The 57504-nt window shown below is 43.7% G+C and carries 56 protein-coding genes and 1 pseudogene (1 of these 57 running past the window's edge); 14 read left to right on the forward strand and 43 right to left on the reverse strand.

Annotated features, from left to right (window positions below; all coding sequences use genetic code 11):
- The 7 genes and pseudogenes from HMPREF9389_RS08970 to hisS all read right to left on the reverse strand — a co-directional run.
- A pseudogene (locus HMPREF9389_RS08970) lies at positions 1 to 1566 on the reverse strand (type VII secretion protein EssC); the annotation flags it as partial.
- A gap of 2 nt (positions 1567 to 1568) precedes the next feature.
- Positions 1569 to 2828: a type VII secretion protein EssB gene (gene essB, locus HMPREF9389_RS08965; RefSeq protein WP_080560738.1), complete on the reverse strand. Its 1260-nt coding sequence runs from the start codon at positions 2826 to 2828 to the stop codon at positions 1569 to 1571.
- 1 nt (position 2829) lies between these two features.
- On the reverse strand, positions 2830 to 3069 hold the full coding sequence (locus HMPREF9389_RS08960) for an EsaB/YukD family protein (protein ID WP_002894139.1): 240 nt from the start codon (positions 3067 to 3069) through the stop codon (positions 2830 to 2832).
- Position 3070: 1 nt separating this feature from the next.
- Positions 3071 to 3529 carry a type VII secretion protein EssA gene (essA, locus tag HMPREF9389_RS08955; RefSeq protein WP_002928401.1) on the reverse strand — a complete coding sequence of 153 codons (459 nt, stop codon included), beginning with the start codon at positions 3527 to 3529 and terminating at the stop codon, positions 3071 to 3073.
- 6 nt (positions 3530 to 3535) lie between these two features.
- Complete coding sequence (esaA, locus tag HMPREF9389_RS08950; RefSeq protein ID WP_032906235.1) at positions 3536 to 6472, reverse strand: type VII secretion protein EsaA; 2937 nt, start codon at positions 6470 to 6472, stop codon at positions 3536 to 3538.
- A gap of 222 nt (positions 6473 to 6694) precedes the next feature.
- A complete protein-coding gene (locus HMPREF9389_RS08945) occupies positions 6695 to 6982 on the reverse strand; it encodes a WXG100 family type VII secretion target (RefSeq protein WP_032906237.1) in 288 nt (95 codons plus the stop codon).
- A gap of 166 nt (positions 6983 to 7148) precedes the next feature.
- Positions 7149 to 8429 carry a histidine--tRNA ligase gene (hisS, locus tag HMPREF9389_RS08940; protein WP_002928407.1) on the reverse strand — a complete coding sequence of 427 codons (1281 nt, stop codon included), beginning with the start codon at positions 8427 to 8429 and terminating at the stop codon, positions 7149 to 7151.
- Between the two features lie 181 nt (positions 8430 to 8610).
- Between hisS and HMPREF9389_RS08935 the strand changes: the two genes are divergently transcribed.
- Positions 8611 to 8952, forward strand: a complete 342-nt coding sequence (locus HMPREF9389_RS08935; RefSeq protein ID WP_002899327.1) for a metal-sulfur cluster assembly factor — start codon at positions 8611 to 8613, stop codon at positions 8950 to 8952.
- A 76-nt stretch (positions 8953 to 9028) separates the two neighbouring features.
- On the opposite strand, the gene ilvD is transcribed toward HMPREF9389_RS08935, so the two are convergent.
- Entirely contained in the window at positions 9029 to 10732 is a 1704-nt protein-coding gene (gene ilvD, locus HMPREF9389_RS08930) for a dihydroxy-acid dehydratase (RefSeq protein ID WP_032906238.1), read from the reverse strand.
- A gap of 288 nt (positions 10733 to 11020) precedes the next feature.
- On the opposite strand from ilvD, the gene rpmF reads away from it, so the two are divergent.
- Both rpmF and rpmG read left to right on the forward strand, forming a co-directional pair.
- Positions 11021 to 11203: a 50S ribosomal protein L32 gene (rpmF, locus tag HMPREF9389_RS08925; protein WP_002894148.1), complete on the forward strand. Its 183-nt coding sequence runs from the start codon at positions 11021 to 11023 to the stop codon at positions 11201 to 11203.
- Positions 11204 to 11218: 15 nt separating this feature from the next.
- Entirely contained in the window at positions 11219 to 11368 is a 150-nt protein-coding gene (gene rpmG, locus HMPREF9389_RS11570) for a 50S ribosomal protein L33 (protein ID WP_001265622.1), read from the forward strand.
- A 103-nt stretch (positions 11369 to 11471) separates the two neighbouring features.
- Here the strand turns inward: rpmG and HMPREF9389_RS08920 are convergent, their stop codons facing one another.
- From HMPREF9389_RS08920 to HMPREF9389_RS08815, 22 genes are all read right to left on the reverse strand, one after another.
- A complete protein-coding gene (locus tag HMPREF9389_RS08920) occupies positions 11472 to 11696 on the reverse strand; it encodes a helix-turn-helix transcriptional regulator (RefSeq protein WP_002928410.1) in 225 nt (74 codons plus the stop codon).
- A 2-nt stretch (positions 11697 to 11698) separates the two neighbouring features.
- Positions 11699 to 12295, reverse strand: coding sequence for a hypothetical protein (locus tag HMPREF9389_RS08915; protein WP_002928412.1), 597 nt, complete (start codon positions 12293 to 12295; stop codon positions 11699 to 11701).
- 196 nt (positions 12296 to 12491) lie between these two features.
- Complete coding sequence (locus HMPREF9389_RS08910; RefSeq protein WP_002928415.1) at positions 12492 to 13526, reverse strand: SepM family pheromone-processing serine protease; 1035 nt, start codon at positions 13524 to 13526, stop codon at positions 12492 to 12494.
- Positions 13527 to 13577: 51 nt separating this feature from the next.
- A complete protein-coding gene (locus HMPREF9389_RS08905) occupies positions 13578 to 14468 on the reverse strand; it encodes a hypothetical protein (RefSeq protein WP_002928417.1) in 891 nt (296 codons plus the stop codon).
- Between the two features lie 48 nt (positions 14469 to 14516).
- The gene (locus HMPREF9389_RS08900; RefSeq protein WP_002928420.1) at positions 14517 to 15431 is read right to left on the reverse strand and encodes a hypothetical protein; all 915 of its coding nucleotides are present in this window, start codon (positions 15429 to 15431) and stop codon (positions 14517 to 14519) included.
- A gap of 167 nt (positions 15432 to 15598) precedes the next feature.
- Positions 15599 to 16198 (reverse strand): glucosaminidase domain-containing protein, encoded by a 600-nt coding sequence (locus HMPREF9389_RS08895; protein ID WP_002894168.1) that lies wholly within the window; start codon positions 16196 to 16198, stop codon positions 15599 to 15601.
- 35 nt (positions 16199 to 16233) lie between these two features.
- A complete protein-coding gene (locus tag HMPREF9389_RS08890) occupies positions 16234 to 17046 on the reverse strand; it encodes a prepilin peptidase (protein ID WP_002928423.1) in 813 nt (270 codons plus the stop codon).
- Positions 17043 to 18107, reverse strand: coding sequence for a VanW family protein (locus HMPREF9389_RS08885; RefSeq protein ID WP_002928428.1), 1065 nt, complete (start codon positions 18105 to 18107; stop codon positions 17043 to 17045). Before HMPREF9389_RS08885 ends, HMPREF9389_RS08890 begins: the two co-directional genes overlap by 4 nt.
- A 7-nt stretch (positions 18108 to 18114) precedes the next feature.
- The gene (locus tag HMPREF9389_RS08880; RefSeq protein WP_002928435.1) at positions 18115 to 19203 is read right to left on the reverse strand and encodes a hypothetical protein; all 1089 of its coding nucleotides are present in this window, start codon (positions 19201 to 19203) and stop codon (positions 18115 to 18117) included.
- Positions 19204 to 19258: 55 nt separating this feature from the next.
- The gene (locus tag HMPREF9389_RS08875) at positions 19259 to 20974 is read right to left on the reverse strand and encodes an SSA_2305 family type IV pilus system protein (protein WP_419177174.1); all 1716 of its coding nucleotides are present in this window, start codon (positions 20972 to 20974) and stop codon (positions 19259 to 19261) included.
- 288 nt (positions 20975 to 21262) lie between these two features.
- Positions 21263 to 22849 carry a hypothetical protein gene (locus HMPREF9389_RS08870; protein WP_002928441.1) on the reverse strand — a complete coding sequence of 529 codons (1587 nt, stop codon included), beginning with the start codon at positions 22847 to 22849 and terminating at the stop codon, positions 21263 to 21265.
- The gene (locus HMPREF9389_RS08865; RefSeq protein WP_002922896.1) at positions 22833 to 23414 is read right to left on the reverse strand and encodes a PilN domain-containing protein; all 582 of its coding nucleotides are present in this window, start codon (positions 23412 to 23414) and stop codon (positions 22833 to 22835) included. Before HMPREF9389_RS08865 ends, HMPREF9389_RS08870 begins: the two co-directional genes overlap by 17 nt.
- A complete protein-coding gene (gene pilM / locus HMPREF9389_RS08860; RefSeq protein ID WP_002928443.1) occupies positions 23414 to 24826 on the reverse strand; it encodes a pilus assembly protein PilM in 1413 nt (470 codons plus the stop codon). The genes HMPREF9389_RS08865 and pilM overlap by 1 nt, the downstream gene beginning before the upstream one ends.
- A gap of 43 nt (positions 24827 to 24869) precedes the next feature.
- On the reverse strand, positions 24870 to 26330 hold the full coding sequence (locus tag HMPREF9389_RS08855) for a type II secretion system protein (RefSeq protein ID WP_002927332.1): 1461 nt from the start codon (positions 26328 to 26330) through the stop codon (positions 24870 to 24872).
- A gap of 12 nt (positions 26331 to 26342) precedes the next feature.
- A complete protein-coding gene (locus HMPREF9389_RS08850; protein ID WP_002928451.1) occupies positions 26343 to 27731 on the reverse strand; it encodes a prepilin-type N-terminal cleavage/methylation domain-containing protein in 1389 nt (462 codons plus the stop codon).
- A gap of 17 nt (positions 27732 to 27748) precedes the next feature.
- A complete protein-coding gene (locus HMPREF9389_RS08845; RefSeq protein ID WP_002928455.1) occupies positions 27749 to 28207 on the reverse strand; it encodes a hypothetical protein in 459 nt (152 codons plus the stop codon).
- A 175-nt stretch (positions 28208 to 28382) separates the two neighbouring features.
- On the reverse strand, positions 28383 to 28835 hold the full coding sequence (locus tag HMPREF9389_RS08840; protein ID WP_002928456.1) for a prepilin-type N-terminal cleavage/methylation domain-containing protein: 453 nt from the start codon (positions 28833 to 28835) through the stop codon (positions 28383 to 28385).
- Positions 28836 to 28951: 116 nt separating this feature from the next.
- Positions 28952 to 29425, reverse strand: coding sequence for a prepilin-type N-terminal cleavage/methylation domain-containing protein (locus HMPREF9389_RS08835; RefSeq protein WP_050540625.1), 474 nt, complete (start codon positions 29423 to 29425; stop codon positions 28952 to 28954).
- Positions 29426 to 29592: 167 nt separating this feature from the next.
- Positions 29593 to 30819, reverse strand: a complete 1227-nt coding sequence (locus HMPREF9389_RS08830) for a type II secretion system F family protein (RefSeq protein ID WP_002928466.1) — start codon at positions 30817 to 30819, stop codon at positions 29593 to 29595.
- A 3-nt stretch (positions 30820 to 30822) separates the two neighbouring features.
- Entirely contained in the window at positions 30823 to 31887 is a 1065-nt protein-coding gene (locus HMPREF9389_RS08825; RefSeq protein WP_002894192.1) for a type IV pilus twitching motility protein PilT, read from the reverse strand.
- A 1-nt stretch (position 31888) separates the two neighbouring features.
- The gene (locus HMPREF9389_RS08820) at positions 31889 to 33571 is read right to left on the reverse strand and encodes a GspE/PulE family protein (protein WP_002928468.1); all 1683 of its coding nucleotides are present in this window, start codon (positions 33569 to 33571) and stop codon (positions 31889 to 31891) included.
- 1120 nt (positions 33572 to 34691) lie between these two features.
- On the reverse strand, positions 34692 to 35579 hold the full coding sequence (locus HMPREF9389_RS08815) for a cation diffusion facilitator family transporter (protein WP_002928473.1): 888 nt from the start codon (positions 35577 to 35579) through the stop codon (positions 34692 to 34694).
- 166 nt (positions 35580 to 35745) lie between these two features.
- Here HMPREF9389_RS08815 and HMPREF9389_RS08810 point away from each other — a divergent pair, with 166 nt between their 5' ends.
- A complete protein-coding gene (locus HMPREF9389_RS08810; protein ID WP_032906686.1) occupies positions 35746 to 36267 on the forward strand; it encodes a TetR/AcrR family transcriptional regulator in 522 nt (173 codons plus the stop codon).
- Positions 36268 to 36305: 38 nt separating this feature from the next.
- Positions 36306 to 37472, forward strand: coding sequence for a CynX/NimT family MFS transporter (locus HMPREF9389_RS08805; RefSeq protein WP_002928477.1), 1167 nt, complete (start codon positions 36306 to 36308; stop codon positions 37470 to 37472).
- 26 nt (positions 37473 to 37498) lie between these two features.
- On the opposite strand, the gene HMPREF9389_RS08800 is transcribed toward HMPREF9389_RS08805, so the two are convergent.
- Both HMPREF9389_RS08800 and HMPREF9389_RS08795 read right to left on the reverse strand, forming a co-directional pair.
- The gene (locus HMPREF9389_RS08800; RefSeq protein ID WP_002928479.1) at positions 37499 to 38761 is read right to left on the reverse strand and encodes a S41 family peptidase; all 1263 of its coding nucleotides are present in this window, start codon (positions 38759 to 38761) and stop codon (positions 37499 to 37501) included.
- Between the two features lie 3 nt (positions 38762 to 38764).
- Complete coding sequence (locus HMPREF9389_RS08795) at positions 38765 to 39346, reverse strand: DNA-3-methyladenine glycosylase (protein ID WP_032906246.1); 582 nt, start codon at positions 39344 to 39346, stop codon at positions 38765 to 38767.
- Between the two features lie 280 nt (positions 39347 to 39626).
- Here HMPREF9389_RS08795 and HMPREF9389_RS08790 point away from each other — a divergent pair, with 280 nt between their 5' ends.
- The 3 genes from HMPREF9389_RS08790 to HMPREF9389_RS08780 all read left to right on the forward strand — a co-directional run bounded on the left by HMPREF9389_RS08790 (position 39627) and on the right by HMPREF9389_RS08780 (position 41793).
- Entirely contained in the window at positions 39627 to 40022 is a 396-nt protein-coding gene (locus HMPREF9389_RS08790; protein WP_002917987.1) for a hypothetical protein, read from the forward strand.
- Between the two features lie 164 nt (positions 40023 to 40186).
- Complete coding sequence (locus HMPREF9389_RS08785) at positions 40187 to 40933, forward strand: DeoR/GlpR family DNA-binding transcription regulator (protein WP_002928485.1); 747 nt, start codon at positions 40187 to 40189, stop codon at positions 40931 to 40933.
- A gap of 32 nt (positions 40934 to 40965) precedes the next feature.
- Positions 40966 to 41793 (forward strand): Cof-type HAD-IIB family hydrolase, encoded by an 828-nt coding sequence (locus HMPREF9389_RS08780; protein ID WP_032906249.1) that lies wholly within the window; start codon positions 40966 to 40968, stop codon positions 41791 to 41793.
- A 30-nt stretch (positions 41794 to 41823) separates the two neighbouring features.
- Here HMPREF9389_RS08780 and HMPREF9389_RS08775 read toward each other — a convergent pair whose 3' ends face one another.
- The 6 genes from HMPREF9389_RS08775 to HMPREF9389_RS08750 are packed head-to-tail and all read right to left on the reverse strand — an operon-like array spanning position 41824 to position 46812.
- A complete protein-coding gene (locus HMPREF9389_RS08775) occupies positions 41824 to 42309 on the reverse strand; it encodes a hypothetical protein (protein ID WP_002928494.1) in 486 nt (161 codons plus the stop codon).
- A 40-nt stretch (positions 42310 to 42349) separates the two neighbouring features.
- Positions 42350 to 43618, reverse strand: a complete 1269-nt coding sequence (gene dltD / locus HMPREF9389_RS08770) for a D-alanyl-lipoteichoic acid biosynthesis protein DltD (RefSeq protein WP_002928495.1) — start codon at positions 43616 to 43618, stop codon at positions 42350 to 42352.
- Entirely contained in the window at positions 43611 to 43850 is a 240-nt protein-coding gene (dltC, locus tag HMPREF9389_RS08765) for a D-alanine--poly(phosphoribitol) ligase subunit DltC (protein WP_002894204.1), read from the reverse strand. Before dltC ends, dltD begins: the two co-directional genes overlap by 8 nt.
- A gap of 19 nt (positions 43851 to 43869) precedes the next feature.
- Positions 43870 to 45114, reverse strand: a complete 1245-nt coding sequence (gene dltB / locus HMPREF9389_RS08760; RefSeq protein ID WP_002899375.1) for a D-alanyl-lipoteichoic acid biosynthesis protein DltB — start codon at positions 45112 to 45114, stop codon at positions 43870 to 43872.
- Positions 45111 to 46661 carry a D-alanine--poly(phosphoribitol) ligase subunit DltA gene (gene dltA / locus HMPREF9389_RS08755; protein ID WP_002928496.1) on the reverse strand — a complete coding sequence of 517 codons (1551 nt, stop codon included), beginning with the start codon at positions 46659 to 46661 and terminating at the stop codon, positions 45111 to 45113. Before dltA ends, dltB begins: the two co-directional genes overlap by 4 nt.
- Before the next feature lie 19 nt (positions 46662 to 46680).
- The gene (locus tag HMPREF9389_RS08750) at positions 46681 to 46812 is read right to left on the reverse strand and encodes a teichoic acid D-Ala incorporation-associated protein DltX (protein WP_002928498.1); all 132 of its coding nucleotides are present in this window, start codon (positions 46810 to 46812) and stop codon (positions 46681 to 46683) included.
- Between the two features lie 258 nt (positions 46813 to 47070).
- Here HMPREF9389_RS08750 and HMPREF9389_RS08745 point away from each other — a divergent pair, with 258 nt between their 5' ends.
- From HMPREF9389_RS08745 to HMPREF9389_RS08730, 4 genes are all read left to right on the forward strand, one after another.
- Positions 47071 to 47409, forward strand: a complete 339-nt coding sequence (locus HMPREF9389_RS08745; RefSeq protein WP_002899377.1) for a PadR family transcriptional regulator — start codon at positions 47071 to 47073, stop codon at positions 47407 to 47409.
- A complete protein-coding gene (locus tag HMPREF9389_RS08740) occupies positions 47384 to 47983 on the forward strand; it encodes a DUF1700 domain-containing protein (RefSeq protein ID WP_002928503.1) in 600 nt (199 codons plus the stop codon). Before HMPREF9389_RS08745 ends, HMPREF9389_RS08740 begins: the two co-directional genes overlap by 26 nt.
- A complete protein-coding gene (locus tag HMPREF9389_RS08735) occupies positions 47976 to 49016 on the forward strand; it encodes a DUF4097 family beta strand repeat-containing protein (protein WP_002928505.1) in 1041 nt (346 codons plus the stop codon). Before HMPREF9389_RS08740 ends, HMPREF9389_RS08735 begins: the two co-directional genes overlap by 8 nt.
- 143 nt (positions 49017 to 49159) lie before the next feature.
- Positions 49160 to 50113 (forward strand): S66 family peptidase, encoded by a 954-nt coding sequence (locus HMPREF9389_RS08730; RefSeq protein WP_002928507.1) that lies wholly within the window; start codon positions 49160 to 49162, stop codon positions 50111 to 50113.
- 78 nt (positions 50114 to 50191) lie between these two features.
- On the opposite strand, the gene HMPREF9389_RS08725 is transcribed toward HMPREF9389_RS08730, so the two are convergent.
- From HMPREF9389_RS08725 to HMPREF9389_RS12220, 4 genes are all read right to left on the reverse strand, one after another.
- Complete coding sequence (locus HMPREF9389_RS08725) at positions 50192 to 51451, reverse strand: carbohydrate-binding domain-containing protein (RefSeq protein ID WP_032906253.1); 1260 nt, start codon at positions 51449 to 51451, stop codon at positions 50192 to 50194.
- 19 nt (positions 51452 to 51470) lie between these two features.
- Positions 51471 to 52184 (reverse strand): polyphosphate polymerase domain-containing protein, encoded by a 714-nt coding sequence (locus tag HMPREF9389_RS08720; RefSeq protein ID WP_002928511.1) that lies wholly within the window; start codon positions 52182 to 52184, stop codon positions 51471 to 51473.
- A gap of 189 nt (positions 52185 to 52373) precedes the next feature.
- Positions 52374 to 54797, reverse strand: coding sequence for a YhgE/Pip domain-containing protein (locus HMPREF9389_RS08715; RefSeq protein WP_002928512.1), 2424 nt, complete (start codon positions 54795 to 54797; stop codon positions 52374 to 52376).
- A gap of 159 nt (positions 54798 to 54956) precedes the next feature.
- Positions 54957 to 55418, reverse strand: coding sequence for a hypothetical protein (locus HMPREF9389_RS12220; protein ID WP_002928514.1), 462 nt, complete (start codon positions 55416 to 55418; stop codon positions 54957 to 54959).
- Between HMPREF9389_RS12220 and HMPREF9389_RS11585 the strand changes: the two genes are divergently transcribed.
- Both HMPREF9389_RS11585 and HMPREF9389_RS08695 read left to right on the forward strand, forming a co-directional pair.
- Positions 55405 to 55854, forward strand: coding sequence for a DUF4947 domain-containing protein (locus HMPREF9389_RS11585; protein WP_235787861.1), 450 nt, complete (start codon positions 55405 to 55407; stop codon positions 55852 to 55854). The two genes, HMPREF9389_RS12220 and HMPREF9389_RS11585, sit on opposite strands and share 14 nt — an antisense overlap.
- A gap of 244 nt (positions 55855 to 56098) precedes the next feature.
- On the forward strand, positions 56099 to 56629 hold the full coding sequence (locus HMPREF9389_RS08695) for a TetR/AcrR family transcriptional regulator (RefSeq protein ID WP_002928524.1): 531 nt from the start codon (positions 56099 to 56101) through the stop codon (positions 56627 to 56629).
- Between the two features lie 103 nt (positions 56630 to 56732).
- Here the strand turns inward: HMPREF9389_RS08695 and HMPREF9389_RS08690 are convergent, their stop codons facing one another.
- Positions 56733 to 57504 carry the 3' portion of a 3-oxoacyl-[acyl-carrier-protein] synthase III C-terminal domain-containing protein gene (locus tag HMPREF9389_RS08690; RefSeq protein ID WP_002928525.1) on the reverse strand. It continues 173 nt past the right edge of the window, so 772 of the gene's 945 nt are visible here — the last part of the coding sequence; its start codon lies off the right edge, out of view; it ends in the stop codon at positions 56733 to 56735.

Here is a 57504-nt window from a genome sequence, read left to right on the forward strand (position 1 = left end):
CGTCGGATCCTCAGTAAAGAATTCCATGATGATATGGTCGAGAATCAGCTTTTCATCTGTAACCAAGACCACATAGTGAGGGCTGTAGAGGGTCGTTTCCTGCCGAGTCGCTTCTTCCTTCAGAGTCTTGCGCAGTTTCAGGATTTGGTTGAGACTGTTTAGGACCTGATCGTGCGTCCGTTGGTTATAGACAAAGCCGCGGACGTTCAGCTCTTGCAGAGTCGCATGTGGCAGCCAGCGCAGCCAATCCCATTGGTCGCGCTCCTCCTCTGGCATAATGGTAATGACCTGCACATCGTGGTAGGAGTGAAAGACTGCCAGCTGCATGACTAAGAGCTGGAGCTGTTCCAGGACTAGATTGCGTGGACCGATATAGCCGACCGGCCCATGGCTGAGATTAGCTACGATAGGAAGGTCGGGAATTTTCTTATGCCGAGTGTAGAGAGCATAGCCCTCCTCTTCCAGCGCATCTTTCTTTCCGCTCCGCTCTTCTTGACCGTAGGTCAGCTTATAGGAGGTCGGCACCTGTCCAAGTCCCAAGCGATAGTAAAGAAAGTCAAAGTGCAGCGGTGTCTTCTCGTAGATGCGGTGGCTGTAGTCTGTCACCAGACCTGTTAATTCGTTAATGTTTGGGAAATGGTAAAGCATCCCATCACGCTGCTCACGTTCCAGTTTATTCAGCTCAATAGCCTTGTCTTTTAGATAGAGGTGATAAAGATCGATGCGCTCTTTCTTGTCTTCCTTGAACTTCTTGCGGTTTTTGAAGAAACCACGAACCGAAAAGATTGCACTGGCAATCGACATGGTCACCGTAACGAGGATATAAATCCCCCGCGGCTGAACCAGTGTAATCAACACCGTCACCCCAACCATAAGGAGTGGCGGCACAATCAGTCTCAAGAGCTCATCATTAGGCTTTTGAGGCTCCTTGCTTGGCGGAGCAATCTGAATCTTGTCCTCTGAGCTCCGATAGATAATCCGCGGTGAGCGGTGATAGTCTGGATAGTCTGGATAGAAACCATGGCGAGAAGCCCCCCGCAAAGTCAGGTTAGAACTGACCGTGGCTGGACCCGTCACCCAGATTTCTTCTGGATAGACCTTGAGGCAGATACCTTCCAAGCTCAGCTCGTCGCCGGCTTCTAGCTGGATTTGATCTCCCGTCCACGCAACGTGATTGAGGTAAACTTGACCTCGCATCTTAGTCAAAAGCCAAGAATCATTCGTTCGCTTCAAGAGCAATTCCAAAGGCGCTTCCAGACTGATAGCTGCCCCCTTCTGGTCGCTGATGAGTAACTCTTTTCTGTCCAGTAGGTCATAAACAGCCGGTTCTGAATCAGATTGATACAAGGTCAGATTACCCAAGGTCAGGCCGTCAGTTACGACACCCGTTTCTTCCCCCATCTGATAAAAGACTTGCCCTTCAGCTAACTGAAGCTGGATAGGAGTCTCCTGATGAGGCAGGTAAAGCTGAGCCTTCTCACTCGCTGCTAGGAGAACTTTCTTGTCCTCTGTCAGCTGCAGCTCATAGCGCAGATGGTCTGTATAGATGATGATTGTCTTGCTCATACTTACTCCTTCGCGCTACTGCTAGACGACGCTTCACTGCTGGAGGAAGAGCTTGCTCCTGAAGAACCTTCCTCGCCAGAAGCGCTTGAGCTAGAATCACCAGTCAAAAGATCCTTGCGGCTATCCCAGTACTTCTTATACTCGCCTTCCAAGGACTCAAGCTTAGTCTCCCGATCCTTACCAGACAAACTATCGTCCTCACGCACCTTTTTCATCTCCTGCGTCAAGGCATAGATGATCAGATCTGAGTCATTAATTCGTTTGGCTGTGTCCAAAGCATCTTCAAAATCATTACGTCCAACTTGAATCCAGTAATTGAGGTACAAATCATCTGATTTTAGTGTGACATTGTTCAGGATGACCTTACGCTGATCATCAGAAAATTCCAGCCCCTGGATATAAGAGTAGGCCAGTTCATATTTTTGTGTATTCGGCAGACTCTTAGGAGAGATTCCTTCCAGCTCATCGATGACTTTACTGTAGTCCACTTTGATAAAGGCAGTATCCGCCTGTAACAGCTTTTCCTTGAAAGGATTCTGTATGAAAATCAAGTAAATCAAAGGAATAGTCAAAATCACAACAGCTGCGGTCAGCCAGATAGTCGCCAGTTTGAAAATTTTGTGCTGGCGCTTGGAAACCAATGTCTGCTTCTCTGCTTCTTCTGCAGCCTTTTCCTGATAGGATTTCTCCAAAACCGCAACCGCATCTTCCAGACTGTCGGCCTCACGCAGCTCCACTAGGAAATCCGGCAGAGTTTCTAGCTCTAACGAGCCCTTGTAAAGCTCCATAAAGTCCAAATCTGCAAAGAGAGTCACGGCAAAGCACCTGGCCTGACGCAAAAAGTCCTCCCGAGAGATAGCCTGGGGTGTCATGATACCGGGAACTCCGCGATAAGCAATCTTAGCCTGTGCATCCTTGGTAATAAAGAGATTGCTAGGATGCAGCAAAAAAGTAACCGGCAACTCTAGTGCAGCTTCTAGGGCAAACACATTGAGAGCCAGACGAATCCGCTCAGAAATCGTGCGCTTTTCAATCTCTTCCTTGGACAGCCCCAAAGGCTCAATCTGATAGGTGAAATAGACACTATCATGGTCGGCCTTAGTCTCCTGCTCCAAGAAAAGTGGATGATGCAGGTCCAAAAGCAAGAGCTCCCGCAAATCCTGCGTTGCCACATCCGAACGCTTCAGTGTTAGGCTCCAATTCTTGTCATTTTTTTCATAGATAAACTCTTGTTCAGCAAATACAAATTTTTCCTCAGTCACCTTAAATCTCCTCAATCTCTACTAAATCTCCCGTTGTGACTGGATAATCAGCCAAAACCTTGCCCTCATCCAGTATCAACCCCTTGTTAATAATCCGCAGCTGATACTTATGGCGCTTTCCTTCGATATTGAAAATCTGATCAATCTCCCGAATGAAGCGACGGACCTCAATCCGCTTAGGAATGCGAATATCCACATCCTTATCTCGCAAACGGAGGGTGATATTGATATGTCCTTCCATGTTATACTTCTCCCTTACTGATACGATAGCTGACAAAGACAGTCATACTGACCAAGAGCGTGGCTGCTGCAAAGTAGACCACTCCTGGCAGAAAGTCATCCCAACTGCTCTCCTCATCGCTCTTCAAACTCGTCTGCAGCTTGGACAATTTTTCCGTTCCCGGCTGAAAAAGCTCCTTGGAATGGTAAATATCCGTCGGCCCCTGTATAGCAGAAAACAGTTGTCCCGCTTCTGTGGCCAACTGTTTATTTTGATACTGCTTCATTTCCTGAATTTTTTCCTGATTCTCAGCAACGAAAAGAGACTTGGTGCCTTCCGATTGTGCACCAAAGTTCAGTTCTTGCTCTTTTTCAATCCGCGAATTATCTATCTGCAGACGATTATCCTTTAGCTCATCTGCGGCAACAGCCGTCACCGCAAACGAACTTAGGAGTAGGAATAAAAACAGAATTCTTTTCATACTCTTTTAAACTTCCTCAGTTTTTAATGTTCTAGTCTTGATAAAGATATTAGCTGCAACCAGTAGAGCCAGCAAGACAATCAGACCAAAGATGGCAAAGAATCCAGCGGTCTTGCCGTCAAAGTAACCTGACAGCATGCCTTCTAGCACGGACAAGGCATTCAAGCTCTTGATAAAGGCTGGGAAGCCAGTCAAGCTAGCTGTCGTACCAATAGCATTAGACAAGTAGACAAAGCTAATAATCATGAAGAAGGCTAAGGCCATACCCATCACGCGCAAGTGCTTGAGAATCAAATACTGCCCCTGAATCAAGACAAAGCTAGCAACCACAATCAGCAAGACCCAAGATGGCACATATTCTTTGCCGATGTGAAGCTGCATGCTGGAGACAATCCCAATAACTAGCCCAATCGTCAGAGACAGGAAGCCTAGAATGCCCACAGTCGTAATATCTGTATCTTGTAGTTTATTAAGCTTAAAGCGGTCTTTAACCTTGCGCACAATATTTTGCGTTGCAAAAAGATAGGCCGTAAACAGACTGACAATCTCCAACAAGAGGATCCAAGTAAATGGACGGTAAACATTGACAGTCGCTTTGACAGATGAAGAAGATTGAGCAACTGGATTAGACAGGAAGTCCAACAATACTTCATTAGGAACACCGTTCTCATAGGCATTGTTAAGAACCTTGACAAAAGATTCCACAAAGTTGCCATTATCTTCCAATTCCTTATTGAATTGTCCCATCAAGCTTTCAGCATTCGCAGACAATTTCTCTGTCGTTCCTTGTGCATTTTCCAGCTCACGATTGAAGCTGCTGAAGATCTGGTTAACACTATCAGCTGCTTGCACATTGGTCTGTGAAGAAGACTTAACGCCAGAAGTTGAAGACAGCAAGGATGAGAATTCTGAATTCAGAGATGACAAATCGGTGTCTGTCTTTTTCAGTGCATCAGTAGAAGTTTCCCGAGAAGTTGAGATGCCTTTCAATTTCTCTCGTACATCTTTGTAAAGATTAAGCTGTTTATCAATCTCAGTTGCGAGTTCTGAATTGGTCCCTTTGACGTCTTCTATCTTGTTTTTCAAGTTATTAATCGTTTCATCCAAGGTTTCTTTAACCCCTTGACTCTTACCATCGTTACTTTTAGACAAGCTATTTTGATAGCTATCTAGATTCGAATTAATAGCATTTATCAAAAGGGTAGATAAAGATTCAGACATATCTTTATTTTTTAACTCATCAAAAGAATTATAAGCTTGGATTAAAGACTCAGCTCGTTGGTAATTAGACGCAATCTCTTGAACCTTTGCTCCGTAGTCTGCAGCTGCTTTCTGCGCAGCCTGTACATTCACGGGCACGCTCGTAGCTGTAATGCCATTCAGAGAAATGTCAATGGAACTATCAACTGAGCTAGCTGCCGCAGCATTATCCACACTGAATTGAACAGTAAACTTAGCATTTTCAGCTAAAGTAATTTCCTGACCATTTGCTACTGTTTCGCCATTGTATGTAATAGTTTTAATTGTTACACCTGTTGGTGGAGTGACTGACAAAGTAGCCTTTCCAACCTGGCTATTAACTGGGCTGGCTGTAGAGCTAGCCGCTTTCTCTGCAGCTGCTGCCAGATTGTCTAACTCAGCACTTCCATTTCCTTGTGGTGTTCCAAATTGCGAAATGGTTGAATAGTCAAGAGCAGGAACAGGCAATCCGAATTTCACCTCTGTTGGTTGAGAAGCTGGCAAAGCTTTTACTGCTTCAGCTATTTGTGCCTTCAAAGAAGCATCATAGCTTGTTATAGCATCTCCTAACACTGCGCTAAGAGTAATAGGCTTGCCTTCTTCAACACCATAGTAGGTCCTTAATTTATTATCAACAAAATCCTTAATCTGTTGTTTATGGATATCTAATTGACCACGTTCTGCTTTTAAGGCAGCTTCCAACTGCTCTAGTTGCTTGCTGACATTATCAGATTGATTTTGATTTGGCTGATTATTATTATCGTCTGAATCATCACTAGATTGTTTTTTGGCAAGTTCAAGCTGTGCAGTCAATTTTTGTTGCGATTCGCTCAAACTATTATAAAGCGTCTCAGTTTCATTTGCCAAAAGCTGACGATCCATCTCAATCAGCTGGGTCATAAATTCTTCATAACTAGTTTGGTCACTAACTCGCTGTTTGAGAAGACTATCAAAATTCTTTCCATAAGTGGCCTGAGAGTTATCCAAGTCATCAAAAGCCTTCGCATAAGTTTCCAGAGTCGTCTTCAGAGAGTTATTGGCTTCAACAGATGAAGCAGACATACTAACCAACGTTGGGAAGATATTCTTAGAGCCAATGGCAGACTCCAACAAGTTAGTTCTGTAATTGCCAATATTAGTGATTTGGACCTCTGAACTAGCCTGCACATTTTGCTGGGCTGTATAAAGATTGCTCAGGATGCTAGCCATATACATATCAACCAACTGGCTATTCAAATCCGCGATAATATCCTTAGCCAGACTGTTGGCCTCATTTTCAATCTGCTGATTTCCCGCAGCATTGACCTTATAAGTGACGATTGTCCGATCTGCACTGATAGCATTGACATCTAGCACTTTTTCCGAAAAGTCACTTGGAATGGTCACGACCAGTTGATATTTGCCATTTTCCAGGCCAGCATCTGCAGCTCCACGCGTCACAATATACCAGTTTTGAGAATCATCCCGTTCTAGATTTTTGACATAGCTAGCTCCAAGATTATACTCTTTCTTGTCAACCTTAACAGCCCGATCTTCATTGACGACCGCGACATTCAGTTTAGTTTTTTGATCCGTTTTAATCTTGCTGTCTCTAGCGCTGCTTGTATTCTTCTGCACTGCAACATTCAGCGTCACTACTGCAGCAAGCAAGACAATCACTAAAACAACATTTCCTATATATTTAAATATTTTTTTATTTCCCATGGATACTTTTTCTTTTTTCTTCATTTATTTTTTACATAAGGAGCACTCAAAAAGACACAGATAGCCCTAACATTCTAATTCATATACTGATCCAGATTGTTAGAGCTTGTCTTGACATTGTAGCAGTTTTCTTATTTGATATGAAAGCAACCGCCATTTTTTCATTTTTAATCTTTACAAAAATAGGAAGGCTCTCGCCTTCCTAAAGCCGTTATAACAAAATTAGCGAATTTGTGCAGCGATATCTTGGTCAGTCTGCTCAACGATGTCAGCAACTTTAATCAACTGAGCATTGATATCTTGGAGCAATTGTGCAAATTCTTTGATTTTTGGAGACAATTCATTGAATTGTGCTTCAAAGCTATCAAATGCAGAACCATCCCAGTTATCAGCAATAATAGCTTGTTCATTAGTCAATGTAGTCAGAACTTGAGTTACATTTTCAGAACCTTCAGTGTATCTGTTTGCAGATGTACGAAGTTCTTCTGGAGTCAATTTAATTTGTGCCATAGTTGTTTCTCCTTTAGCAAATTTATACAACAAAAACATTATATCAACAATTACTTTAGGTTTCAAGTTTTTTCTAAATTTTTTTCAAAAATATATTGACACATTGTCAACCAAGTTCGTTCAAACACCTGATACTATAGCATTCCCAACTGTTAGATTCAACCCTTTAAAATCCCAATTTCTCAAAAATAAGCTGATAGTTTTCTTGGATTTGGTCTAGGCTAACAGTAATCTCCTCACGATTATGATTGTTCTTAACAGTCACCTGACCGCTCTCCACTTCGCTTTCGCCCAAGGTGATAAGAGTTTTGGCTTTAAAGATATCAGCCGACTTAAACTGAGCCTTGAGCTTGCGGTCAAGATAATCCCTCTCTGCTGCAAAACCTTGTGCGCGGAGAGCCTGCACTAACTCCAATGCTCTGCCATTGGCACCTGCTCCTAAAACAGCTACATAAACATCCAGAGCGATTTCAATCGGCAGCTTTACTCCTTGCTTGTCAAGTACCAGAAGCAAACGTTCCAAGCCCATACCAAAGCCAACACCTGGCGTTTCAGGTCCGCCAAAGTAAGCCACCAGCCCATCATAACGGCCGCCAGCACAAATAGTCAGCTGACTGCCAGCTACCTCTGTCGTAAACTCGAAAATTGTGTGATTATAGTAGTCCAAGCCACGGACCATGTTGGTATTGATAATATAAGGAATCTGCAAGGTCTCCAGCATGGAGCGAACGGCCGCAAAGTAAGTACTACTCTCCTCATCCAGATAGTCCAGAATAGACGGTGCACCTTCTACTGCCGCCTTGTCTTCGGGTTCCTTAGAATCCAGCACACGCAGCGGATTCTCCTCCAAGCGACGTTGGCTATCTGCTGAAAGGCTAGCCTTCAGCGGAGTCAGATAATCAATTAAGGCCTGACGGTAAGCAGCTCTGCTCTCAGGATTCCCCAGCGAGTTAAGCTCCAAGCTGACATTAGTAATACCAATATCCTTGAAAAATTGAGCAGCCATGGCAATCATTTCCACATCTGTAGCAGGGTTGCTAGAGCCAAAACACTCTGCTCCAATCTGGTGAAATTCCCGCAGGCGGCCAGCCTGAGGCCGCTCATAGCGGAACATAGAGCCCATATAGTAGACTTTGACAGGCTTTTGCACTTCAGGAGCAAAAAGCTTATTCTCCACATAAGAACGCACCACAGGTGCTGTCCCCTCTGGACGCAGAGTGATATGGCGGTCGCCCTTGTCATAGAAGTCATACATTTCCTTGGTCACGATGTCTGTCGTATCCCCGACCGAGCGGCTAATGACTTCATAGTGCTCAAAAATCGGTGTGCGGATTTCGCCGTAATTGTATTTTTTAAATGTCTTGCGGGCAAAGTCTTCTACATACTGCCACTTGGCTGATTCTTGAGGAAGAATGTCCTGAGTTCCTTTAGGTTTTTGTAATTTCATCTTCTGACCTCCGCCTTCTTTAGTACTTATATTCTATCATAAGTCCGCCATTTTGAGGAGCCCGAAAGGGATTTTTCGTTTGGAAGAACTAAATCCGTTTTCATGTTCCAAAATAGCTTGAAAAAAAGTCAGAATTGTGAGAAAATAAAAAACAATTCAACTGAGATAGAAGGGGATAGCCATGAGAGACGATATCAAAATCAATGACCGAGCAGCTGCAATTCAGGATAAATTGGTGGAGAAGCTCGAGCGTATTTACGATCCGGATGTAGAGCTGGATGTCTATAACTTAGGGCTGATTTATGAAATCAACTTAGACGAAAATGGCCACTGCAAGGTTGTTATGACCTTTACCGATACAGCCTGTGATTGTGCTGAGAGTCTACCCATCGCCATTATGGACTCTCTTAAAAAAATAGATGAGATTGAAAGTGCCTCTGTTGAGGTTACTTGGTCTCCTGCTTGGAAAATCACTCGTATCAGCCGCTTCGGACGTATTGCCTTGGGGATCAGTCCTAGATAAGAAAGTGTTAAGTTCTTCTATATTAAAAATATCAAACCCGCTAGAAAAACTAGCGGGTTCTTTTGTCATATATAGGCTATTTCTTCCCTGTTTCTTCTGGTTTCCAGAAGTCAGTAACAGCACCTTTAGCGGCAGAGGATACCATGTGAGCATATTTACCGAGAACACCACGGCTATAAAGCGGCGGAATAGTCGTTTCTGCCTTACGTTTCGCCAGCTCTTCATCAGAGACTGCCATAGAAATTTCCTTGGTATCTTGGTCAACCGTGACCATATCGCCTGTACGGAGATAGGCAATCGGGCCACCATCCTGAGCTTCCGGAGCAATGTGTCCGACAACCAAGCCGTAAGTACCGCCTGAGAAGCGACCATCTGTTAGAAGGGCTACCTTGTCTCCTTGGCCTTTCCCTACGATGATAGAAGAAAGTGACAGCATTTCTGGCATACCAGGGCCACCCTTTGGTCCAACGTAACGGACTACAACCACATCGCCATCGACTACTTCATCGGCCAGTACCGCATCAATAGCAGCTTCTTCTGAGTCAAAGACCTTAGCCGGTCCCACGTGACGGCGTACTTTAACACCAGAAACCTTAGCAACAGCACCATCTGGAGCCAGATTACCATGCAAGATGATAAGCGGACCGTCTGCACGTTTTGGATTTTCAAGCGGCATAATGACCTTTTGACCTGGTGTCAGATCAGCAAATTCTGCCAGATTCTCTGCCACCGTCTTACCTGTACAAGTAATGCGGTCGCCATGCAGGAAGGCGTTCGCCAATAGATACTTCATCACAGCCGGCACTCCACCAACCTCATAAAGGTCTTGGAAGACATACTGACCTGACGGTTTCAAGTCAGCCAAATGTGGCACTTTCTCTTGAATGACATTAAAGTCATCAAGCGTCAGCTCAACATTGGCCGCATGAGCCATGGCCAGCAAGTGCAGGGTAGCATTGGTAGAACCACCCAGAGCCATAGTCACTGTGATTGCATCTTCAAAGGCTTCACGTGTCAAGATATCAGAAGGCTTCAGCCCCATTTTCAGCATTTTCACAACGGCACGGCCAGCTGCTTCAATATCCTCTTGCTTGTCCTTGGACTCAGCTGGGTGAGAAGAAGATCCTGGCAGACTCATGCCCAGAACTTCAATAGCCGTCGCCATAGTATTGGCCGTGTACATACCGCCACAGCCACCAGGGCCAGGACAGGCATTACACTCAATGCGGCGCACTTCCTCAGCTGTCAAGTCACCATGGTTCCATTTCCCGATTCCTTCAAAGACAGAAACCAAGTCAATGTCCTTACCGTCCAGATTCCCCGGTGCAATCGTTCCGCCGTAGGCAAAGATAGCAGGAATATCCATGTTAGCAATGGCAATCATAGAACCAGGCATGTTCTTGTCACAGCCACCGATAGCAACAAAGGCATCCACGTTGTGACCACCCATCGCAGCCTCAATAGAGTCCGCAATGATATCACGAGATGTCAAAGAGAAGCGCATGCCCGGTGTTCCCATGGCAATCCCGTCCGCAACCGTAATAGTCCCGTACTGAACAGGCCAAGCGCCCTCTGCTTTGATGCCTTCCTTGGCCAGCTTGCCCAAGTCATGCAAATGGATGTTACAAGGTGTATTTTCCGCCCAAGTGGAAATCACCCCAACAATAGGCGTTTCAAAATCTTTATCTGTCATCCCCGTCGCGCGAAGCATGGCACGGTTAGGAGATTTAACCATACTGTCATAAATCTTACTTCTGTGACGAATATCCTTATCTGTCATAGCTTTCCCTTTCATTGCAGTAATCTTTGTGCTTTATTATACCACACTTAGGCTGTATTTTACAGAGGAAAATTTTTAAATTTTCAGAAGATTAGGAAAATATGGAGGCGAATTTGAAACTTTTTCCTCTCAAGCAAAAAGATGACAACTAGAAGCTCAGGTTTTTCTTAAAAAGAAGAAAAAATCTGTCAAGTAACTTTACTTTACAAAAAAGTTTTGTTATACTATTAAAGTTGATGAAAATCATCAAATTGAATCGAATTCACAATCTAAAAGGAGAAACAAACAATGGCAGTACCTGCACGTCGCACTTCCAAAGCGAAGAAAAACAAACGCCGCACTCACTACAAAGTGACAGCTCCAACTGTAACTTTTGATGAAACTACTGGTGATTACTCACGCTCTCACCGTGTATCCCTTAAAGGATACTACAAGGGCCGTAAGATTGCCAAAGCTGCTGCAGCAGAATAATAGAAGGGAGCTACTATGCGCGTAAATATCACACTTGAACACAAAGAATCTGGTGAACGCTTGTACCTTACTTCTAAAAACAAACGTAACACGCCAGACCGTCTTCAATTGAAGAAATACTCACCAAAACTTCGCAAGCACGTTGTGTTTACAGAAGTTAAGTAATTTATTTAACAAAAATCCTTTGAAATCAGCATTTCAAAGGATTTTTTCTTTTTGTTTCAAGCCCTAACTGAACAACAAACTTAATACTAGGTCTCGAAAAGAATTACGTCTCCTCTTTCTGTCTGAGTTCAAAGAGGTCTTCTACTTTCAGATTGAAGATTTGAGCAATTTTGAGAGCCATTTCCAGCGAAGGATTGTAGCGGTTATTTTCCAAATGCAGAATTGTCTCGCGCCGCATGCCGATGCGGTCGGCTAGCTCCTGCTGGGTCATACCCATGGATTCGCGAACGGATTTGAGATTAGTGATAATCTTGCTTTCTTTGGCCATGGTTATCCTCTCCGTTCTAAGACAAGATAAACAACTGCAAAGATGCAAATCAAGGCAGCTATGCTAATAAAAATCTGACCCATGTAAAGAGTGAAAGAACCCATGTATCCGATGATAACTGCTAGGATCATCAGTGCGCCTAGTATAAAGACAAACATCAAGCTAGCTGCCTTAGCTAGATTGGCATAGAAGCGTTCATCTGGAGTTTCCTTGACATTTTTCAAAGAGGAAAAACCAAATACAATCACTTCAATAACGAGGCCAACTCCCAAAATCCATTCTTTAATGCCGAATCTTTCGCTTGGGGTCGCAACCCAAATCCCTACTGTATAAAAAATGGTTGCTGCAAACAAAAGCATCGTGTACAGCTTAGCAGACAAGTCAAAAATAGTCTTTCCCTTACCTTTCTGACTCTTATGAGGCCATGGTTTCATATGTAGCCAGCCCCAAATAGCTACAATCTGACCTAACACTGAAATACCAACAATAATCAACTTGGGCCCCCAACTAAGATTAGAACCAAATAGAACAGTAAAATCAATAAAGAGAGCTGCGGCAGTCATTGCAATGAGGCCACCTGTTTTTTGACTTTTTTTCATGATAGACTCCTTTCTTTATGTTAGAAATATTTAACACTCTTTATGTTATAAATATATCACACAGCGATTTAGAAATCAAGTATTTATGTGCTAAGGTGTTAATTATTTGAAAAAATTCTATAATAAAAGCCCTTGCCAGATAAATAACCAGCAGGGGCTTGTGTTTCTTTTGATTATTCAAGAGTAGCAGACTCCCTTATTCCATCTCTCTGAGATAGTTCAAAGCTTCGTTGAAAGTTTTGACAGGGACGATTTTCATTTTACTCTTGATTTTAATAGAAGCACGAAGTGCCTCATGGTAGTTAGAGCGCAACTTGGGATTGTACTGGGCAATATCGGCGTCAATGGTATCATCAGGAACAAAGAAAATCTCAGCGCCTGCCTTATCGGCAGCCATGACCTTCATCTCTATCCCGCCAATCCGGCCAACATTTCCCTTGTGGTCAATCGTTCCAGTACCAGCAATAGTTTTTCCTTTGGTAATGTCTTCAGATACGAGCTGGTTGTAAAGCTCCAAACTGAACATGAGTCCACCAGAAGGACCTGCTACACCGTTGCTCTTAAACTCCGTTAGAGGATTCATGGCAACACTGGCTTTAGAACCCAATTCAATTCCCAAACCAGGCTTACCAGTTGTCTCATCCACAATCACAGGACCGCTAGCCAAACCGATTACACCATTACGACTGTACTCAATTGATACCACATCGCCGACTGGCCGCTGTTCCATCTGATCAACGATGTCGTATGGGCTAGTGTAAGTCTGATTGTCAATCTTTAAAATCACATCGCCTTTCTGCAGCTCCTTTGACAGAGGCGTCTCACTGCTGATACCACCTACGTAAATCTCTTTATGTCTAATCTCAACTGTACGACCAGCAGCCTGATAAGCCACCTGCAAGGCATTGAGATGGGAAGATCCCATAGTGCTGTTCTCTCGCTCTTCCCGTCCCTTCTCCTTATCGAAATAGTTTTCAGGAACAGAGACATACTCTGTTTCCAGCCTGTAATTAGGCAGCAGAGTCAAAAAGAGACTGAACACTCGAGCCTTGGAAACACCAACAGCCATGACATAGATTTTACCTTTTCCTTTATCAGTTCCTCCTTGAACTTGGACAAAGTCTTTGGCATTCAAAGCCGGCCTCACGGTCTCTAATTCATAAGGGAGAGGAATAAAGCCAATCCCAGTTAGCACCAAAGCTGTTATTAAGATTCTTGTTACTGATTTCATATCCTTCCTCTTGTTTCTATCAAGTATTGTCTGGTCTTTCTACTTCCTAAATTAATCACCAAAATCCACCACTTCTGCATCATTTTCCATCAGAGTATCAGCAAAAACTGTCCGAACAACCAGAACAAATACACAGTAAAAGCTACTGAAAACCAGAACAGGAATCATCTGGATCAGGCCAAGTAAATCATCCAGTTCACCCAGCAAGGGACCAATATACTGCCTTATCAGATCCATCAGGAGATGAGTACCCAAGCCAATCAACCCACCAAAAGAAGCGAGAAAAAAGCTGAGCAGAACATAACGACCCCTGCGCTCCTTCATCAGTAGGACTGACTTTCTCAAACAGCCATAAAAAGAAAGCGGCTTGGCCAGATTGTCCCTGGAGCTAGTATCCTGAATGATATAAGACAGCAAAAAGAAGTGCGAATCAACCAGATAAGTGAAGAGCAGGTAAAAAACCATGAACAAGAAAGGAAAAAGAAACTGGAAAATTACAATGGCCTCTGGACTTACTGCTCTCCGATAAAAGGCAAAGAGACTAGCCACCCCAAGATTGATGCCGATTGCCGACCAACCCATGTACAGAATCAGAACCTGGACTGCACTGACAATGAAGGAATAAAAGAGGCGAGTAAGCAAGCCATCTGAGATACTGTACCAAATCGCATAGCCAAAATAGAGCTTAACCATCTGCGGATTTCGTATCACTGTCAAGGCAAATTTATTGACGTAAGCAAAACCGAAGGCAATTATAAATGCCAAACAAGTCAAGACTAAAATGGACCGGTAAGACCAACTCGAAACCAGCGGAAAAAGAAACCAGCCCAGCACTGCAAGCGGGATTCCGACCAGCAAAAGGCCTTTCAGCCAGACAAAATAATATTCTGTAACAAAAATCCAAGCTTCTCTGAAAACCCTTGTTACTTTTACATCATTCATCGTTCATTATCCTAAATCCTAAAACCCTTTCTAATTTTTTCATAAATATTAATCTCCAAAATTAACTATTTCCCGATCATAAGACATCAGGATGTCGGCCATAACCGAACGAGCTGCCAAGGCATAAATCAGCAAAAAGCCATTTATCATACTAACAATCATTCCCACAATATTAGACACACCAGCACCAAAAAGCAAACTCAAAACTTCTATTAGACCCAATACTACAGGAATAAGCTTTAAGACAAGCTCTACCAGTAAGTAACGCCCCCTCTGACCATTCATACGAGAAAAGGACTTACCCAAGCTGCCAAAGGCTGACAGAGGACGCAAGAGATTATCAGAGGAGTTGGTATCTTGAATAATATAGGGCAATAAGAAGAAGTGAGAGACGATAAAATAGCTGTAAAACAAATGGAATACCAAGTTAAACATTGGTGCTATCAAAAAAACTAGGAAGAGCATGCTAGCTATCTTCTCTTGGTTATTTGCAACCCAAATCATCCAAGTTCCCATATTCTCTCGAAAATTTGCATCTGGCATCAAGACATTATAGAAGTATACAAAAAGAAGTAACATAGCCAAGAAAAACATGAATACGTAAATAGACACAGAAAGTAAACGCCCAAAAAAGCCATCAGAAATACTGTAGCCAACTGCCCTCCAGAAGTTTCTTCGCACCATCTGCGGATTACGAACCATGGTCAAGGAAAACTTATGGATATAAGCAATTACAAAAGAACATAGAAATCCCAGTAGAATTATTCTTGGAAGAAATGTAGAAGTCAATGGAGAAAAAAATAGAATTAACAGCCCCAGAATAAAAAACGGCAGTTGAATGATAGCAAGCCCTGCTGTCCATACAAAAAAGTAATCAACAGTCAGTCCCCAGGCTTCCTTTAACACATCGCTTACGTCAAACTTTCTTTTCATAAATCCCCTAATTAAGTCATTTTTCGCCATAAAAGACGATGTAGATGTCGCAGAAGCAAGTTTTTGATTTTTTAGTCCCGAGAGGATGATTAGGAATTTTTAGAGCCCCAGAGAGCAAGAAAAAACCCGTCAGTCGCCTCACCAAAAGAAATTCTTTCTATAATAAAGCAAGCTGAGACACGATTGTCCCAGCCTCCTTAACCTTTTTTCAAAAAATTTCGAATACGAATCATAATCTTGCTTGACCAAGTTTTGTCAGATGCGTATCTTACATTGATAGCAGCCATGCTCTTACCATTGTAGAACTGACCGCCAGGCTTGAGATAGTGCTCGCTGAGATAGCGGGCAACGGTATCTATACCATCGTCAAATGTTGCGAAATTTCCTGCACTGGAAAAAGGACTGGAGTCATAAGCCATGAAACCAAACAGGTTGTGCTTGGCCTGAGCAATCTGACTGCGGCCGTAATCCGATTCGTGAATAGCCAGCCCTACGAGAAAAATTGCATTAACTCCATGATCTTTCTCTGCTTTTTTGAAAGCTTTTCCCAATCCAGCCATCGGTGTGCCAGCCAGACGACTATCAATGAAATCGGCTGACACTGTGCTTGGCACTGTTACATCTTCTGAAAAGACGACTGCTCCTGTTTTCTTGGCCTGAAACTGATCTGACACCTGCACTAAAGAAGGATCCAGACTGGCCTTTTCATTTGCCGCTAGGCGGCTGACAGGCAGCACACTGCCTGAAAGGACAGTAGCTGTCGCTAATGCTATGATAACTTTTTTCTTCCTAAACATTTTTTCTATCCATTTCTATTGTCGCTTTTGGTTTCCTAGATTCCTCCCCAGAAATATAGGATGACCGCCATGATACTCATAGCAGGACCAAAAGGGACTTCTTCTTTCAACTTAAATTTGAATTTCTTAAAGATGGTTGCGATTAAGAGAATCGCTCCAGCTACAAAGAAAGAACCATATCCCAAAATCAGCGTATTCAAGGGGCTAAACCAACTGCTCAGGGCAGCTAAGTAAAGGATGTCTCCCATCCCGAAAGCCTCTTTCTTGTAATAAGCCTTAGCCCCAAAATAAATGAGAGAGTAGAGACCAGCGCCGACTAGCAGCGAAAGGAGCAGTTCCCAATTGAACTCATTGGTAAAAAACGTAACAGCCATGCGGCCCAGCCAGAAAACCAGCAGAACCGAGTCCGAGATGTACTGAGTATCAAAATCGATATAACCGATAATGAGACAAAGCGATACCAAAAGACAGGCTGAAACAACCATCCATGGCCCCTGATCTTGAAAGATCAGATAAGAGGCCAACCAGAGCAGACCCGTCAGGAGCTCCACAATGAGATAGCGCGGTGAAATCGGCTCCTTGCAGTGCTTGCATTTAAAGCCCTGCATGATAATCGACACAACCGGAATCAGCTCCACCGAAGTCAAGACATGGCCGCAGGACGGGCACATGGACCGACCTTTGGCAATGCTCTTTTCCAGTGGCACACGGTAGATGACGACATTGAAAAAGCTCCCAAATACGACACCTAATATAAATACTAAACTTGCAATCATAATTTTTCCCTTTTTATACTCTTTGAAAATCTTAGGTGACGATGTCAAACTTCGACTTCCCTTGAGTATCACTTAGATGCCAGAATGATGGATACTTGCCCCTCCTCCAAACTTAATGAAAACACCATATCTGTTTCTGTATTGTTTTGAATGGTCAATTCGGTCAAACCTTCTGCCGGCGTTCCGATGTTGAAATACTGTCCTCGATAGGAAATAACATTGGTCCGTGAAAAGGCGAGCTGCTGAATGGCATCTACAATCTGCTCAGCACCCTGACCGTAAACTTCTTTATTATCCTTGCCCTTGACTGGCAGATAGCCAGATTCTGCATTCAAAGCGCCCAGTAATTCTGAGATAGACTTGGTCTCACCAGGAGCCAAGTAAACATTCTGCAGCTTGTAAAAGGCTGTCTTCATGTTTTGAGCTTGGGCAGCGTTGGTCGGCAGTGGTACTTCCTTACGCTCTATAAAGTGCGTATATTGGCTCAGAAGCTCACTTTGATCTTCTGCTTCGACAGGTATACTCTCAACCTTGACATCATCAAATTTACCAGTCTTGGCAATCTCCTCAGATGCTTGGATAAAAGCAGCAGGGTCAATCTTATAGCCATTAGACTTGTCTCCCACCTTTACGTTAGACTCGCCGTCCATGACCAGATGATTGGTCGTTGGAAGCTGACTGAGAACATCAGGATGGGCAGCTAAGACATCGTTTAAAGGTCTAAGCCAAAAAAGACGGTTAGGATAGATAGAAATCTGCAGGTTTTCCTTGGTATCGAAAAACGGTGTAAACTTATCCCAGACTGTCTTGGCCGAGATATTATCCAGCCGCTTGAGCTCTTCTTCTGTGAAATAGCTCAGTCCTAAAAAGCGCATATCTACAGAGAAGTGTTGCCCAGTAGTCAGCTGAAATGTAGCCTTATAGGGCAGTTCTCTGTAAACTTCAATCTCAGCTTCGCTCCTAGAGCGTACCTTCATAGAGGGACGGCCATTGATACTCAGGTCAATCGTTGGATTAAAGACAAAAATGACATAAAATAAACTACCCAGCAGAAAGGCAGCAAGTGTCGCTGCTGGAAGTAGTTTTTGATATTTTGATGAAACCTTTCTTTTTCTTCTTGACATGAATCTCATCCCAACCTTATACTACGCATTCAGCTAAGCGGATAAGGAATTTACGGTCGATACGGCGAAGAAAATCAATGATGTCATCTGAAACAGTATCTCCGGCATTCAGGATAACTCCTCCATCTGCATTAACAAGATCTTTTTGCAGTGTTTTGCCTACCAGAAGACGTTTTTGCCGATCGATAAAGTCGTTAACAGCTTTCTTTGCTCCTGACTCTTCTTCAGCAACTGGCGCTGTGCTGATAGTTGTTTCTACTTCCTCAGCAGGTGCTGCCAATACTTCTTCCAAAGCAGCATCCAGACTCAGCGCTGCATCTGTTTCTTCAACTTCTTCTTCAGCTGGAGCTGTTGTTTCTTGTACCAAGTCTTGGACTTCTGGTTCTTCTGCTGTCTCTACGACTGCTTCAGAAAACTCCAACTCAGGAGCAGCAGATCCCAGACCTACAGCAGCCAAGGCCTCTGTCAAATCTGTCGCAGCTTCTTCTTTCACATCTGCTTTTTCATCTACAACTGGCTCAAATACAGGTGCTTCAGCAACTACTTCCTCAATTTTTTCGGCAGGTTTTGCAGCTTCAGTCTCATGGAGCAAATCTGCTGCAGCCAGACGGCCCATCTCTACATCTGCTTCAAGATGAGGAGCTGTCTTTTTTTCATCATTGAGGATGATGTACTCTTTACCAATCATCAAGATGCGTGATTTAGGAATCTGAATTTCCTCGCTAGCATCTTCAGAATTAACCACCAAGTAGCCAATTTCATTCTTTTCGTCAATATGATAGTCAACAACAGTTCCCACCTTGTTTCCATCAATTGTGATGACAATTTCGTCAAAGACACTACCCTGCTTGTCGTTTAAGACCTTCAGATCTGCCTCTTCCAGCTCTTGAAAAACTGAGCTGTTTTCTACCATGACCGCAAAGTCACCGATGCCTTGGATGTTCTTGCTAGACAGCAAGGCAAAAGGCTGTTCAGACTGCTTTGACTTAATGACAAAAGTCAGATTGACCCCCTCGTCAACAAAGACTTCATGGACTTCACCCAGTCCCATCCCTTTTTCAATCTCAATGACAACGGTCCCTGTGATTGTTTTACAACTTTTCATAATTTCCCCTAAAACCCTTCTAATTGATTACAATCAATTGTATGTTTATATAGTATTAATTTTTCACGATTTTGTCCAGCATGTTGAACGCTTCTTGACGAAGATTTTGATCTGAGCTGCCTTGGACAATTTCTTTCAGATAGCTCTCAGCTTCTTGAACTGCATTTGAAGCCAATAATTCCTGACTTTCCAGTAGGAGGAATTGGAAATAGACTTCTTTATCTCCCGCAGTTGCTGCAGCTGGTCTTGCTTCTGCCGCTTCCTCAGCTTTGAGGATGTCAGTGATTTTCTGAAGCAAATCTTCTTCTGTCTCATCCGTAGCCGGAACGACCGGAGCAGCTTTGACTTGTGCTTCCTCAGCTTTGAGGATGTCAGCAATTCCCTTGAGCAAGTCTTCTTCTGTTTCATCTGCAACTGCTTCTTGGATAGGCTCAGCCTGTGTCCAAAGTGCGTCTTCAGAAACTGATTGAACAACCGCTGGTTCAGCAGCTTCTTCAAATTCAAACGTTTCTGCAGCAGGTTCGAAGCTGCTTTCTTCCTCCCAAGCCTCTGCCACTTCAGCAGTCAAATCTTCCTCTTCAGATCCCAGCAAATCATGCTGAATCTGGCTGAGAATATCTTGATAACCCTGAATATCAGCACGATCACGGCTAACCATAGACTCTTCAGTAGCAGAAAATTCTGGCTCTGCAGCTGCTTGACTGAAGGCGGAATCCATTTTAGCTTGTGGCTCAGTGTCTGAGTCAGCAAAGAAGAGAGATTCTAAGCTGTTTGCTGCTCTCGACTCTTCTGCTCTAACTGGCTTGATATCTCCCGTAGCAGCAAAAACATCTTCTAGGCTGTTGCCTCCTACCTCTTCTGCCACTGGCTGCTGAGCATGTTCTTGCTCAGTGAAGAATTCTTCCTCATCTTGAGAAATAACACCTGTCACCTCAACCGCCTGCGGTCTGAAGTTGCCATAGCTAGACTCCGTATAGGACATCGGTCTAATCTTAGACAGAACAGCTGTCTCAAAGGCTGGATCATCAATATCTGTATAGCCTTGATTGCCGGCTGCATTTGCTTCCGTAGGCTGAATCAGAGAGTTTGCCACCTTAATCTTGGTTGCCCCCTCGCGGTGATGAAGCAGGGACTGCAAAAATTCATCATTGGCCTTTTGTGCGCTGTGGTCCATACCCACCATACCGACCTCAGCTGCCGCTAGCTGACTGTTTGGCTCGTATTCTCCAAAGGCAGGAGCTGTAGCCAAGTTATCAACAGGGTAGAGAGGTTTTACTTTCTCAAATCTTGTCATATCCTTTTTGATAGAACGGTCTGCTAGGGTGCGACCAGAAGCAGATACTCTCTGCCTTGCCGGACTTTCCTCAGCCTGAACCCTTTCTTTACTTTCCTTTCTCATCCTACCGGTTGAAGCATTGGAAAAGTTCAAATCTCTAGCAGATGACAAGCTTGCGCTCGTCGCTTCCACTTTCTTGCGTGGGCTCTTAGCATGCTTCTGGCTTCTGCTTCGCGCAGAAGCAGTTGCTCTCTTCTTGACTGGAGCTAGCTCCTGTGAAAAGAGTAGCACCATATAGACAGCCAAGGCCAAGGCACAGAGCCCAACAAAGGCTATGCCGGGAACTTGTTGAAAGAGGAATGGAGCACCAATCGCAAATAGCATGACCCATACTACGAGAAAAAGGCGCTTTATTAATGAAATCCTAGAAACAAATAAAATGCTAATCGTATGCAGTGCTATAAGCCCTGCTCCAAAAGGTAAAAAATATGCCATTTGAATATTTTCGACACCCCCCACTTTCTAAATGATATTAAACTTTTTCAATGCAAAACCAGTCTTGATTTTGTTTTTCCATAAACTCCATTAAAACCCAGAATAGACTCGGGCGTCTATTCTGAGTTTGCTTGTATTATACTTCAAATATCTCTATGTTTTAGTTTACTATAAATGCACCGTGAATACTAGTCTAATAACTTGGTTTTTAGCATTTTTTTTAGAAAAATTTACACATGCTCTTGAAATTTTAAACCATAGACTTATTTGGTATTTTTTCAAAGTATTTTAGCTAACTACCAAGTTGTTCACAGATAGGTTATCCAGCTTCATAGTCGTTTCAGGGCTTTCTCCACTTGGAGTTTCGAAGTAGTAACCTACAATAGTCATTGGATAGCTGAATCCTGGAATGTTTTCAGGATCGAAGCTAACTTCGCGCCAGCCAGTCCAGCTGTTGGGACGAATGACATGAAGATAAATCTTCTGACCGCTGGCATTCTTAACAATCAAGCCAATCTTGCCCTGCCATTGATTAGACATAGATAGAGAGAAGCTGATAGCATCCGGCTTATTGTTCAAGGATACATACGGTGCTGCAAATTCCATTTCATACATAGTAGAAGACTTGGTTGCTGGAATCTTAACTATATTGGAACCTGAACCTTCAAGGAAGTCCGTATTGTCAACCGTCACATCATACTGATTGCTGCCGCCTGACTGAATCAGCTTCAGTGGTGATTCGAAGCGGTAGATAGTTGATGAATTGTAATAAGCTGACAGACCATCGTTCCGACTAGACTGAGTGCTAAGCTGCTCCAGATAAGATGGAGCTAGATTGGTACTGCTGTTAGCATTCGCGCTGCTAGTTGTATTGGTTGTTGCGGCCCCCAAACTGCCCTTATTGCCAGTTGCATCTGTGCCGCCACCAGCTGTCGTTACAGATATAGAACCCGCCTGCCAAGTCGGAATCGCAAATGGAGACTCCCAGTTAGCAAACTGAATCGGTGTCTTATCGACATTGCTCTCTAGAGTCACATAGCGCTCGACGTCTTTAACCTGATAGAAACGTAGCTTGATTTTACCGCTGGTTAGATCAGGGTTTTTGTTTTCCTCCGTGCTAGACAGGCTTTTCTTTCCGCCTAATTCCAGCTCGCTGGAAACGATTTTTTGTTGATTGCCATCAATCAATTCCAACAATTTCAGAACCTGTGTATAAGTTCCTTCGAACTCAATGTCCGCTGTCATCTGCGTGATGTTGGTATTATTGGTCGTTCCGTTCCCTGGTGTCGCTGTATTAGCTGCAGTTGTTGTTGCAGTATTCGCATCAGATGAAGAACTGCTGCTAGATGAAGATGAAGACGAGGTACCAGACGAGCTAGAGGTCGTACTGGATGAAGAAGACGTCTCACTCGAGCTTGAACTGCTAGTCGTACCAGAAGAGTTGGAGTTTTGCCCTTTGGACGAAGTCGCAGCCAATCCCTCCTGCTGGAGTTCCAACTCTGTGCTCTCAGTGTAGTTGACAGACTTGAATTTAATACCGCTTTCGTTGACTAGCTTGTCAATCAAGAAGATAAACTCCCCTTGATTGGTCGTACCATAGTATTTCTTAGCCTGATCCAGAGTCTTAGCATTCAATGTTTGGAGCTGTTTGGTAAGAGACTTCCTCTGACTAATCTTGGCATTCTTGCCTTCCAACTCTGTCGAGATAGTTGCATGCTCTTCAGCTAACTGCGCCATCCGTGTATAAGAATTTGTTACCAGATACCCACCACCAGCAAGTACCGCTACTCCTCCAACACAGGCCAACAATTTCTTGTCACGCTCATTTAAATTACTCAGGATTTTTTTCTTTTCTTTCTCATTTTTGCTCTTCATTGAAATCTACATCCTTCGTCAAAATTTTAATGTTAAACTTGTACACTGTATTGTTATCCTTTTCCTCGCGAGTAATGTTGTCCACAAAAATATGGTTAAACTTCTCAGACTTACGAAGCTCTTCCTCAAACTTAGCGATAGAAAGATGCTCTTGAGACGAACCATTGATTTCTACATTGTCGTTATTAATCTTGATATCGTCAAAGACCAAGTTTCTTGTCACATTTTTATTAAGGAAGTCCATAAAGGCTTTGTTTACTCGGTGCAGGCGGCGGAAGTCGCCTTCTAGGCTGGTAAAGAGAAGTTCGTCATTCTTGACCGTAACAATCTTATCTTCAGTCTCAGAGACTGCCTTCAGCTCTTGAGCCATCTCTGGACTCTTGAGTGTCTGCTCCGCTCGGTCAATCTCGCCTTGGAGGTGCATAGCGCTAAACTGGAAGAAACCAATCAGCACAATCATAATCGCTACAATCCCAGCAAAAGCCGAAATAGCAGCAAGTTTCAGTGGACTAGCCTTAGCCGGTGCCACATGATATTTTGAAAAGTAGTTTAAATCTCTCCGCATTAGTTTGCTCTCCTAATCAACATGGCTGTAGCTGGAATGAACTCCGCATTAAACTCGGCAGAACCTTCCCACAGTACATTCTCATAATCTACGTTATCAATTGAGATGAATTCCCGATTCATGCTCTGCTTCAGAATAGCTGCCAACTGCCAGCAAATGTCCTGGTCACCAAAGACGTAGAAGCTGTCAATGTTGAGACCAGTTGACCCGCTAAAGAAGTTTTCAGTATTGAGAATGTGGTTCTTAGCATCAGCCACCCACTCATCCAAGGCCCTCTTCAAGAGACCCGTATCCAGATCATCTGAAGCCACTGCTGGAAGCTTCTGCAATAGACTAGCGTCGTCTGCATAGCTCAGGATGTCCTTGTAGCCACGGTTGAGATAGTTGCTGGTCACAAACTTGCCTTCTGAGTAGAGATAAACACCAATGAAGCTCTTGCTCAGATGTACCATGCCGACATTTTCCTTGGTCAGCTTCTTAGCACGATTGTTAACCGCCTGAACGCGTTCCAGCCATTTTTCAAAGGTATTAGACTGAAGGTCAAAGACATAAGGTGTCAGCTTCAAATTCTCAGCCAAGCCCAGATATTGCTCTACCACGCCTTTTGGCACAGCATAGACCATGAGTGAGCGAGTATCTTCATCAAGCGGAAAAACTGAATTAGACTCCTGCTCTTGGAATTGAATAACATAAGAAGTCGGATCGATATCCAGATATTGCTGGAGCTCGTAAGATACCAAGCCCTCAATATCCTCATCATTCTGCACACTAGCGGCTACATCAACCGAACGGGCGATGATATTGGTATTGCCCAGAGCAAAGAAAGCGTACTTAGCAGTGATTGCATGCTGCTCCATCAGGTCACTGATAATGTTTTTGAGAGTAATTGGGTCGATAATCTCACTATTCAGTACAACACCTTCTGGCAGATTGGCAGATGCCATCTTGATAATCTCCAGTTCATTGCGCTTCTGTCTAGCAACAACCAGATAGACTGATTCGTCAGTGAAGTCAATAGCCATCAGATTGCCCTTAATTGGTTTACCAAACATAGTGTAAGGTGCATGCATTCTAGTGACCGGTTGGCTCGCCGCACCACTGCCTTTCTTAGCAAAGAGCGAACGATTTCCAGACTTAGCAGGCATATCATCACTGCCACTATTCTTAGAAAAGAGCGGCTTGTTGAGCTTGGTTAAGAAGCTCCCTTTTGCCGTTGACTTTTCCTCATCGTCAAAGTCTTCTTGACGATCTGACTTGATTTGAACTCCTTGAATAGATAAGTGTTCTTTATGTTTCCCTTTTGATGAGAAGAGCGGTTTATTTAATTTTCCTAAAAATGAGCCTTTTTTCTCATTATCTTCTTCGTCCAGAGCTCTTCTGCGCCCCTTGGACGAAAACATATTTTTTGCCATAATCTCCTAATCTCCCTTATTTTTCCTAAAAACTATTTCACTATTAGCTTGCCTTATACTTATCGCGGAAGTATTCAGCAAGTTTTTGTATATTGCTGTTATTCAGACTTTCAGTATAAACTGCAAACTCATTAATGTAAGTATTGCCACCAAAGATAATCTGACCACTACTAATATTATGCGTCGTTCTGTTTCTGGTCAGCGAAACTGTTTTATTATAGACTGATTGTCCATTGATAAAAATTTCAATCCCTAAAGAGCCATTCTTCGCAGCACTGCGCACTTGTATAGAATTATCATTACTATAGTCTAACTTAACATTTTGTATATATTCCTGACCACCGTTATTAGCTGTAGTTGTATCTACTGTTTTAATAGCAATTCTACCATCGTTTTCCAGATTGATCCCCCAAGTTAGTGTATCATCTAGTTTATAGGTTAGAAGCGGTCCGGTCTGCTGACGATTCCCAATCAATACAGAAGTCGTATAGCCATTATTAAAATTATGATTACTAAACTGCATCGTACGGCCATCAAGTGCTATTAACTGTCGAGTCTGGTTAATTGCAGGCTCTTTATAATTCAGAACAGGGATAGTCGCACCATAAACAACATCATTAAAATAATCTCTTACTTCTGTATTAGTATGTAACTGATTATCCGTTGGTATAAGCGAGGTAGTATTTCCATTCTTAAGCAGAGCCAAGTCGGCATCTGTATGAAGACGCACGTTCTGTGTAACTGGCAGACCCATAATCCAGATACGGTCTGCTTCCTGATAATTTCCTACCCGTCCATAAGAGTTAATGGCTCGGGCAGCAAAAGTCAGGTACTTCCCTCTCATATCATCTGTAATATGTATCCCGGTTTCTAACTTTGATAATTGTTTAAAATCTGTCGGCATTTCTGGAAAAAGCGTCTGAGATATAGTGCCGTCACCTTTTTGGCCTATCGTTCCCACTGGGACAATGCCAGACACCCCTTGTCCTATAGCACGATCACTTAGAAACCATCCAGATTCTGTGTAAATCCTAGTTTTACTCTTTTTCTTACTATCAGCTATTTCTACTTTGCCGCCGGGAGTCGTTATCCCCATACCAGCATAATAATACCTTTTCCCACTAGGGATAGTAACCTTCATATCAGGAAGTCCCAGCGGGGTTTCGATTGCATTAGCAGCAAAAAGATGGATTTTTTTGATTCTATCATTATAAGACAGATTTGTACCTTTTACATCAATACTCTGCTTGGTTCCATTACCGATTTGGTAAGTAAAGGTTTCAATATCTGTTCCTGTACCTTCGTGTTTCTTGCTTTCAGCCAGTTGTTTCTCGAAAGACTCCTGAATATCAAAGTTGATAGCATTCTGACTTCGCTGACGGAGAATATTATTAAAACTCCCAGAAAAGAAGGTCAAGAACCCTGCCGCAATAACTCCAATCAGAATCAGAGAAACCAAGACTTCGACCAGTGTAATCCCTCTGTGTCTCTTTAATCTTTTCATCTCTGCTCCCTTCTACGGCCCTGATACAAACCACAAATCCTGTTGAATTTGCTTTTTAATGTCAGAAAAGGTCTTTTGCAAAGCTTCTTCATTCGTAGCTGATACATATTTAGTCTCCATACCACCCTCGCCAATCCTATCTGTCAAACTTTGACCATAAGCGATTTCATGGTTCACACCAGAAAAACCAATCACATTGACCCGCTTAACACCAAGGCCAAATTTTTTAGACACTTCTCCAGCATAAGCAATAGAGTTTTCACGCGTTATGGAATCTCTAGAATACAAATCATAACCCAGACGACTGTACTCATACCCTAAAGTTGGGGACAGATCATAAATAGGATTGTTAAAAGTTACACGACCAACTCCCTGGCTAAGATCCACTCTATTGCCAGCGTACAACGCCCTTGAATCTACTAAATAAGCATTAGGTATCCCGTCAGTCAATAGAACTATATATTTAAGCTGAGCTGGTTGAGACTGCAGACTAATCATCCCATAGCGAAGTCCGTCCCCTGGATTTGTAACACCATCCGGGTTTAAATTTTCACGTTTAGTTATGGTGGCTATAATAGTATTTGTACCGTTATCTAAATTAGAAAAATTTTGTTGAATATATTTTGCTGAAGTAGAGAAGCCCACTAAGTTCACACTAACATTCCCAATTTCCGCAAGGTCCTTGATCATGATTACGGATTTCTTTCGTAGAATATCCATACGACTCTCATTACCAGTTTTTTCAACATTTCTTCCCTGCAAATCCCAATTCATGGAACCAGATGTATCAAAAACAAAAGAAACAGCAATATTCATCTGCCCTTGAATAGGGTCAGTTCGATAAGCAATAGCAATCCCTTTCTTGCCTTTAGCAACTTTAGAGAAGACCTGCTTAGTATTAAGAGCTGATATAGCTGTATCAATAGACAACTTATTGTTAGTATCTGGATATTTACCAGACAGGTTATAACTAATCAAGCGATTGTCCTGATAAGCGCCCTCTGTCTTAAACTCCAAGTCCAACTTCATATTATAGAGAGATTTGGTTCCCAACTCGCTGACATCCCAGTCCTGTTTTTTCTTGTTCCAGACATAGTTCATAACCTTCTTGCCATCCGCAGATAGGCCAATGTAGCTCCATTCTCTGCTTAGTCCTTGCTTGGAACCTTTGAACTTGCTGTCATCCAAGACAAAGATTGAGGTTGCCTTACCAACGGTTCGATCCACATACTGCATGGAGGTTCGCATTTCCGCTTGAATACTGGCTTCACGCTCAATCAATTCTCGGCTGGAAAACATGGTGTTAAATATAACACCAATGATGAGTGCTATCATGCTCATCAACATAATAGCCATAACCATCTCGACTAGGGTAAAACCTTTTTGTATTTGTTTCATCATTCCTACCTAATTTATTTTTACTTCTGCGCCGATCTCAAATGTCCTTCTTCCGAGCGAATTCCTTTTGTGTCAAAGTTGAAGGTTACAATATGCTCGTAATAGTCATTACTGCCAGCTAATTTTGACTTCGATTTAATCGTGATATTATAATTTTCTGGACCAGTCAGACCATCTACAAGCTGTCCATTCATCTCGATTTCTGCTACACTGCCATCTTTGAAGGTATGGGTTGACTTAATCGGCTCTGTTGAAGGATCCATACTGCGCGCTCGTTTATCAAACTCTTCATAAACTGATGACGGATTTCCATCAACAGGGTCTAGATAGGCACCCCATGCCAACTGTGTACCAGAAGTCGCTGTATACTTAGCTTTGAGATAGTTATACATGCGTTGAGTCTGGCTTTGCCCTGTATCTACGATAGAAGCCAAAATCCCAATCATAGCTACCAACAGCACAATGGTTACAATAACCATGGGCAAAGTAGACCCTTGTCTTTTTTCCCTTTCATTGATAATATCTCCTAGTTTTCTCTTTTGATATTGCCAAAATAGTTGTCACAGTCTGACAACTACTTTGGTAATATCCGACTACAAAGGCAGTCGGATAAGAGTTAATTTTCTAATGAATATCTCAAATTAATTCAAGTTATTATTTTGAATTTGCTCCGCCTTCGGTCCAGTTGTACGTTAAAACTGTTGCCTTAGCATTGCTATCGCTTGGAGTAAAGGTTGAAGTTAGTGTGTGTTTAGCTGAATCAATGACGTGAGCCGGACCATTTTTATCTTTAGCCAGCGCCTTCTCAATACCATCTTCATTTTTGGCATTTTTAGACAAGTATGGTGCCAGCTTTGCCAAAGTGATTTCACCTGGATTGGTTGGGTCGTCCTGAGCTCCGATATAAGACTGGATAGCTGATACCAACTCACGGTGTTCAGACTGGATACGGCTCTTACGAGCGTTATCTTGGAAGGAAGTGATAGCTGGGATCGCTACAGCTGCGATGATGGCGATAATGATGATTACTACAATCAACTCAACCAAGGTAAAACCTTTACCTTTTTTCTTTAAATCCTGACGGAATTTTTGCAATTTGTTTAACATATGTATTTTCTCCTAATGTTTTTATAATATAGCAGCTTAACTGCAGCATAGTTTCTAACTTTTTTATTTTTCTCAAATGCAGGGTTTTACTACATCTTATTTAGATGATTTGACAATTAGTTTGAGTTTACACCATTAGCTGACCAGTCGTAGGTCAAAACAGTAGCTTGGCCTCCATTGCTTGGAGTAAAGGTAGAAATCAATTTATGGTTAGTAGAATCGATTTGGTGAGCAGAACCTGGTGCACTTGTGCTAGAATCTCCACTTTTATCTTTAGCCAATGAGTTTACAATACCGTCTTGATTTTTTGCATTTTTAGACATGTATGGTGCTAATTTTGCCAAAGTGATTTCGCCTGGGTTAGTTGGGTCGTCCTGAGCTCCGATATAAGACTGGATAGCTGATACCAACTCACGGTGTTCTGATTGGATACGGCTCTTACGAGCGTTATCTTGGAAAGAAGTGATAGCTGGAATAGCTACAGCTGCGATGATGGCGATAATGATAATTACCACGATCAACTCAACCAAGGTAAAACCTTTACCTTTTTTCTTCAAGTCCTGACGGAATTTTTGCAATTTGTTTAACATTTTGAATAGATCTCCTGTTTTTTCATAATTTTTACTATTTTCGCCCACAGGGGCATTTGTTTTGTTCCTAGCTGGGAGACCCTACAAACTCCCAACATCAGAACGATTTTCCTAACTTTTTGTGCAGAGCAACTACTCCGCGAATCCTAACTTTCTTGAAGCTTCTATTATTGATTTGTTTCAGCACCTGCATCCACAGCGTGAGCAAGCTCAAACATTGGCAGCATGACAGAGGCAACGATACCTCCGATGATAACCCCCATGACGATGATCATGGCTGGCTCCAAGAGTGAGAGCAGCTGCTTGATAGCTGTTTCAAGCTCTTCTTCATAATAATCTGATGTCTTGACCAGCATGGACTCCAGAGACCCAGACTCCTCACCGATCTTTACCATAGAGAGCATCATAGGGGGGAAGAGACCGGTTGAGGTAATCATCCCTGTCAGACGTTCCCCTTTTTGCAGACCTTCATTGGCGATCTTCATCTTTTCAATGACGACAGCGTTGTTGGTCGTTGCAGCAGCAGACTCAATAGCCTCGACCAGAGGGATACCCGCACTGGTCAGGATAGCCAAGGTGCTGGCAAAGCGAGCAGTGACAATCTTCTGCATTGGCCCTTTGATGACCGGCAGATTAAGCTTGAGCCGATCCAGTTGGTAGCGACCTGCTTCTGTGCTGCGATAGCGCAGGAAGAGGAAGACCAGAATCCCTGTCACACCGAAGAGGATGTACCATGAAGAGCGGACAAAGTTACTAGCTGCTAGTACGATACGCGTTGGCAGTGGCATGGCCATCCCACTCTGCTCAAAGATTCCTGAGAAGCTTGGGATAACGACATAGAGCAGGGCCAAGACTGCAGCCACAGCCAGAAAGGCTAGGACTGCGGGATAGATCATGGCTCCCTGAATCTGGCGGCTGGTCTTGAGCTCTTTAGTATAGTGCTCAGACATCTTTTCCAGCACCTCGTCCAGCTTACCAGTCTTTTCACCGGCCTGCACCATACGGATCAGGAGATCGGGAAACATCCCTTCCTGATCTAGCATGGCCTTGGACAGCTGACTACCTTCTTTTAGGCTCTTGCTGACGATTTTAAGGCTAGACTTGAGATTCTTTGAAGTAGCCTGTTGTTCTAGGATATCCACTGCGTTATTGAGGGGAATCCCTGACTCCAGCATAACCGACATCTGCTTACAGAAGAGCGATATATCCTTGAGCTTGATCTTCTTGCTTTGGAAAAGGACAATCTCCTTAGAGCCCATGACCTTTTCTTCGACACTGATTGGCTTCCCTTTGAGACGAATCCGGTTGACGGCGTCGGTCCGGTTAGGAGCATCTACCTCAAGTGTGACAACTCCTTGCCTAGTGTCTAAGTATTTACAAACATATACTGTCATGCTCTAGTACCCCACTATTCCTAGGGATTTTTCAACTTGAGCGCGGTCCACTGAGTAGGACAGCAGTGTTCTTTGGTCGATGACATTGCGACGGTAGAGTCCCATGAGCGAAGTGTCCATGGTAATCATGCCTAGCTGAGCACCTGTTTGGATTGGGGTTAGCAGCTGGTGGGTCTTTCCTTCGCGAATGAGGTTGCGAATAGCGGGTGTTCCCAGCATGATTTCAAAGGCGGCCACACGACCCTTGCCGGTCGCTGTACGCATGAGCTGCTGCGATACAACCCCCTCCATAACGGCTGAAAGCTGTACACGGATCTGCTCCTGCTGCTCGGCTGGAAATACGTCGATAATCCGGTCCATGGTGTTTACGGCACCGACCGTGTGGAGAGTTGACAGGACTAAGTGACCTGTTTCCGCCGCACGCAGCGCGATTTCAATCGTTTCCTTATCCCGCATCTCACCGACTAAGATGACATCCGGGTCCTGACGAAGGGCGCCGCGGAGGGCATTGCCGAAGCTTTGCGTATCCGCTCCCAGCTCACGTTGGTTGACCAAGCACTTATTATGCGTGTGCATGTACTCGATCGGATCTTCAATCGTAATGATGTGCTCGTCCCGCAAGCTGTTCATGTAGTTGATCATGGTTGCCAGGGTCGTTGACTTTCCGCTTCCTGTTGGCCCGGTAACCAATATCAGCCCCCGGCGTTTCTCAGCCAGTTTTTTGATAACTGGTGGCAATCCCAGAGATTCCATAGATGGAATATCCTTGGGAATGACCCGCAAGGCAATCCCGCAGTTGTTTTTCTGCTTAAATATATTGACCCGCAAGCGATAGCCATTGTCGACCTCGTAGGCACAGTCCACTTCACCGACTTCTAAAAGATGGGCAATCTGCTTATCATTTAAAATGTGCTTGGTGAAGCGAACCGTGTCTTCGTTGGTCAAAATTGTATTGTTGAGTTGTGTTAACCTCCCGTGCAGACGCATGGTTGGCTCAGCGCCAACCGTGAAGTGGATATCTGATGCACCCGCTTCAATCGCCTGCTTAATTAACTCATCCAAATTCATCCTAAACTTCCCCTTCTAGACTGAAGGCAATCTTCATTGCTTCTTCAATCGTTGTAGTCCCCTGTTTTGCGATATCAATGGCCTCCTCCGCCAAGTCTCGCATACCATTTTTCTTAGCTTCTGCTCGAAGCTGTGACGTTGTTCCACCATCATTAATTAGTGATTTAATCTCCCTTGTCACCGCCATGATTTCGTGGATGGCAATACGTCCATAGTATCCCGTGCCGCTGCAGTAGTTACAGCCGCGTCCGCGATACAAGGTGTCTCCCTTGTGAATACCGATACCTGCATGTTCATTTGTTTCTACAGTATACTCAGTCTTACACTTAGGACAGATGCGCTTAATCAAGCGCTGTGCGATAATACCGACAGTCGCTGTTGATACCAGATAAGGCTTGATGCCCATATCGACCAAACGGTTGACTGTACTAGCTGTGTCATTGGTGTGGATAGTCGAGAGAACGACGTGACCAGTGATAGCGGCACGAACCGCGATACTAGCTGTCTCTTCGTCCCGAATTTCCCCCAAGAGAACGATGTCCGGGTCCTGACGCAGGATACTTCTCAAACCACTCGCAAAGGTCAGTCCAGCTTTGTTATTTACCTGAACTTGGTTGACCCCTTCCAATCGGTACTCAACCGGATCTTCAACAGTGATGATATTTTTTCCTACATCATTGAGCTCACGGAGCGCTGTGTAGAGAGTGGTTGTCTTTCCGCTTCCCGTAGGACCAGTCAGCAAGATAATGCCTTCTGGCGCCTTAAGAATATCTTCAAAGAGCTTCTGGTTGGTTGGCGAGAATCCCAGCTCCTCTTTACTAAGGAGAGTTGCATTCCGGCTCAAAATCCGAATAACGATTTTTTCACCGAATACAGTAGGCAAGACTGAAACCCGCATATCGACTTCTTTGCCGTCGATGGTTGTCTCAATCCGTCCATCCTGAGGAATCCGCCGCTCGGCGATGTCCAGACCACTCATGATCTTAATCCGTGTCGCAATGGCTGAGTGAGCATTGGCTTTCAACTGCATGTTTTCCACCAAGGTTCCGTCAACCCGGAAACGAACACGAACAACTTTTTCAAAAGGCTCAATATGGATATCGCTGGTCCGCGTCTTGATTGCCTGACTGATAATCGAGTCAATCAAACGTACAACCGGAGCGTTTTTGATTTCGAGATCTTCTTCGACAATCTCTTCATCCACATTAAAACCTTCGATTTCGGTCGCTGCCTGTTGGGCTTCTTCTCCTTTAGAATAGTATTGATCGATATACTTCTCAATATCATCCCGAAAAGTTACATAAGGTTCTACCGCCATCTTAGAGACGATTTTAACATCGTCTAGGGCGATATAGTTGCTTGGGTCTGCCATCGCAACTATTAATTTGGGTTCTTCTCCCTCTTCCCCATCTGTGAAAGAGATCGGAATCAATCCATGACGTTTAGCAACTTTCTCTGAAACCTTCTCGACAGCTTCCTTTTCTATCACAAACTGTGATAGATTGACATGAGGTACACGGTAATAGTAACTCATGACTTTCAGCATATCTTCTTCTGTCACATAGCCCTTGCTGATTAGATATCTCTCTAACTGCATGTTTGATTGTGGCATATCTTGAAGAATTTCTTCTTTTTGAGCTGCCGTTATCAGATTGAATTGAACCAATATAGCGATTAGTGCCATTTGTTTCTCCTGTCTGTGATTTTTTTGTAAAAATCCTTCAATTCTTTCTATGCGTTAATAGATAACAGCTTTCTTAAAAAAATCTCCCTCGCTTAAAGTTTCCTTTAAGGTTTCTTTAAGCTTTTTAAGTTAGGCTAGTACATGGAAAATTTACCAATAGAACCAAACTTAATGTTTTAAGTTAGATGCTTTGAGCAGTATCTCCATTTGATAAACCTCGTAAATAGTCCTTAAACCAATCCTAGGATTGACAAGGGCGTTTTAGATTTGTCAAAAGGGGCGCAAAAAAGCAGATGCCAAAAACATTTGTTCTTGCGTTCTTAAATACTATACAAAGCAAGTTCTCTTGCAAAATTTCTCATGCTTTTAGATGCAGGTTAAACCGTGTGTGTGTGAAGTTGGTTTAACCCGAATCAGCAAGCAGCCAGTGCCATAAGATAAGAATTCTTGTCTTATGGTTTTTTCTTTTTACCGATATGCATATTTTGGTAGGAAATGCTAGGAACAAAAGCTTTATTTGCTTTAAAAAACATTTACCTATCACAGTATATGACATAATTGACATCTTGTCAACAGGTTTGCCTCGAAAAAAATGACTGCATTTAAAAAAATGTTTAATTTTGACAAAACCTTGTTATATCAAGCTTTTTGACACTTTTTTAAAGCGTTTTTTTACTTCGAGGATAAAAAAAAGCAAATTTTTTTGAGGAAATTTCCCCTTTACTGCTTCTTTTTCAACCTTCAGATGGACAGTGTGACAGCATCTGTCCTCTTCTAATCGGTAGTCGATATGCTTAGGAAAGGCGCTTCAGGACAAGGCTTAGCAAGCTTTGCCTGTTTCTTCCTACCCAATAGTATATGCTAAAGAAAATGCATTGTCAATACATTTGCATTTTATTATATGTAAAACCTATCTAAAAATGCACAATGTACTCAGCTTGTCTATTTTTTATAGAAAAACTACAAAATCAAAAAGGCTAGAATTTACAGACAAAGAAATAGAGAAATTAAATAAGAAGAAAATCATAAAAATAGAACCAGTTGAGTGATGGAAATTAGACTGCAAAACGAAAAAACAGCCCGATTATCGGACTGTAGAGATATGTTTACAGTAGTACTATTAAGTATGAGGTTTTAAATCACTCTCCCCGCCTAAACACCACTCTTCATGCTCTTCCAAGCTGCTATCCGTCTGGATAGTGATTTTGGTGATGCCATAGGCTTGCAGTTCTTGACGCAGAGTAGTCTGGGTCTCGGCCAGTAGCTCTGGATTTTCAAGACAGATATGGATCATAGCAAATTTTTCCATACCGTCTGTGGTCCAGACATTGAGTTGGGTAATAGTCTGAACGTTTTCAACTGCCAGAATTTCCTGATAAAGCTGACTCAAATCAATATCGCTAGGGATATGATCCAGAAAAATCTTGATGTTTTCCCAGAACTTAGGCAGGGCCTTGCTGAGGATGAAGCCCGCGATAAGCAGGGAGAGCAGCGGATCTAGAAAATACCAATCGGTAAAGCGCAAAACAATAGAGACCAGAATAACAGCCACCCAGCCCAAAATGTCCTCTAAGAAATGCAGACTGAGAATAGACTCATTATGACTGTGTCCATGACCATGGCCGACTACCTTGCTGGCTGCTAGATTGACTATAATGGCGAAAATACCCAGCACCAGCATGCCGTCATAATTGACCTTTTCAGGCGCAAAGACCTTGGGTACGTTTTCGATAATCACCAAGGTCGAGCCGACTAGCAAGATGACCGAGGTCAGCAAGGCTCCCAAAAGGCTGTAGCGCTTGTAGCCCAGAGTGTATTTCTTGTCTTCTTTTTTATTAGAAATTTTTTCAAAAAGGGTAGAGAGTCCGATAGCCATCGCGTCTCCTGTGTCGTGCACAGCGTCGGCTAATACAGCGCTGGAATTGAACATAAAGCCAAAGATAAACTCAAGAATGGCAAAGGAAAAGTTTAACAGAAAAGCAATGGTCATATTTTTACTAGATTTCACGGCAGCCTCCTTTCAGTTTGGCTAAATTTATAGTATAATGTAATCAAAACGGAACACCTTGTTCAGTTTTCATCTTTATTATCCCTTATTCTCAGAAAGGAAACAAGAAGCAATTGAGGAGCTTTGTCCGTTACTGAACAATCCTGCTCTTTTGTTCCGAAATGCTATGGACAGACGAGTCAAGAAATCACGCGCAGCCATTTACCAAGCTTTTATCAGCCTGCTGCATCAAAAAAGCTATGAAACCATCACGGTACAGGAAATCATCGACCTGGCAGATGTTGGCCGGTCGACTTTCTATGCCCATTTCGAGACCAAGGAAGCGCTGCTAGAGGAGGTTTGCCAAGACCTCTTTCAGCATACCTTTCTTGAGCGCGACGATGGCAAGGATCTCTTTGAAGCAACCACCCATATTTTCAAGCATTTCCAAAAGAATCAGGACAAGATTGCGACCTTGCTGCTTTCGAAAAATATCTATTTCACCAATCGCTTAAAGATTGAACTGGAAAACTATCTCTTTCCGATGATTCAGGAACAGCTCCTACAGAAAAAATCTCAGCTGCCAGAGCCCTTTCTGAGAAATTATGTGACCTCTACCTTTGTGGAGACGGTCAGCTGGTGGCTTCAGCAGAAGAAAACATTGCCAGAAACAGTTATCAGCCAGTATTTTCTGGATTTGATGGACTGATTTTATTTTGATATTTATATAGAAGGAAACTTAACTTTATGAAAAAGCAACATTCGAAATTTTTACTTCCAGGTATTCTGATGGTGGGGGTTGTCCTGCGGGCACCTTTTGCAGTGCTGCCTGTTGTGCTGGGCGATATTGCTAAGGGACTGCAAGTTCCCGTCAACTCTCTGGGACTGCTGACTAGCCTGCCCTTGATCATGTTTGCACTCTGCTCAGCCTTTTCCCCACGCCTGGCTCAAAAGGTCGGCCTAGAAAAGCTCTTTACCTTAGCTATGATTGTGCTGACTCTGGGCTCTTTTATTCGTATCTTTAACCTGCCTCTACTCTATGCAGGTACAATCATGCTAGGGGCTGCCATCGCTGTCTTAAATGTGCTCCTGCCCAATGTCATTCAGGCTAATCAGCCAGAGAAAATTGGATTTCTAACCACGCTTTACATCACTTCTATGGGACTGGCCATCTCAGTCATGTCTCCCTTGGCTGCGCCTATTGTCCGCTTAGCTGGCTGGAAAGGACTGATTCTCGTCCTGACCCTCATCTGCTTACTAGCCTGCTTGATTTGGCTGCCTAACAGTCGGCATAATCACCAACTGACTAGCAAAAGCCGCGAGCAGCAAATGGGGAGTCTGCTAACAAATCCTAGAGTATGGGCTCTGATTGTTTTCGGCGGCTTGCAGTCCTTGCTCTTTTACACAGCTATCACTTGGCTACCGACTCTTGGCCAGTTGGCAGGACTTTCCGATGATGCTACTGGATTCTTAGCCTCTATCTTTTCGATTATCAGCCTTCCTTTTGCTATGATTGTTCCTAGTCTGACAACGCGTCTATCTGCGAAACAACGCTTGGGGATGATTACTCTCTTTTCTGCAGCCGGCGTCATTGGTCTGGGTATGCTATTGATCAAGACGGATTCCTTTATCTACTGGCTCATCCTCAATCTGCTAATCGGTATGTCCGTCAGCGCCCTCTTCCCCTACCTCATGGTTACTTTCTCGCTCAAAACCAGTACCCCTGAGCAAACCGCTCAGCTATCTGGCTTAGCCCAGACTGGTGGTTATATTCTGGCCGCTTTTGGTCCTAGCCTCTTTGGCTATAGCTTTGACTTATTCCGCTCTTGGACCCCAGCCATCTTCATTCTCATTGGCTTGACTGTCATCATGGCACTAACACTCTTTTACATTGAAAAGTTTGACAAGATATAATAAAGACGAAAAAACGCTTAGAAATCCTAAGCGTTTTTGCAATATTTTAGGCATTCTTCCAGGTCCACATCTCGCTCTAAGTGTTCTGGTGTCCAAGGAATCAGGATATCCGGTTCAACTCCCTTGTCATTCATGCCCTTTCCTTGATCAATCCTAGTATCACGTGAAGTAGGAAACAGGAGCTCATAGTCACCAAAATCCTTTACGCAGCAATTGGAATAATCTAAAATTCCCATAGTCGGACGTCCTAGGACCGTAACCTTGGGCATCTTTTTCATGGTATCAACAAAATTGTCACCTGAAGACCCACAAGTAACATCTGCTAGTACAAAGACTTTTTCAGGTCGAGCTAGGCCTAGAACGTCTGGCAAAAAGTTCTGATTGCTGTCCTCATCGCCATAAAGGACATAACCTTTCCCCTGATTTTCTTCCAGCTCTTTTAGAAATTCTTTGAGGATTTGGTGAGTTTCTGCTGACAAGTTTGGATCTTCTAAGAACTTTTGCATCAGTTGCTGACGCAAATCAACATTTCTATCAGTATAGAGAATCTCCATCCCATCATCGTGTAGCAAATCTAAGTCACTGAAGGCCTTTCCCTGAGGGAGAGTATATTTGAAAAGTGGATAATAAAGCGAGTCCGTCCCACCAAAATTGACTCGAACATCAATGATTAAATACTTAGCCTGCTCAATAGCTGCTTGACTGTCTGCATATAGCTGACTGATAGCAGCCTCATTTGTAAAATCTTCTAACTTAAGATAGACGACATCCTTAGAAAGTCTGCGCCATTCAAACTGCGGTGGCTTCTTTGGGTGGGCAGTCGGCTGAACATGCAGTTGCTCTTCCTTGCCATTGCGTACCACCGTAACTTCTCCGGCATGCTCCACAAAGTAAGCCCACTCCTTGTGCTGTCGCTCTGGTGTGGCACTGACGAAATAATCCTTGTGCTCTTGATAAACCTGGGGCAAAGGTTTCCCATCCAAGGCTAGAATCTGGTCTCCACGTTTCAGCTCTGTATCGCTATTTGCCTGCAGGACGTAGAGGTAATCTTGGTAGTATCTCAGTTTAAAGCCGGGCGGTTGCGTTTCCTTAAGTCCAAACCAAACATGAGACAAAATCCCAAAACTGGCTATATAACAATGCATCTGGTAAAGAAAGGCCTCTTGGCTCATCTGGTCTGTGATACGCGCTCGATATTCTTCGGGATTTGCACCCTTGATGTCTTTCTTTGTAGAGGAATCCTCTCGCATAATTTCTACGACTTGGTCAAAAATCTCTGTTTTCTTCATCCTTTACTCCTTCTTCCATGTGGCCTCATCATCCAGCAGGGCTCGCTTGGGTATTTTTGAGACATGACGATTGCCGGCCACATAAAAGCCCAAGTGCTCCTCCCGCCAGGCATCTGTGCAGGTCACGCCAATCCGCGGACGGCTGGCAATCTGATTCGGAGTCAGGTCATAGGCTAATTGCAGACTGGAGGTCGCTAAACTTTGTCCGTCAAAACACTTATCAATCCCAGCATACTTGGTTAACTTGCCAGGGCCGTTAGCTAAAAGACGGCCATCCGGTAGCTCCAAGGCTCGAATCAGGACAGCTTCGGCCACATTTTCAGCCTTGGTCACCAGATTCAGCATCTGATGACCATGAATCTGATAGACATACCAGTGACCAGCTGGCAGATACATGGATTCATTCTTAGGGGAGCGGCGCCCTCCAGCCGAATGACAAGCACTGTCCTGACTTCCTAGATAGGCTTCAGTTTCGACAATCCGACCTAACTTCTGACCATTTAGAATCAGCTGCATACCTAGCAAAGCTCGCGCTGCTGCAACTGTGTCTGTCTCGATTAGTTTCTGGAAATTTCTTGATAACATAGGTTGATTATAGCATGATTTCTCCATTTACAGAGGAAAAGAAATGTTGCAAAAATGTTATTTTTCTCCTTCTCATGGACAAGAATTATATTACAAAACAATTACACACTAAATAAGCGGAAAATCGTAGAAAAGCTTATAAAATCTATGTATTATCTGTTTATATTACATATATTTTGTAACATTTTTATTAACAGAGTATGTTATTTATGTATCAATCCGGTTTTTCATTGCTTCAAATGAAATATTTGTTTAATATTATACTAGAAGGAGGGGTAAGATGAAAAAATTATCTAAAATTTCTTTATTTTTATTACCACTAATTGCACTTTTCTTTTTGGCAGCTTGCGGAAATTCTGCAGATAAGAAGACTGAAGAAAGCTCAAGTTCAAGCTCAAGCGTATCTTCTTCATCTAAGGCTAAGACAAGCTCTAGCAGCACATCTGAAGAAAGCGGTAGTGCCAAAGTCAACGTAAACGGCGGAGATGCTAGCGTTAATGTAAATGGCGGAGACGAAAGCGGAGATGCTTCTGTTGAAACTAACGGAGACGGTAGTGCTAATGTACAAACTGACAACGCTGGGGTTAGCGTAAATGAAGATGGCGTTCATGTTCAAGGCGGCGGTGTTGATGTTAAGGTCGGCAGCGATGGATCTGTCAATATCCAAACACCTTAATTGAAAAACATATTTCGATTATTATAAACCATGAAAACCGAGAGTTACTCGGTTTTTTTGATTTTCTCCAATGTAATTCTTAACAACTTATAAATGATTATAAATACTTTTAAAAACTTATTCGTTGTGTTATACTCTATTTAGAAAAGTAAGGAGAAACAAGCATGTACCAAGAACAACGCTTAGCTGAAATCTTAGAGCTCTTGGCTGAGAAAAAACAGCTGTCAGCCAAGGATATGATTGAGCATTTTCAGGTTTCTAAAGATACCATCCGACGAGATTTTTCGATTTTGAGCGAGCGTAGGCTTGTGCAGCGCACCCACGGAGGCATTATCCCGCTGGATACTAGCCGGCAAATCCCCTCCTTTAACGACCGTATCAACCAACTAAGTCAAGAAAAAAAGGCTATTGCTCAGAAGGCTCATGACTTTCTCAAGCCGGGGCAGATTGCTTTCTTTGATGTCTCAACAATTGTTCTCCATCTGGCTCAGCGCATCAAGAAGCCTATGACAATCTATTCTCATTCTCTGGATAATGCAATCATGCTGAGCACCCAGGACAAAGTGGACTTTCACCTCTTAGGCGGGAAATTTTATCCCAAAAACCGATTCTACTATGCGCTCAATGAAGCAGAGCTGCTGCAGCAAATTTCCTTTGACATTGCCTTTATCGGGGCAGCCAGTGTCTCTGATGGTCTAGTCAGCTTTGAAGACGAGGCTGATGCCCACCTGAAAAAACTGGCTTTGAAACACGCCAAGATTAAGATTCTGCTGGCCGAGCAAGACAAATGGCAGAAAGAGTCCAAGTACATCCTGGCTCCTGTCAGCAACTTTGACTACTGGATTACGGACCAAGAGCCCAGCCCTGAAGTCCAAAAACTGCTTGGAGACAAGGTTAAAATAATTTATTGAATTGGAGCATTAGATACAAAGGAGAAAAGCTTATGACAAACCACCCGATTCGCCTGATTATCAGCGATATTGATGGCACGATTTTGGACGATCAGCACCAAGTGGATCCTAAGCTCAAGGATATGATTCCCCTGCTAAACCGAGAAAAAATCCCTTTCGTCCTCGCTTCTGCTCGCTCTCCTCTAGGTATGGAGCCGATTGCGCGTGAGTTAGGACTGGGAGATAATCCGCTGGCCTGCTACAATGGCGCTCTGGTCATCAAGGGCGACTCACAAGCTTACGAGACCATTATCGAACACCCTCTGGATAAGGAAGAAATCCGCACTTTTCTGGAACTGGTCAAGGCTGAATTTCCTAGCGTGTCCATCAATCTCTACTCTGGTAAGGATTGGATTGCCGACCGTCTGGATAAATGGGTGCAGATAGAGGCTGCTATTACAGGGGAGCAGCCGATGATTCAGAATGTACTAATGCCAGTACTAGATGCGCAAATGCCCGTCCACAAGCTACTCCTCATTGATCAAGCGCCTGTCATCCAGAAACTTCACGACTACCTACAGACCTTGGACTTTCCCAAGACAGCCTTCTATCTCTCTAAGGAAAATTACATGGAAGTCACGGCCAAGCATGTCTCCAAGGAGCGAGCTTTGTACGAAATTGCCCAGAACTACCAAGTGCCTCTAGAGCAGGTCATGACAATCGGAGACAACTTCAATGACCTTCCTATGCTGCGACTGGCTGGACTCGGAGTCGCTATGGGCAATGCCCCTGAAGCAGTCAAAACCAAGGCAAAAGCCGTGACCAAAAGCAACAATGAGCACGGAGTCGCAGAAGCTGTCGAAAAGTATGTTTTGATATAACCTAAAAAATCTGCCCTTGAGCAGATTTTTTTATTGATGATAATCATAAGCCAGGCGAGGACTGCCATCTTCCACATAGATGATGCCGCACTCCCTAAAGTCGTAGTTCAGGACAGCAGCCTGCATAACCTGATTATCCGCATGGGTATCGATTCGCAAATAGGGAATCTGCTGGCAGCAAAAATCAAAGACCTGACGGGATAGGCCTCTGACTTGCCCATTTGAAGCGATACGGTGGATGGTGCCATAGGGCTCTGAAAAACGCCAGGCCCCCTTTTCGATGACCTGATAGGTCGGGTCTTCTCCGATGATAAAAGCAAAGGTGCCAACTAGCTGCCCATCTTCCTCGATAACAAAAGAGTGGCCAGACGCGATGTCTTCCTCAATCAAACCCGCGCTAGGATAGCCTCCATCCCACTGAGTCGGATTGCCCTGGTCTTTCATGAACTGACGGGCTACATCATAAATCGCCATAATAGCTGGGATATCTTCTGTTTGGGACAAACGAATCTTCATCTTTCCTCCTTTATAAAAATAAGGTCGGAAAGTCCCAACCCTATTTGAATTCTTCTGGTTTGCCAGTATACTGAGACCATTCCTTAGTGAAGAAACGGTCATTAATCTGGTAGTTTGGCGCCGGCTGTGGATTGGCTACAAAAGGATCAACCGCCTTGTCAAAGGCCAGCCAGCCATTCCAGCCCATGTGAATAGTGTCCTGCATGAAGTAAGGCTTGTCGCCGTCCTTAGAAAAGTCAGCAATGTTGGTAAAACCCTGACTTTCCAGCTGGTAGCGAATCTTAGCCACCGTCCGCTGGTACATTTCAGGACTGAGACCTGTATACTCCATCCACTTAGAATTGACCGGTGGAATGATGAAGATGACATTGGTCTTTGACTTGGCAAACTGGTCCAGAACCAGCTGCAAGTCGTTGTACTCAGGGGATTTTTCATAAGATTGCTTGGTCTGAAAACCTCTGAGCTTGGCAACCTTGCCGGCCAGACGGGTCTTGTAAAATTGATTGTCTATGCCGAATTGATTGTTATTGGTCTTCTTCTTGGCTTCTGCTGTGGCAATCTCTTCCAAAGCTTTATAGGAGAAGGTGTCTGGCAAATCCGCCATATAAGGCAAAATTCGCTGGTCATAATTTCCATTATTGAGGGCAGCAAAATTGCTAAAAAAAGCATCTTGGCGCTCATTAAGATGAGCCATCATCTCAATATGGCGCTCTTCAAAGCTGCTCAGCTTTTTACCTTCAGACAGCTTCTGGACGCTCTCTGCCATAGCAACATCTGGATAGAGCTGAAGGAGGCGCTGGGCTGCATATTGCGCCGCCGCATCGCCCTGCTGCTGAGACAGATAAGCCGTCAGCTGATCGCTGTTGAAGTACTGCTGAAAGGCCGAAGCATCATAGCCGGTCTTGGTAAACCACTGGGGCGATACCACATAAACCGCCGTTTGTCCCTCCAACTCAGAGGACATCTGCTGCATACCAAAGTACTGATTAAACGATGCTGCTCCGCGCTGGCCTAGAAAATAAGGACGATAGGAGCGGTCGTATTTCTCAGCCAGCACTGCCGGATGCATACTATCAAAGCGCAGCCATTCGCTAGAGCCAAAGAAGGGCACAAAGCGCATCTTCTTATCGGTCAAGGCTGTCACCTTCTTACTGCGGCTCTTGAAGTTTTCTGCTGTCAGGGTCACTGCCGAGCGCTTCTCTGCTTCTATATCATGCTTTTTATCAAGCGGATAGAAGAAAAAGAGCAGGGCAACCATGACCATAGCGCAGAAAACTGGGCCCAGAATCAGCCAGAGTCGTTTAAGCATTGCGAAGCTCCGTTACGCCTTCAACGATTTTGTTGGCTGTGTTCCAGTCATCGCGGCCAAACTCTGACACTGGCACGCGGATGTCAAAACGGTTTTCCAGCTCAACAATCAACTCGACCGTTCCCATACTGTCTAGGACACCAGCGTCAAACAAATCCTCGTCCATCATGTCTGACACATCTTCCATAAATAGTTCTTCAATAATTTCAATTACTTCTGCTTTTATATCCATTTTTCTTCCTCATTCATTTTTATTTTTTAAACCAAAGCTCATTTAAAAATCCAGAAAAGATCAAAAATGAGAACATGACTGCGTGAAAGGTCACCACAATCCCCAAAGCTTGGGTCCATTTATTGTCTGGCAGAGGCGGAAGCCCTTTGGCCTTGCGCTCTTTGTTTAGCGTTTTCTTCTTGCGCAGCCAGGCATCATTGACCACCAAGCCAGCTCCATGAAAGAGACCGTAGGCGATATAGTACCAGGTTACACCATGCCAGAAGCCCATAATCAGCATGTTGATCAGATAGGCCACACTAGAGGTCGTGTTGCGGTTTTTAAAGACCTTATTGCGCATCAGGACCATGACCAGCCGCATAAAGACAAAATCACGGAACCAAAAGGACAGACTCATGTGCCAGCGATTCCAAAATTCTTTCAAATCACGAGAGAGAAAGGGCTTATCAAAGTTGATTGGGCTCTTGATTCCCATGAGATTGGAAATAGCTAGCGCAAACATCGAATAACCGGCAAAGTCAAAGAAGAGATCCAGACCAAAGACATACATGACGCCCAGAGTTCCCAGATTAAAGAAACCGCCGGTATAGAGAGCGTAGGTCTTGACATGCCCCAGCAAGAGATGTCCAAAGATATGGGCTAGGATAAACTTATAAAGGAAGCCTAGCATGATATACTTGACAGACTGCTCCAGCATATCCAGCAGCTCATCGCGCTCGGGAATGTTCAAATAGTCTTCATTGAAACGCTTGAAACGATCAATGGGGCCACTCGAAAAGGTCGGCATGAAGAGCAGGAAACGCAGGAACTCCCAGAGCGTGAATTCTGTCAGAACTCCATCGCGCATCTCAATCATCATCCCTACCGAACGAAAGGTCAGATAGGAAATCCCCAAAAAGCCAAAGAGAGACTGATGACCGCTGATTGCGGGCTCTACCTTGACAAGCACAAGTGGCAGAACCGCCAGCAAAGTATGCAGATAAAAGATCCACTTGCTGTCCCGCGACCTGCGATAAAGCTTATATGAGTAAACCCAGACTATCTGCCAGATGACATAGCCCAGCAAAGCACAGAGCTGCGCCAGACTGGGACCTGTCAGCATCAGGACGATAAAGACCAAGCTGACCAAGGCTTCATAAAGGGGGAAGCGTTTCTTAAAGAAAAGTCCAACAAAGATTGGTAGAACTGCCAGAACGATATAGACAAAGTAAACTGGATTGCCGTAGGGTTCCAAGTGAGGCAGCTGTTTCAAGAAATCCATCATCGCTTATTGACCTCGCTAATCAGCCCCTTAATGTCAATCTTGCCATTCGGGGTCAGAGGCAGGGTCTCTCGATAGAGAAACTTGGACGGCATCATATAGGACATCATGATATCCTGCAGATCTTCCTTGATTGCCTTGGTAATATCGATTTCTCGCTCAAACTGCTCAGCCACACCGTCTTTGAGGATGACGTAGGCCAGCAGATTTTGAACCTTGTGGTCCTTATTGTAGCGGGGAACAGCTACTGCAGATTCAATGTATTTCGATTTGTTCAGGTTCTGAGACACATCCTCCAGCTCAATACGGAAACCATTAAACTTAATCTGGAAGTCCATCCGGCCGCCGTAGAGCAGCAAGCCTTCATCTGTCATCGAGCCGACATCTCCTGTATGATAGGCTGGCAGACCTTCAAATTCAAAGAAGGCCTCCGCTGTCTTCTCAGGATTATTCAGATAGCCCTTGGATACAGCTGGGCCGCAGACGATGATTTCTCCCTGCTGGCCATTCGGCACCTTCTGCCCCTCTTCATCAATGACAAAGGTAGGAGAGTCCGCCTTAGTATAGCCAATCGGCAGGCGCTTGCAATTTTGCAGCATCTCATCTGTCACCGCTACCGCAGACAGAGCCACTGTTGCCTCAGTCGGACCATAGGCATTGATAATGCGAGCTTGAGGGAAGCGATCGCGCAGTTTCTGAGCTGTCTTGACTGTCAGCTCCTCACCGTCAAAGTAGAAATGCGTCAGCTGAGGCAGCTTCTGGCTGTTAAAGTCATCCGACAGCAAGGCCATGTCCGCAAAGGAAGGCGTCGAAGTCCAGATAGCAATGGGCAGACTGAGAATCGTCTCAAACAGCTGCTTGAAATCCTGAGTCACAGCCGAAGGTAGGGCAAAAAGAGTTCCTCCCAAGGCCAAAGTCGGCGCCCAGTACATGACTGACAAGTCAAAAGAATAAGGCGGCTGAGCCAACATTTGAGGACGAGCCGGAGTCGCAAACTCCTTATCTGTAATCATCCAATTCGTAAAGCTGAGCAGATTATTGTGGGAAATCTGCACTCCCTTAGGTTTACCAGTTGTCCCTGATGTAAAAATAATATAGTAGTTGTCATCTCCCTGCACTGGATGGCTAAGCTCATAGGACGCTCCCTCTCTGAAGGCTGTCTGGACTTGCTCCGCACTGAAAATAGGAGCTTCTACATTTGCCAGCGGAAAATCATTGATGGCAATAATCAAACTTGGCTCAGCAACTTCCACAATCGCTGCCACGCGCTCCAAGGCTGAGTGGCTGTCAATAGGAATGTAGGCATGACCAGACTTGGTCAAGGCCACAAAAGTAGCCAGCATTTCGTATTCCTGACCGCCAAAGACCACAACCGGAGACTTGTCAGGAAGTCCCAAACGGTCAATCTGAGCCGCCAACGAATCGGAATCCTTCTTTAAATCGCCATAAGTATGAACTTGACCTAAAATATCATAAACTGGAAAATCCGGCTGCACCTGAGCAAAATGCTCAATCGCTTCAATCATATCATGTATCACTTTATTTGACATTATTTCCTACTCTCTCACATTAAAATTCATTATAGATAAAGCCACCCTGACCCTGACCCAGATAGCTAAAGAAATAAAGCAAGGCCAGAAAGATAACAAAATATAGTAGGGTTTGGCTCAAAAATTTATATAGGGTTTGATGTTTTTTCATAGCTCTCTCTTATATTTTTAGTTAGACTTACACCATTTTACCATTTTATGGAAGATGTTTTCAACACAAAAGCTAAGGAAGATGTAAAGTTCTTATAAGGAAGAAAGGTACTTTGATACACCTTATAAATAGCCATTAAAGAGCATTTTCAAAAAATATATAAAAATTTTATATATTTTGCTTGACTTTTTTCCCGAGAGGTTGTAGACTATATATAGAAAGATTATATATAAATATTTTACACAAGGAGGTGCTCCTATGTCTTTCCCCACATCATCGGCTTTGATTGAGTTTCTCATCTTAGCCATCCTTGAAAAAGACGATTCCTACGGTTATGAAATCAGCCAGACGATTAAGCTGATTGCCAATATCAAAGAATCAACACTTTACCCTATTCTGAAGAAGCTGGAGCAAAATGACTGCCTCACGACTTATTCACAGGAGTACCAAGGACGAAAACGAAAATACTATTCACTCACTGCCTACGGGCATGAACATCTACTCACTCTAAAAGAAGAGTGGCAAACTTATACCATGACCATCAGCGGTATCATAGAAGGGAGCATCCGTCATGACAAGAACCGAGTATCTAGCTGAGCTAGAAAAATATCTGAAAAAACTGCCACGCAAGGACTACCAGGAAGCTATGGATTACTTCACTGAGTATTTCGATGAGGTAGGCCCAGAGGGCGAGGCAGCCGCTATTGCTGAGCTAGGCAGTCCTAAGGAAGCGGCCCATGAGATTATGTTGAATCTTTTGGACAAAAAAGTCGAGGAAGATAATCAAGACAGCAGTTCATCAAAAAACACTAAGAACATCGTCCAGATTGCTATCCTATCCATTTTGGCAGCACCTTTGGCTATTCCGCTCTTTATAGTAGCAGCACTTTTGACTTTCGTTTTCTTCCTCTTAGTCTTTATCTTTGCTCTAGTCATGGCTATAGGTGCCTTTGCCTTCTTTATTTTTGGAATCAGCCTGATCTGGGACACTTTGACAGTGGGACTGACGACATCGATCCCGGCTTTCCTCTTCACTCTGGGGCTCAGTGTTCTAGCTCTGGGACTGTCCGGCATCTTCTACGCAGGCATTTCTCCTGTTACTCAGTTTGGCAAGGCTGGCTTTGTCAAACTAGCTCAACTCTTCGCAAAGAAAGGAGCACGTCATGGCTAACATCAAATTGAAAAAACCTCTTTTATCCGCAGCTATTTTAGCCTGCCTCTTTGGTGGAGCCCTGACAACTATCGGCTCCATTACAGGCGGTGTCAACGACTTGGTCAATTCTGCCAAAAGCAAGGTAAAACTAACGAAAAAAGAAGAAAGTTTCTCTGATCTTTCTTCCCTAAATATTAACTTAGCAGCTAGAAACCTCGTCATCAGCGAATCTCCTGATGACAAGGCTCACTTGACCTATTACCAAAGCGATGGTAACTATCAGATTGATGGAAGCTCGCTTGGAAAAATAACAACAAGTTCTGAAAACGGAAACTTAAACATCAAGGAAGATGGTGCAGGCTCCTTCCACATAAGCGCTGGCATCCGCTCCTTACTCAGCTTATTTGACCACGAATCTCAGGGGAAGCGTACTGTGCAGCTTTCCCTGCCCAAGGGGACCAAGCTTGAGACATTCAGCGGCAGTTCGTCATTAGGAGATGTTACGATGTCCAATCTATCAGCCAAAAATGCTGACTTCTCTCTATCCAATGGCTCGTTGACTGTGAATGATAGCCAATTCGCAGCTGGTAAATTTAAGAACTCTCTGGGAGAGATTACCTTCAATAACAGTCAGATTAGCTCTGGCAAAATCATTGATTCTTCAGGTACCATCACTCTGAGCAACAGCCAATTCGCAGCTGGCGAAATAGCAAACTCTCTGGGAGAGGTCAATCTAAACTCGAGCAAAATCTCCGACAGCACTCTGAAAATCTCAAGCGGCTCACTGAACTCTGAACAGTTGGAATTAGCTGGTACAATCTCTATCACTGACCAACTTGGCGATATTAATCTGAACTTGGTTTCCGGCAGTTTGTCGCAGCTATCCTTTGATCTGAAAACGGATCTAGGTGAAATTGACATCCCTAGTGGTATGAGTGTAGAGCACACCAAAGACGATGATGTTAGCGACTCTGCCATCCGTAAAGTCGAAAATCCGACAACTACACTTACTGCCAGCGCCCAAAGCGGCAGCATTAAGCTCAGCGAATAAATCATAGAAAAGAATATATACAATCAGGGAGTCCTCAGCGGCTCCTTTTTTGATAAAAATTCCCACAATTCTCTAAGATTGCTTTACAGGCCTTGGCCTTTGTGCTATGATATTCTATAAAAATTTATTCCAAGGAGGTCCCTATGAAAAAACTCACACCTGGTATGCACATTCGGGTCGTCAGCCCCTCGGCGTCAATTGAACACATCGGTGGCTTTGAGGCCAATCTAGCCGCCAAGGAGCGCTTGGAAAAGCTAGGATTTACCGTGTCTTTTTCGGAGCATTATCTGGAAAATGATCTGTTAGACTCTGCCTCCATCGAAAGCCGGGTGGCAGACATCCATGCTGCCTTTTCAGATGACTCCGTTGATGCCATCCTGGCCACCATCGGCGGTTTCAACTGCAATGAGCTCCTGCCCTATCTGGACTTTGAGTTAATTGCTAGAAATCCTAAGATTTTCTGCGGCTACTCAGACACAACAGCCTTGCTCAGCGCTATTTATAGCAAGACCGGCATGAAGACCTACATGGGACCCTCTTACTCTAGCTTTAAAATGGATGCTCTACAGGACTACCAGACCGAGAGCTGGCTCAAGGCCGTCAGCCAGACTTCTTATGAATTGACTCCTAGTGAAAAATGGGGCGACAACGCCTGGTACCTGCCCGATGCCCCACTGACCTTCCATGAAACGGAGTGGAAGGTCTATCATCACGGGCAAGCCCAAGCCACTGTTATCGGCGGTAATCTCTCCACCTTCTCACTTCTGCGTGGAACACCCTATGCCCCAACAGATGAAAACTATGTCCTCTTTGTTGAAGAGGCGGAGGAAGATGATTATGTAGAATTTGACCGCAATCTAGCAGCCCTCCTTCAGGCCTATCCCAACCCGCAGGCTCTTCTCATCGGCCGCTTTCCAAAAGAATGCCAGATGACAGAGGAGTTGCTCCTTTATATCGTGGATAAACATCCAATTCTAAAGACGATTCCCGTCCTCCATGACTTGGACTTTGCTCATACTCAGCCACTCTTTACCATCACCATCGGTGCTCAAGTGACGATGGATACGGAAAAGATGTTGATCAGAATTGATGAATAGCAAGAATCCTCATTCCAACTGGAATGAGGATTCTTCTCTTTCATTAGACACTATTTCATTGTTATCTTGCTGGCTTTTTTATCGTCCACCAAAACCGCCTTGGCCGCCTGGGGCACCGCCGCCACCAGGTCCACCAGCGCCAGGTCCGTCTGCTGTGATTTCTGTTCGGCTTTCACCATTGACCGTGATGGTACCGCCAGTGTAGGTAGCCGTTCCATCAAAGTCAAAGGCAGATACCGTAGAAGTAATATCCAAGTTTCCTCCTGACATGATGACATCACCGTTGGAGTCGATAGCATCGGTATCGCCTTCACCGACCTCGACCTTGATATCGCCACCAGTAATCTTGATAAAGATATCAGCGCCAGTTACGTCACTAGCTGCATTGATCCCATCATCTGTCGCATAAAGATCCAGCTTGCCGCCGTTAATGGTAACATTGGTTCCTTCCAGAGCTTCTACACTCTTGGAAACCGTAATCGTCCCACCATCAATCAAAGCGATATTGCTAGCGTGCAGACCATCATCACCTGCATTAATCGTGATGGTACCGGACTGGATATAGAGATTCCCCAGAGAAGTATCTTCATCATTGTCCGCGTGGATGGCATCTTCTGTCGCTGTGATATCGATAGTAGCGTCCTTGATATTAATGGCTGAAGCTGCTGACAGACCATGCTTAGCTGCCTTGATCGTATAGGTATCACCTGTCACCCGCAAGGTCTGCTCAGACTTAATCGCTGTTTCATACTTGCCGTCAACTGTCAGGCTTCCAGATCCGTTGAGAGTCAGGTCAGAGTTACTATAGATAGCTGCATCTGCATCCGTATTACTGTGATTTGATGAATCTGAGATGGTGTTTTGGCTGCCGTCAGCCAGAGTCAGGCTTGTTTTACCCGCATTTTCTACTAGGATAGCTGCGTCTGTCCCGCTCATGGTTACGCCATTTAGGACGATTTGAACTTTGTCGCTATCACCTGCTTTGACGACAATCTGCACATTTTCACTCGTTCCAGAAACGACATAGGTCCCAGCCTCAGAAATTGTCACGGTAGAGCCGGAGACACTAGCGCCGTCACCAGAGGTCTTAGCACTAGAGCCACTCAGGCTGATGGTCGTCGCCTTGGACTCATCATAAGAAGCATCTGAGTCCTCTGAGGCAAAATAATCAGAAGTATTAGTCTTAGTCTGACTGGTACTGGTAGCATTAGCAGTCTGGGTAGTGCTTGAAGCTGTAGAGCTGCTGGCATTTGAACTGCATGCTCCCAGCACTGCTGTCATCAAGACCAGTGGAATCATCAATTTAATTTTTTTAAGAGTTGATTTTGATTGTTTCATTTTTCTTTTCCTATCTATTTTATTTGCTGCTGATATAATTTGCTTTTTTATAAGCAAAGCCATATTTGGAGAAAGAGCTAGGAGACAGTTGGTAGCGATCCATGATTTCACTCAGCCATAGCGGGCAGGTTTCTGGAGTCTTAACTTCCATGATAACGTGATTGGCTGGCAGGAGATGATCTCCATGGCGACCAGCCAAGAGACTCAGATCATAAGGACGGTAGGTAAGGTCGTGATCAAAGGTAATCCGAATCCGCTCATCCTCAATCCCTTTCATCGAATAACGATTGTAGCCGATATACATCATAGGCTGAATATTGCCAAAACGCTGGGTTAGCCAAGCCATTTCCTTATCTATCTGAACGTCAGTCAGCTGACTGTAATCTCCGTCCAGATAGGCTTCCGCTGTCAGCAAATCTGCTGCAATTCGGCGTTTGCTGACCAGATTCTCTGTCTTTTTCTTGATTTCTAAAAAGACTTGACTATCTTCGGTCGGATGCTCTTGATAAGTCCGCAAGCGCACCTTCTCGTCAAAGCAAGGATTTTCCAAGGACTCACGAATGAGCTGATAAGACGGCGTATCGTAGTAGAGATTGTTAATGGTCGAATAAGCTCGCTCATCCTCCACCAGATAGCCTTCAAACTCTAGCAATAGATCCAGCAAGGTTTCCTTGGAAATGATGTATTTGGTTTCAAAGCGCTGAAAATGATTTTGAAAATTTTTTTCTGCCATGGGCTTCTCCCCTCTCTATCTTTCTTGAATGTAATGCAATTTTAAAGATGAAAACTTAAAAGAAAGATAAAGAAAACTTAAAGAAAACAAAACATCTCCCTTTTCAGGAGATGTTGATTAGAGAAAAAGTAAAAGAATTACAGATAGACTTTTCATCTACATTCTTACAGATTCATAAAGGCACAGACCCTAAGCTAGCTGTTTTTTATCCGTTCGATAGACCAGAGTACCAAGTGCCATGAAAAGAACTAAAACAAAAGCAAGGAAGACCACCTGACTACCTATTTGGCCATTCATGGAAATCGTTTGGCGTAAGCCCGATACAGAATAGCTCATTGGCAGCCAAGGGTTGATAACTTGGAAAATCTTACTAGTCAACTCCAGCGGATAGGTTCCTGCACTAGAAGCCAGCTGTAAAAGCAAGAGAATCAGAGAAGCAAAGGCACCGAGCTTGCTATCCCAAGTAACCAAAGCGGTTACAAGAGCCATAAAGGTCATGCTGGCTAGTACAATCAAACCAAGGGTTGCCCACTCATGGTTAGCAGATAGGCCTATCAAGTGCACAGCACCATAGACCAAAACACCCGCCACGACAGAAATGACTCCATTTACCTCTATACGGGCCTTCAGCCAATCTCGTTTCGTCCTAGGTTCTTGACCCGATGGAAGTGTACTAAAGATGATGTTGGTTGAAATAGCCGCCACAAATAAAGCTACTGAAATCATATAAGGCGCCATCCCAATGCCGTTTTTCTCTACCTTGTTCTCATCTGTCTTGCTCAGTGTCAGAGGATCTGCCAGAGTTTTTGCATTGTCTTCCTTGGTTGAAACAGCCGACAATTTATCGCCTGCATCCGCGAGTCCATTAGACAAATCGCTCGTCCCCACAGTAAGTTTAGAGAGATTATCTGTTAAAGCACTGCTGCCATCAGCTAGCTTCCCTGTTCCGCTCGCTAATTGATTGGTCCCATCCGCTAATTTCCCGAAACTAGAGGTCAATTCTGGCGATTTATCTGTTAATTGGGCTGCCCCGTTTGCTAATTTTGTTGTATTTGCTAGCAAATCAGGGTTCTTACTTGCCAAAGCTGATGTTCCCTCAGATAGCTGACCAACTGCATTGGTATAACTTATCACCCCTTGTTCCAATTGTGTCGCGCCAGTCGTTAGTTTATCATTTAGGGTATCTACACCTGTGACTAGTTGATTGGCTCCTCCGCTTGCTGAACCGAGGCCAGTACTCACCGTTGATAAGCCATTATAAAGGCCATTGATCATGCTAGCTGCCTGTGGCAGAACTTGATTTGATGCACCTTCTAACTGACTAAGTTTTGTTTGACTAGCGCCTTTTATCGTTTCAAGAGAAGCCCTCATTGTATCGATTTCTGATAAAATCGCCTGAGTAGATTGATCACTTCCTGCTTGACTAGCACTGACTGCTGCGTCAATCTCAGCCTTAGCCTCACTAGAAAGGCCTTGATAAGCGCTCGTCCCTTGGACACTTGCCAAAGCTGCGGCCTTGGCGTCTTGATTATTATTGATAATGGCCTGAGCGGATGCTGCTATGCTAGTCAGCGAAGCTTCAATGCTGTCTGTTGGCACTGCTGAGTCACTTGCTGCAGCTTGAATACTAGCATTCAACTGAGTCAAGCCAGTTGCCAAATCATTCACGTTTTGCTGATTGTTAGCTAAAGTTGTATCTACCGATGACTTTAATGTAGCCAAGCCAGTGTTCAGATTCGTTACACCTGTCGATAAGGCCTGAACTCCATCTCCTGACTGAGTAAGCTGTTGGACTCCACCCAATAAGTCTGCTGATCGACCCGACAGCTGATTTGCACCTTTGGCCACAGTACTTACACCATTTGCATAAGTGTTTATCCCGTTTGACAAACTACCCAGTCCAGACGATACTTGTGCAACACTCCCAGTATAAGTCTGTAGTCCTGTATTAAATTGAGCTGCACCGGACGATAATTTGCTCGTAGCTTGATTCAGAGTTCTTAAGTTATCTGCAATTGTCTGACTTCCTGAACCTAGTTGTTGGCTGCCAGATGTTAATTGCTGAGCACCATCAGATGCCTTAACCAATCCCGTTTTTAGATCTCCCATATTCTTAAATATGGCGCTTGTATAAGTATCCGTCACATTTTGCGCCACCGTCTGCTTCAAAGAAGCCATGGCTGAATCACTCATCTTACCAGCAATAAAACTGTGGCCGCTAGACGTTTGATAGTCAATCTTCATTTGCTGAGGATTATCGGTCAAAATACTGGCTGCACGTTCAGATAAATCACTTGGAAGCGTCACAACCATGTAGTAATCACCCTTTTCCAAACCATTTTGAGCATCTTCTTTACTGACAAAGTGAAAATCCAGATTTTTATTTTCCTTGAGGCTGGAAACAACATCCTCACCTATAGACAAGGTCTTGCCACTAGCAGTTACAGCTTTATCCTGATTGACAACCGCCACTGGCAAGTCCGATACCTTTCCATACGGATCCCACATGGAGCTCAAGAAAATAACATTATACAAGGCAGGAATCAAAGAGACTCCTAACATCACAATGATAAAAGTCGGCTTTTTTAAAATGGCTTTCCATTCTCTTAACATGTCTACCTCCTAAAAATTATACATAGTGTCCAAATTTCGATAAAATTGATTATACACCAATCGAAAATTATTACAAGTTTATTCTTTAAAAATTAGACATCGTGTCTAATTTTGTTTAAAAAGATTGTAGGGAAGTGGAATAAGTTAGCCCTAGTGTCTTTAATCCCTGAATAATCTGTAATCAAAAGGTATTCTTCCATAGGTAGGGACACAGAAAATCAGTATTATGTTAGAATGATAAGTTAGGTAAATGGAGTCAAGCATCGAGCTCTTAACTTGACGATACGGTTCCATGTGAAACACTGCTGTCAGCAGACGTCTCACACCACAGCAGCTCAAGTCAGATTGAGCACAGTAAAGAAAGGTTTTAGACAATGAAAAAAGAACACCATTTAGCTTATTTGCTCTAGTTGCAGCACTATTTCTTCTGTCAGCCTGCCGTTTCCTTGTACCATCTAACTCAGATTCTACCACTAACTCTTCTAATTCAGATAAATCAGGAAAAAAAGTTAGTTTAAAGGATTCCTCAAGCTCATCAAAGCAATCTTCCAAAAGTAAAAGCAGCTCCTCTAGCAGCAGTAGTTCTTCCAGAAGTTCTAGTAAGGATATAGAAAAAACCACAGATGGTCTTCCAGAAGATGCCGATCATGCTAAGAAAGATAAGATTTATGCGACTGGCAATGCCAAGGTTTATTACCAATCCTATGAAACAGGCGGTTTTGAAGCTCAAATTCCTGAATTTAAAGGATATACCCAAGAAAAAGTTAAAAGTATTTTGGGTGAGCCAGAAAAAGTAAGCACCGACCTCGCTTCTGAATATGAAGCCTTCCAAGACAAAGAATTAGAAAATCTGAAGAGGCTGGTTCAGGATCAAAAAATAAGCAAAGAACAGGCGCGTGCTTTCTTAGCGGGTGCAGTTGATAATGCTCAAGCATCAAGATTACAAAACACCTACATAATTTACTCTTATAAAAATGAGCAAATTTCTATTATCTTCTCGCAAGAGGGCGAGCTACTTTACGTCACTCCTGACCCCGACTATCTCTACTTTAAATAATGCTCAAAACGAAGGCCGAGACTTTACTTTAAGTCTCAGCTTCGCTATTTTTACTGCTTTTTGCCAGTCAATCAAGCCTAATTAAGATAAAATTTTAACTATCTATGCTTAATTCCGGAATTTAACTCTTTTCCACTGGAAAAACATTTGATATAATGGTACGTGGAGAAAAAGAAAAAGTAGTTTGCTATGATAGCTATTAGCTTGAAGAGCAGACTGAGGCTTAGCCTCAAAGGGAGATTTTATGTTAGAAAGCAATAAGCGCCGAAAAACCAAGGCTATTATTGAAAGAGCCATGGTTACACTACTGCATAAGCAGTCCTTCGATCATATCACTACTGTCCAGCTAGCTCAAGCTGCTGGTATCAGCCGTAGTAGTTTTTATACTCACTACAAGGACAAGTACGATATGATTGAACGTTATCAGCAAAACCTCTTTCATCAGTTGGGGTATATTTTTGAGAACAATCAAGAAGATATCAAAACTGCGATTACGGAGGTCTTTCAGTTCCTCCAGCAAGAGCCGCTCTTAGCCGCCCTTTTGACGGAAAACGGTACGAAAGAGATTCAAAATTTCTTGCGCCACAAGCTGCAGGTGATGCTGGCAGATAACCTACAGGACCGTTTTAGCAATCGCATTTACAATCATTTCGAAAAAGAATACAGCCGGGTCTTTCTTGCCAATGCCTTCTTTGGTGTCTGCCAGATGTGGATTGCTAGAGGAAAAAAAGAAAGTCCTGAACAAATAGCAGAATTTCTTTTGAAAATGCTGTAAGAAGTTGCTCGAATCCAATGGATCCTGGCTCTTCTGATATTTTGAAAAATTAAACAGGGTGTATAAAACCTCTTTTGGTTCTGTACACCCTATTTTTATTGTATTATAATTTCATAGCCAACATATTGACTGTCATACCAGCTGCTGTTCCCATCAGAGCGATGGTATCCCCTTCTCTGACTAGGTTGCGCTCCAAAGCATAACAGAGAGAAAAGGGCACTGCCACTGACACCATATTACCATAGTCTTGCACAATATTAAGGTATTTATCATCAGGTATACCCAAGCTGCGCATGACCATTGGCAGAGCACGACTCGCCTGATGCGGAATGATATAATCCAAATCAGATAGGCTGAGGCCGCTCTTTTCTTTAAATTCTTTAAACATTTCCGGAATTTTTCTGGCAGAAAGCAAGAGAATCTTCTTGCCATTCATGTCAAACATGTAGTGAGTTTTGGTAGCATCCGAATACTCCTTAGGCTGAAAAGATGTCAAACCACCGCGAATCTCTGTATCATGAGCTCCCTCAGACCAGGTCCGCTGCATGCTGGAGATGACCCCTCTTTCTTCCTCTGTTGCTTCAAAAATCAAAGCTGCTGCTCCGTCACTGAACAACTCAAAACTTTCCTTCTGATTGGGATTGAGACCCAAACTTCCAACCTCACTGGACACGATGAGGATCCTCTGATACTCACCAGCCTCCAACAAATGAGACATGAGACTTAAAGCTGAGATAAAGCTGGTGCAGGTCGTATTGATATCCATGGCTGGAATAGACAAGCCCTTAGCCACCAACTCATGAATCAGGGCAGCAGTGCAGGGAATAGGCTGAACGCCCACCGCACTGGCCGATACGATGCAGTCAATATCTTTG

Origin of the sequence: Streptococcus sanguinis SK355 (genome assembly GCF_000212855.1) — a bacterium.
GTDB classification, from domain to species: domain Bacteria; phylum Bacillota; class Bacilli; order Lactobacillales; family Streptococcaceae; genus Streptococcus; species Streptococcus sanguinis_A.

What these genes read in the sequence shown, in the direction of transcription:
- HMPREF9389_RS08960 (WP_002894139.1), bottom strand. Translation starts at nt 3,069, where the DNA reads ATGGAAGGACATATCAATATCACCCTCCGTTTGCGAGATAAGGATGTG.
- essA (WP_002928401.1), bottom strand. Translation starts at nt 3,529, where the DNA reads ATGAAAAGAATTCTGTTTTTATTCCTACTCCTAAGTTCGTTTGCGGTG.
- esaA (WP_032906235.1), bottom strand. Translation starts at nt 6,472, where the DNA reads ATGGGAAATAAAAAAATATTTAAATATATAGGAAATGTTGTTTTAGTG.
- HMPREF9389_RS08945 (WP_032906237.1), bottom strand. Translation starts at nt 6,982, where the DNA reads ATGGCACAAATTAAATTGACTCCAGAAGAACTTCGTACATCTGCAAAC.
- hisS (WP_002928407.1), bottom strand. Translation starts at nt 8,429, where the DNA reads ATGAAATTACAAAAACCTAAAGGAACTCAGGACATTCTTCCTCAAGAA.
- HMPREF9389_RS08935 (WP_002899327.1), top strand. Translation starts at nt 8,611, where the DNA reads ATGAGAGACGATATCAAAATCAATGACCGAGCAGCTGCAATTCAGGAT.
- ilvD (WP_032906238.1), bottom strand. Translation starts at nt 10,732, where the DNA reads ATGACAGATAAGGATATTCGTCACAGAAGTAAGATTTATGACAGTATG.
- rpmF (WP_002894148.1), top strand. Translation starts at nt 11,021, where the DNA reads ATGGCAGTACCTGCACGTCGCACTTCCAAAGCGAAGAAAAACAAACGC.
- rpmG (WP_001265622.1), top strand. Translation starts at nt 11,219, where the DNA reads ATGCGCGTAAATATCACACTTGAACACAAAGAATCTGGTGAACGCTTG.
- HMPREF9389_RS08920 (WP_002928410.1), bottom strand. Translation starts at nt 11,696, where the DNA reads ATGGCCAAAGAAAGCAAGATTATCACTAATCTCAAATCCGTTCGCGAA.
- HMPREF9389_RS08915 (WP_002928412.1), bottom strand. Translation starts at nt 12,295, where the DNA reads ATGAAAAAAAGTCAAAAAACAGGTGGCCTCATTGCAATGACTGCCGCA.
- HMPREF9389_RS08910 (WP_002928415.1), bottom strand. Translation starts at nt 13,526, where the DNA reads ATGAAATCAGTAACAAGAATCTTAATAACAGCTTTGGTGCTAACTGGG.
- HMPREF9389_RS08905 (WP_002928417.1), bottom strand. Translation starts at nt 14,468, where the DNA reads ATGAATGATGTAAAAGTAACAAGGGTTTTCAGAGAAGCTTGGATTTTT.
- HMPREF9389_RS08900 (WP_002928420.1), bottom strand. Translation starts at nt 15,431, where the DNA reads ATGGCGAAAAATGACTTAATTAGGGGATTTATGAAAAGAAAGTTTGAC.
- HMPREF9389_RS08895 (WP_002894168.1), bottom strand. Translation starts at nt 16,198, where the DNA reads ATGTTTAGGAAGAAAAAAGTTATCATAGCATTAGCGACAGCTACTGTC.
- HMPREF9389_RS08885 (WP_002928428.1), bottom strand. Translation starts at nt 18,107, where the DNA reads ATGAGATTCATGTCAAGAAGAAAAAGAAAGGTTTCATCAAAATATCAA.
- HMPREF9389_RS08880 (WP_002928435.1), bottom strand. Translation starts at nt 19,203, where the DNA reads ATGAAAAGTTGTAAAACAATCACAGGGACCGTTGTCATTGAGATTGAA.
- HMPREF9389_RS08875 (WP_419177174.1), bottom strand. Translation starts at nt 20,974, where the DNA reads ATGGCATATTTTTTACCTTTTGGAGCAGGGCTTATAGCACTGCATACG.
- HMPREF9389_RS08870 (WP_002928441.1), bottom strand. Translation starts at nt 22,849, where the DNA reads ATGAAGAGCAAAAATGAGAAAGAAAAGAAAAAAATCCTGAGTAATTTA.
- HMPREF9389_RS08865 (WP_002922896.1), bottom strand. Translation starts at nt 23,414, where the DNA reads ATGCGGAGAGATTTAAACTACTTTTCAAAATATCATGTGGCACCGGCT.
- pilM (WP_002928443.1), bottom strand. Translation starts at nt 24,826, where the DNA reads ATGGCAAAAAATATGTTTTCGTCCAAGGGGCGCAGAAGAGCTCTGGAC.
- HMPREF9389_RS08855 (WP_002927332.1), bottom strand. Translation starts at nt 26,330, where the DNA reads ATGAAAAGATTAAAGAGACACAGAGGGATTACACTGGTCGAAGTCTTG.
- HMPREF9389_RS08850 (WP_002928451.1), bottom strand. Translation starts at nt 27,731, where the DNA reads ATGATGAAACAAATACAAAAAGGTTTTACCCTAGTCGAGATGGTTATG.
- HMPREF9389_RS08845 (WP_002928455.1), bottom strand. Translation starts at nt 28,207, where the DNA reads ATGGTTATTGTAACCATTGTGCTGTTGGTAGCTATGATTGGGATTTTG.
- HMPREF9389_RS08840 (WP_002928456.1), bottom strand. Translation starts at nt 28,835, where the DNA reads ATGTTAAACAAATTGCAAAAATTCCGTCAGGATTTAAAGAAAAAAGGT.
- HMPREF9389_RS08835 (WP_050540625.1), bottom strand. Translation starts at nt 29,425, where the DNA reads ATGTTAAACAAATTGCAAAAATTCCGTCAGGACTTGAAGAAAAAAGGT.
- HMPREF9389_RS08830 (WP_002928466.1), bottom strand. Translation starts at nt 30,819, where the DNA reads ATGACAGTATATGTTTGTAAATACTTAGACACTAGGCAAGGAGTTGTC.
- HMPREF9389_RS08825 (WP_002894192.1), bottom strand. Translation starts at nt 31,887, where the DNA reads ATGAATTTGGATGAGTTAATTAAGCAGGCGATTGAAGCGGGTGCATCA.
- HMPREF9389_RS08820 (WP_002928468.1), bottom strand. Translation starts at nt 33,571, where the DNA reads ATGGCACTAATCGCTATATTGGTTCAATTCAATCTGATAACGGCAGCT.
- HMPREF9389_RS08810 (WP_032906686.1), top strand. Translation starts at nt 35,746, where the DNA reads ATGGACAGACGAGTCAAGAAATCACGCGCAGCCATTTACCAAGCTTTT.
- HMPREF9389_RS08805 (WP_002928477.1), top strand. Translation starts at nt 36,306, where the DNA reads ATGAAAAAGCAACATTCGAAATTTTTACTTCCAGGTATTCTGATGGTG.
- HMPREF9389_RS08800 (WP_002928479.1), bottom strand. Translation starts at nt 38,761, where the DNA reads ATGAAGAAAACAGAGATTTTTGACCAAGTCGTAGAAATTATGCGAGAG.
- HMPREF9389_RS08795 (WP_032906246.1), bottom strand. Translation starts at nt 39,346, where the DNA reads ATGTTATCAAGAAATTTCCAGAAACTAATCGAGACAGACACAGTTGCA.
- HMPREF9389_RS08790 (WP_002917987.1), top strand. Translation starts at nt 39,627, where the DNA reads ATGAAAAAATTATCTAAAATTTCTTTATTTTTATTACCACTAATTGCA.
- HMPREF9389_RS08785 (WP_002928485.1), top strand. Translation starts at nt 40,187, where the DNA reads ATGTACCAAGAACAACGCTTAGCTGAAATCTTAGAGCTCTTGGCTGAG.
- HMPREF9389_RS08780 (WP_032906249.1), top strand. Translation starts at nt 40,966, where the DNA reads ATGACAAACCACCCGATTCGCCTGATTATCAGCGATATTGATGGCACG.
- HMPREF9389_RS08775 (WP_002928494.1), bottom strand. Translation starts at nt 42,309, where the DNA reads ATGAAGATTCGTTTGTCCCAAACAGAAGATATCCCAGCTATTATGGCG.
- dltD (WP_002928495.1), bottom strand. Translation starts at nt 43,618, where the DNA reads ATGCTTAAACGACTCTGGCTGATTCTGGGCCCAGTTTTCTGCGCTATG.
- dltC (WP_002894204.1), bottom strand. Translation starts at nt 43,850, where the DNA reads ATGGATATAAAAGCAGAAGTAATTGAAATTATTGAAGAACTATTTATG.
- dltB (WP_002899375.1), bottom strand. Translation starts at nt 45,114, where the DNA reads ATGATGGATTTCTTGAAACAGCTGCCTCACTTGGAACCCTACGGCAAT.
- dltA (WP_002928496.1), bottom strand. Translation starts at nt 46,661, where the DNA reads ATGTCAAATAAAGTGATACATGATATGATTGAAGCGATTGAGCATTTT.
- HMPREF9389_RS08750 (WP_002928498.1), bottom strand. Translation starts at nt 46,812, where the DNA reads ATGAAAAAACATCAAACCCTATATAAATTTTTGAGCCAAACCCTACTA.
- HMPREF9389_RS08745 (WP_002899377.1), top strand. Translation starts at nt 47,071, where the DNA reads ATGTCTTTCCCCACATCATCGGCTTTGATTGAGTTTCTCATCTTAGCC.
- HMPREF9389_RS08740 (WP_002928503.1), top strand. Translation starts at nt 47,384, where the DNA reads ATGACAAGAACCGAGTATCTAGCTGAGCTAGAAAAATATCTGAAAAAA.
- HMPREF9389_RS08735 (WP_002928505.1), top strand. Translation starts at nt 47,976, where the DNA reads ATGGCTAACATCAAATTGAAAAAACCTCTTTTATCCGCAGCTATTTTA.
- HMPREF9389_RS08730 (WP_002928507.1), top strand. Translation starts at nt 49,160, where the DNA reads ATGAAAAAACTCACACCTGGTATGCACATTCGGGTCGTCAGCCCCTCG.
- HMPREF9389_RS08725 (WP_032906253.1), bottom strand. Translation starts at nt 51,451, where the DNA reads ATGAAACAATCAAAATCAACTCTTAAAAAAATTAAATTGATGATTCCA.
- HMPREF9389_RS08720 (WP_002928511.1), bottom strand. Translation starts at nt 52,184, where the DNA reads ATGGCAGAAAAAAATTTTCAAAATCATTTTCAGCGCTTTGAAACCAAA.
- HMPREF9389_RS08715 (WP_002928512.1), bottom strand. Translation starts at nt 54,797, where the DNA reads ATGTTAAGAGAATGGAAAGCCATTTTAAAAAAGCCGACTTTTATCATT.
- HMPREF9389_RS08695 (WP_002928524.1), top strand. Translation starts at nt 56,099, where the DNA reads ATGTTAGAAAGCAATAAGCGCCGAAAAACCAAGGCTATTATTGAAAGA.